42 protein-coding genes and 1 pseudogene are annotated in these 50163 nt (G+C 71.2%); 16 read left to right on the top strand and 27 right to left on the bottom strand.

The features are described 5' to 3' along the window. Nucleotides 1-85 precede the first annotated feature (85 nt). Nucleotides 86-1276: a globin domain-containing protein gene (locus tag ACWDUZ_RS34815; RefSeq protein ID WP_451635825.1), complete on the bottom strand. Its 1191-nt coding sequence runs from the start codon at nt 1274-1276 to the stop codon at nt 86-88. Nucleotides 1277-1617: 341 nt separating this feature from the next. Between ACWDUZ_RS34815 and ACWDUZ_RS34810 the strand changes: the two genes are divergently transcribed. Both ACWDUZ_RS34810 and ACWDUZ_RS34805 read left to right on the top strand, forming a co-directional pair. Beyond that, complete coding sequence (locus tag ACWDUZ_RS34810) at nt 1618-2979, top strand: glutamine synthetase family protein (RefSeq protein WP_451635824.1); 1362 nt, start codon at nt 1618-1620, stop codon at nt 2977-2979. A 558-nt stretch (nt 2980-3537) separates the two neighbouring features. Next, complete coding sequence (locus ACWDUZ_RS34805) at nt 3538-6534, top strand: bifunctional [glutamine synthetase] adenylyltransferase/[glutamine synthetase]-adenylyl-L-tyrosine phosphorylase (RefSeq protein WP_451635823.1); 2997 nt, start codon at nt 3538-3540, stop codon at nt 6532-6534. 35 nt (nt 6535-6569) lie between these two features. Here the strand turns inward: ACWDUZ_RS34805 and ACWDUZ_RS34800 are convergent, their stop codons facing one another. Together ACWDUZ_RS34800 and ACWDUZ_RS34795 are read right to left on the bottom strand one after the other, a co-directional pair. Further along, nucleotides 6570-7409 carry a phosphatase PAP2 family protein gene (locus tag ACWDUZ_RS34800; RefSeq protein WP_451635822.1) on the bottom strand — a complete coding sequence of 280 codons (840 nt, stop codon included), beginning with the start codon at nt 7407-7409 and terminating at the stop codon, nt 6570-6572. Between the two features lie 86 nt (nt 7410-7495). Further along, entirely contained in the window at nt 7496-8530 is a 1035-nt protein-coding gene (locus ACWDUZ_RS34795) for a LacI family DNA-binding transcriptional regulator (protein WP_451635821.1), read from the bottom strand. 434 nt (nt 8531-8964) lie between these two features. Here ACWDUZ_RS34795 and ACWDUZ_RS34790 point away from each other — a divergent pair, with 434 nt between their 5' ends. The 7 genes from ACWDUZ_RS34790 to ACWDUZ_RS34760 all read left to right on the top strand — a co-directional run bounded on the left by ACWDUZ_RS34790 (nt 8965) and on the right by ACWDUZ_RS34760 (nt 21640). Then, on the top strand, nt 8965-10239 hold the full coding sequence (locus ACWDUZ_RS34790) for an extracellular solute-binding protein (protein ID WP_451635820.1): 1275 nt from the start codon (nt 8965-8967) through the stop codon (nt 10237-10239). 98 nt (nt 10240-10337) lie between these two features. Then, a complete protein-coding gene (locus tag ACWDUZ_RS34785; protein WP_451635819.1) occupies nt 10338-11342 on the top strand; it encodes a carbohydrate ABC transporter permease in 1005 nt (334 codons plus the stop codon). 19 nt (nt 11343-11361) lie between these two features. After that, a complete protein-coding gene (locus ACWDUZ_RS34780; protein ID WP_451635818.1) occupies nt 11362-12267 on the top strand; it encodes a sugar ABC transporter permease in 906 nt (301 codons plus the stop codon). A gap of 160 nt (nt 12268-12427) precedes the next feature. Beyond that, the gene (locus ACWDUZ_RS34775) at nt 12428-14137 is read left to right on the top strand and encodes a glycoside hydrolase family 13 protein (RefSeq protein WP_451635827.1); all 1710 of its coding nucleotides are present in this window, start codon (nt 12428-12430) and stop codon (nt 14135-14137) included. A gap of 147 nt (nt 14138-14284) precedes the next feature. Continuing rightward, entirely contained in the window at nt 14285-15658 is a 1374-nt protein-coding gene (locus ACWDUZ_RS34770) for an alpha-amylase (protein ID WP_451635817.1), read from the top strand. A gap of 173 nt (nt 15659-15831) precedes the next feature. Next, on the top strand, nt 15832-21246 hold the full coding sequence (gene pulA, locus ACWDUZ_RS34765) for a pullulanase-type alpha-1,6-glucosidase (protein WP_451635816.1): 5415 nt from the start codon (nt 15832-15834) through the stop codon (nt 21244-21246). A gap of 37 nt (nt 21247-21283) precedes the next feature. After that, a complete protein-coding gene (locus tag ACWDUZ_RS34760) occupies nt 21284-21640 on the top strand; it encodes a 5-carboxymethyl-2-hydroxymuconate Delta-isomerase (RefSeq protein ID WP_451635815.1) in 357 nt (118 codons plus the stop codon). A gap of 13 nt (nt 21641-21653) precedes the next feature. On the opposite strand, the gene ACWDUZ_RS34755 is transcribed toward ACWDUZ_RS34760, so the two are convergent. From ACWDUZ_RS34755 to ACWDUZ_RS34745, 3 genes are all read right to left on the bottom strand, one after another. Then, complete coding sequence (locus tag ACWDUZ_RS34755) at nt 21654-22370, bottom strand: TetR/AcrR family transcriptional regulator (RefSeq protein WP_451635814.1); 717 nt, start codon at nt 22368-22370, stop codon at nt 21654-21656. Nucleotides 22371-22563: 193 nt separating this feature from the next. Further along, the gene (locus ACWDUZ_RS34750) at nt 22564-24480 is read right to left on the bottom strand and encodes a hypothetical protein (protein ID WP_451635813.1); all 1917 of its coding nucleotides are present in this window, start codon (nt 24478-24480) and stop codon (nt 22564-22566) included. A 49-nt stretch (nt 24481-24529) separates the two neighbouring features. Then, entirely contained in the window at nt 24530-25066 is a 537-nt protein-coding gene (locus ACWDUZ_RS34745) for a tetratricopeptide repeat protein (protein ID WP_451635812.1), read from the bottom strand. A gap of 118 nt (nt 25067-25184) precedes the next feature. On the opposite strand from ACWDUZ_RS34745, the gene ACWDUZ_RS34740 reads away from it, so the two are divergent. Then, nucleotides 25185-25598, top strand: a complete 414-nt coding sequence (locus tag ACWDUZ_RS34740) for a hypothetical protein (RefSeq protein ID WP_451635811.1) — start codon at nt 25185-25187, stop codon at nt 25596-25598. A 167-nt stretch (nt 25599-25765) separates the two neighbouring features. On the opposite strand, the gene ACWDUZ_RS34735 is transcribed toward ACWDUZ_RS34740, so the two are convergent. From ACWDUZ_RS34735 to ACWDUZ_RS34710, 6 genes are all read right to left on the bottom strand, one after another. Further along, complete coding sequence (locus ACWDUZ_RS34735) at nt 25766-27325, bottom strand: DUF1996 domain-containing protein (protein ID WP_451635810.1); 1560 nt, start codon at nt 27323-27325, stop codon at nt 25766-25768. Between the two features lie 400 nt (nt 27326-27725). Beyond that, on the bottom strand, nt 27726-28325 hold the full coding sequence (locus ACWDUZ_RS34730; protein WP_451635809.1) for a winged helix-turn-helix domain-containing protein: 600 nt from the start codon (nt 28323-28325) through the stop codon (nt 27726-27728). Between the two features lie 120 nt (nt 28326-28445). Beyond that, nucleotides 28446-28568: a hypothetical protein gene (locus ACWDUZ_RS34725; protein ID WP_451635808.1), complete on the bottom strand. Its 123-nt coding sequence runs from the start codon at nt 28566-28568 to the stop codon at nt 28446-28448. Between the two features lie 87 nt (nt 28569-28655). Further along, nucleotides 28656-29573, bottom strand: a complete 918-nt coding sequence (locus ACWDUZ_RS34720) for a DUF6891 domain-containing protein (RefSeq protein WP_451635807.1) — start codon at nt 29571-29573, stop codon at nt 28656-28658. A gap of 84 nt (nt 29574-29657) precedes the next feature. After that, nucleotides 29658-30686, bottom strand: coding sequence for a glutamine synthetase (gene glnII / locus ACWDUZ_RS34715; protein WP_451635806.1), 1029 nt, complete (start codon nt 30684-30686; stop codon nt 29658-29660). Between the two features lie 134 nt (nt 30687-30820). Beyond that, entirely contained in the window at nt 30821-31327 is a 507-nt protein-coding gene (locus ACWDUZ_RS34710; protein WP_451635805.1) for a MarR family winged helix-turn-helix transcriptional regulator, read from the bottom strand. A 190-nt stretch (nt 31328-31517) separates the two neighbouring features. Between ACWDUZ_RS34710 and ACWDUZ_RS34705 the strand changes: the two genes are divergently transcribed. Then, entirely contained in the window at nt 31518-32375 is an 858-nt protein-coding gene (locus tag ACWDUZ_RS34705; RefSeq protein WP_451635804.1) for an alpha/beta fold hydrolase, read from the top strand. Between the two features lie 42 nt (nt 32376-32417). On the opposite strand, the gene ACWDUZ_RS34700 is transcribed toward ACWDUZ_RS34705, so the two are convergent. Then, the gene (locus ACWDUZ_RS34700) at nt 32418-33122 is read right to left on the bottom strand and encodes a hypothetical protein (RefSeq protein ID WP_451635803.1); all 705 of its coding nucleotides are present in this window, start codon (nt 33120-33122) and stop codon (nt 32418-32420) included. A gap of 140 nt (nt 33123-33262) precedes the next feature. Further along, nucleotides 33263-33628, bottom strand: coding sequence for an ArsC/Spx/MgsR family protein (locus ACWDUZ_RS34695; protein WP_451635802.1), 366 nt, complete (start codon nt 33626-33628; stop codon nt 33263-33265). Nucleotides 33629-33798: 170 nt separating this feature from the next. On the opposite strand from ACWDUZ_RS34695, the gene ACWDUZ_RS34690 reads away from it, so the two are divergent. Beyond that, nucleotides 33799-34113, top strand: coding sequence for a hypothetical protein (locus ACWDUZ_RS34690; protein WP_451635801.1), 315 nt, complete (start codon nt 33799-33801; stop codon nt 34111-34113). A gap of 50 nt (nt 34114-34163) precedes the next feature. Here the strand turns inward: ACWDUZ_RS34690 and ACWDUZ_RS34685 are convergent, their stop codons facing one another. The 5 genes from ACWDUZ_RS34685 to ACWDUZ_RS34665 form a co-directional block, all read right to left on the bottom strand. Beyond that, nucleotides 34164-35348: a winged helix DNA-binding domain-containing protein gene (locus tag ACWDUZ_RS34685; protein WP_451635800.1), complete on the bottom strand. Its 1185-nt coding sequence runs from the start codon at nt 35346-35348 to the stop codon at nt 34164-34166. A gap of 75 nt (nt 35349-35423) precedes the next feature. Beyond that, nucleotides 35424-36038, bottom strand: coding sequence for a PspA-associated protein PspAB (gene pspAB / locus ACWDUZ_RS34680; RefSeq protein ID WP_451635799.1), 615 nt, complete (start codon nt 36036-36038; stop codon nt 35424-35426). 2 nt (nt 36039-36040) lie between these two features. After that, complete coding sequence (htpX, locus tag ACWDUZ_RS34675; RefSeq protein WP_451635798.1) at nt 36041-36961, bottom strand: zinc metalloprotease HtpX; 921 nt, start codon at nt 36959-36961, stop codon at nt 36041-36043. A gap of 139 nt (nt 36962-37100) precedes the next feature. Continuing rightward, nucleotides 37101-38543, bottom strand: coding sequence for a hypothetical protein (locus ACWDUZ_RS34670; protein WP_451635797.1), 1443 nt, complete (start codon nt 38541-38543; stop codon nt 37101-37103). 64 nt (nt 38544-38607) lie between these two features. Next, entirely contained in the window at nt 38608-38865 is a 258-nt protein-coding gene (locus ACWDUZ_RS34665) for an SCO2583/SCO2584 N-terminal domain-containing protein (protein ID WP_451635796.1), read from the bottom strand. A 269-nt stretch (nt 38866-39134) separates the two neighbouring features. Here ACWDUZ_RS34665 and ACWDUZ_RS34660 point away from each other — a divergent pair, with 269 nt between their 5' ends. Next, a complete protein-coding gene (locus tag ACWDUZ_RS34660) occupies nt 39135-39467 on the top strand; it encodes a hypothetical protein (protein ID WP_451635795.1) in 333 nt (110 codons plus the stop codon). Nucleotides 39468-39626: 159 nt separating this feature from the next. Here the strand turns inward: ACWDUZ_RS34660 and ACWDUZ_RS34655 are convergent, their stop codons facing one another. From ACWDUZ_RS34655 to ACWDUZ_RS34635, 5 genes are all read right to left on the bottom strand, one after another. Next, the gene (locus tag ACWDUZ_RS34655; RefSeq protein WP_451635794.1) at nt 39627-40934 is read right to left on the bottom strand and encodes a cation:dicarboxylate symporter family transporter; all 1308 of its coding nucleotides are present in this window, start codon (nt 40932-40934) and stop codon (nt 39627-39629) included. Between the two features lie 70 nt (nt 40935-41004). Beyond that, nucleotides 41005-41901: an ABC transporter substrate-binding protein gene (locus ACWDUZ_RS34650; RefSeq protein WP_451635793.1), complete on the bottom strand. Its 897-nt coding sequence runs from the start codon at nt 41899-41901 to the stop codon at nt 41005-41007. Beyond that, the gene (locus ACWDUZ_RS34645) at nt 41894-42760 is read right to left on the bottom strand and encodes an amidohydrolase family protein (protein WP_451635792.1); all 867 of its coding nucleotides are present in this window, start codon (nt 42758-42760) and stop codon (nt 41894-41896) included. Before ACWDUZ_RS34645 ends, ACWDUZ_RS34650 begins: the two co-directional genes overlap by 8 nt. Nucleotides 42761-42931: 171 nt before the next feature. Then, nucleotides 42932-43615, bottom strand: a complete 684-nt coding sequence (ligK, locus tag ACWDUZ_RS34640) for a 4-carboxy-4-hydroxy-2-oxoadipate aldolase/oxaloacetate decarboxylase (protein ID WP_451635791.1) — start codon at nt 43613-43615, stop codon at nt 42932-42934. A 21-nt stretch (nt 43616-43636) separates the two neighbouring features. Next, a complete protein-coding gene (locus ACWDUZ_RS34635; RefSeq protein WP_451635790.1) occupies nt 43637-44662 on the bottom strand; it encodes an amidohydrolase family protein in 1026 nt (341 codons plus the stop codon). A gap of 570 nt (nt 44663-45232) precedes the next feature. Here ACWDUZ_RS34635 and ACWDUZ_RS34630 point away from each other — a divergent pair. Then, nucleotides 45233-45910, top strand: coding sequence for a GntR family transcriptional regulator (locus tag ACWDUZ_RS34630; protein ID WP_451635789.1), 678 nt, complete (start codon nt 45233-45235; stop codon nt 45908-45910). 616 nt (nt 45911-46526) lie between these two features. On the opposite strand, the gene ACWDUZ_RS34625 is transcribed toward ACWDUZ_RS34630, so the two are convergent. After that, entirely contained in the window at nt 46527-46733 is a 207-nt protein-coding gene (locus ACWDUZ_RS34625; protein WP_451635788.1) for a hypothetical protein, read from the bottom strand. Nucleotides 46734-46935: 202 nt separating this feature from the next. Here ACWDUZ_RS34625 and ACWDUZ_RS34620 point away from each other — a divergent pair. Next, nucleotides 46936-47055 (top strand): annotated as a pseudogene (locus ACWDUZ_RS34620) (PAS domain-containing protein); the annotation flags it as partial. 204 nt (nt 47056-47259) lie between these two features. Continuing rightward, on the top strand, nt 47260-49077 hold the full coding sequence (locus tag ACWDUZ_RS34615; RefSeq protein ID WP_451635826.1) for a SpoIIE family protein phosphatase: 1818 nt from the start codon (nt 47260-47262) through the stop codon (nt 49075-49077). A 149-nt stretch (nt 49078-49226) separates the two neighbouring features. Here ACWDUZ_RS34615 and ACWDUZ_RS34610 read toward each other — a convergent pair whose 3' ends face one another. Continuing rightward, on the bottom strand, nt 49227-49385 hold the full coding sequence (locus tag ACWDUZ_RS34610) for a hypothetical protein (protein ID WP_451635787.1): 159 nt from the start codon (nt 49383-49385) through the stop codon (nt 49227-49229). Between the two features lie 50 nt (nt 49386-49435). Next, nucleotides 49436-49873, bottom strand: coding sequence for a cupin domain-containing protein (locus ACWDUZ_RS34605; RefSeq protein ID WP_451635786.1), 438 nt, complete (start codon nt 49871-49873; stop codon nt 49436-49438). Between the last annotated feature and the right edge of the window lie 290 nt (nt 49874-50163).

Genomic DNA, 50163 nt, shown 5'->3' with positions numbered 1-50163 from the left:
CGACTGTGTATTTCCAGCTCGCGAACGGAGCCGTGGGCCGGCTGGAGACGGAACGCGAGGGCCGGCCCTTCCGGTTCCGCCTCGCTCAGGCCGCGGCCTGGACCAGCCACATGTCCGAACCGAAGACCTCGTAGTGGATGTCGGCGGGGGCGACACCCTTGCCGATCAGCTGCTCGCGCACGGCCCGCATGAACGGCAGGGGACCGCACAGGTACGCCTGCGTGCCGCTCGCGACGGGGACGTCGGAGAGATCGACCCGGCCGGGCCGCCCGGCGTCCTCGTGGCCCTGCTCGTAGAAGAAGACGGACTGTCCTTCCGGCAGCTTGGCCGCGTACGCCTCGTGGTCGGAGCGCAGCGCGTGGTGGCCGGGGGAGCGGTCGGCGTGCACCACGGTCACCGGGGCGCGGTGGCCGGTGAGCGCGAGCTGCTCGAGCATGGCGACCATCGGGGTGACGCCGATGCCCGCGGAAGCGAGCAGCAGCGGAGCGTCGGTGTCCTCCAGGACCAGGTCGCCGTACGGGGCGGACAACTGGAGGATGTCGCCCTCGTGCACGTTCGCGTGCAGGTGGTTCGAGACCTCGCCGTCGGGGGTCGTGGCACCGCCGCTCACCCGCTTGACCGCGAACTGCCGCTCCGGGGTGCCGGGGGCCGCGGTCAGGCTGTACTGGCGGATCTGCCGGGCACCGTCGGCGAGGCGGACGCCGACCGAGACGTACTGGCCGGCGCGGTAGCCGGGCACCGGCTCGTCGTCCACGGGGCGCAGCTTGAAGGTGGCCACGTCGGAGGTCTCGTCGGTCCGCTCGACGACCTTCCACTCGCGCCAGCCGGTCTGCCGGCTCTGCTCGTAGAGCCGCTTCTCGATGGCGATGAGGGAGTTGGCCATCAGCCAGTAGACCTCGGTCCAGGCGGCGGCGACCTCGGGGGTGACCGCATCGCCGAGCACCTCGGCGATGGCGGCGAACAGGTGCTCGTGGACGATCGGGTACTGCTCGGGCGTGATGCCCAGCGAGGCGTGCTTGTTGGCGATGCGCTGCAGCATCACGTCGGGACGCTCGTCGGGGTTGTTCACCAGGTAGGAGGCGAAGGCGGCGATGGAGCCGGCGAGGGCCTGCTTCTGGCTTCCGTCGGCCTGGTTGCCCCGGTTGAAGAGGTCCCGCAGCAGTTCGGGGTGGGCTTCGAAGAGCCGGGCGTAGAAGCGCTCGGCGATCTCGCCTATGGCCGCGCCCACGGCGGGCAGGGTGGCGCGGACGGTGGCTGCGGACTGTTCGGACAGCATCGTGGAACTCCTCGAAGGCTCGATCGCTCGTCTGCCTGAGACGCTAAAGAAACTTGCATTTGAGATGCAAATTAAACGGGCGTGGTTTCGCTCACGTCTCCTCCACATCTCCCTCACGCGGGCAGGCCCTCGGCCGTTACGGAAGCGCTGCTCAGGGGGCAAGATGGGCGCAGGACAGCACACCCGCCGCACGAAGGTCTCCGGACCGGCGCCAACCGGGCGATCACGCCGCGCAACGCGTGTGAAACGGTGATGTGGTGTGATGCCCTGGGTGCCCGACCGCCTCCCGTGACGACGTACGGACACAGGCGGCCTGACCAGCAAGGATGGGGAAGCGGAAGATGGACAAGCAGCAGGAGTTCGTGCTCCGTACGTTGGAGGAGCGCGACATCCGGTTCGTACGCCTGTGGTTCACGGACGTGCTGGGCTTCCTGAAGTCCGTGGCCGTGGCGCCCGCCGAGCTGGAGCAGGCCTTCGACGAGGGCATCGGCTTCGACGGCTCCGCCATCGAGGGCTTCGCCCGGGTCTACGAGTCCGACATGATCGCCAAGCCCGACCCGTCCACGTTCCAGATCCTGCCCTGGCGCGCCGAGGCCCCCGGCACCGCCCGCATGTTCTGCGACATCCTGATGCCGGACGGCTCCCCGTCCTTCGCCGACCCCCGCTACGTCCTCAAGCGGGCCCTGGCCCGCACCTCCGATCTGGGCTTCACCTTCTACACCCACCCGGAGATCGAGTTCTTCCTGCTGAAGGACCGCCCGCTGGACGGCTCCCGTCCGACCCCCGCCGACAACTCCGGGTACTTCGACCACACCCCGCAGGCCATCGGCATGGACTTCCGCCGCCAGGCGATCACCATGCTGGAGTCGATGGGGATCTCCGTGGAGTTCTCCCACCACGAGGGCGCGCCCGGCCAGCAGGAGATCGACCTGCGCTACGCCGACGCCCTGTCGACGGCGGACAACATCATGACGTTCCGCCTGGTCATGAAGCAGGTGGCGCTGGAGCAGGGCCTTCAGGCGACCTTCATGCCGAAGCCGTTCTCGGAGTTCCCCGGCTCCGGCATGCACTCGCACCTGTCCCTCTTCGAGGGCGACCGCAACGCGTTCTACGAGTCGGGCGCCGAGTACCAGCTCTCCAAGGTCGGCCGCTCCTTCATCGCCGGCCTGCTGCGGCACGCCGCCGAGATCTCCGCGGTCACCAACCAGTGGGTCAACTCCTACAAGCGCATCTGGGGCGGCTCCGAGCGCACCGCGGGCGCCGGCGGCGAGGCCCCCAGCTACATCTGCTGGGGCCACAACAACCGCTCGGCCCTGGTCCGCGTCCCGATGTACAAGCCGGGCAAGACGGGCTCGGCCCGGGTCGAGGTCCGCTCGCTCGACTCCGGCGCCAACCCCTATCTGGCCTACGCCGTCCTGCTCGCCGCGGGCCTGAAGGGCATCGAGGAGGGCTACGAGCTCCCGCCCGGCGCGGAGGACGACGTCTGGGCGCTGTCCAACGCCGAGCGCCGCGCGATGGGCATCGAACCCCTCCCGCAGAACCTCGGCGAGGCCCTGTCCCTCATGGAGAACAGCGACCTGGTCGCCGAGACCCTCGGCGAACACGTCTTCGACTTCTTCCTGCGCAACAAGAAGCAGGAGTGGGAGGAGTACCGCTCCGAGGTCACGGCGTACGAGCTGCGGAAGCATCTGCCGGTGCTGTAAGGGCAGGTAAGAGCGGTTTCACCGCGAGATCGGCTACCGGGGCCGACGGTCATGGACCGTCGGCCCCGTGGCGTCTCACTGCCCTGAACAACCGGGAAGGCCTGCTCCGCAGTGACGATCCATGTATCGATCTCGTCATGAGACGTCCTGATGGCGCTGATCAGCTCCGCCGGCACGTCCAGCTTCGGCCTGCCGACGTCCTGACCGAGCTCCTCCATCGACACTTCAGCGAGCCCCCGAACAGATCACGTGTCCCTTCCCCGTGACGAGCGCCGCCGAGGCCCTGATCGACAGCACCTGGTACACGTACGCGACCTCCGACCACCAGGTCACGCGCATATGGACTCGCGCCTGAGCCACGGCGCCGACAACATGTCTTGAAGCCGCACCGAGCCGGCTGCTGCCCTGGGCCGGCCCAGCGGCCGCCTTCCGCGTCGGACCGGGTACCGGTGCCGTGTCCGCCCGGCGACCCGTGAGGTGTGGGCGTCCCCCGGCGCTGCGGATAGGCTCTGGCCAGGACGATTTTGGTCCGAGGACCTGATCCGATGGGAGGCCGGGATGACGGCGCCGGGGCGCAGGAGCAGTACCTTCACGCGGCTGCTGCGGCACGGCTTCACCGATGCCACCGCCGCCGAGCGGCTGCTGGACGGCCCCGAGCTGGCGCCGGTCAGGAACGACCCGGTCCTGCTGGAGGCGCTGGGCGCGACCGCCGACCCGGACCTGGCGCTGCGCGGGCTGGTACGGCTGCTGGAGGCGCAGCCCTCCCCGACCACCCGGCGGGAGCTGCTCGACACGCTGATAGCGGCCAAACCGCTGCGCGACCGGCTGCTCGGCGTGCTCGGAGCGTCCGCCGCGCTCGGCGACCACCTCGCCCGGCACTGCGGCGACTGGCACGTGCTCGTCACCTACGAGCCCCGGGACCTGCACCCCGGTGTCGAGGAGTTCGAGCGGGGGCTGGCGGAGGCCGAGGACCCCGTCTCGCTGCGCGTCGCCTACCGGCGCTGCCTGCTGTCCATCGCCGCCCGTGACGTGTGCGGCACCACCGGCGTCGCCGAGACCGCCGCCGAGCTCGCGGACCTCGCCACCGCCACGCTGCGCGCCGCGCTCCGCATCGCCCGCACCGCCGCGCCCGAGGACGACGCGGTGTGCCGGCTCGCGGTGATCGCGATGGGCAAGTGCGGCGGGCACGAGCTGAACTACGTCTCCGACGTCGACGTCATCTTCGTCGGCGAGGCCGTCGAGGGCGCGGACGAGCAGGAGGCCCTGCGCGCCGCCACCCGGCTCGCCTCGCACATGATGCGCATCTGCTCCGAGACCACGGTGGAGGGCTCCATCTGGCCGGTCGACGCCAATCTGCGGCCCGAGGGCAGGAACGGTCCGCTGGTGCGCACGCTGAGCAGCCATGTCGCCTACTACCAGCGATGGGCCAAGACCTGGGAGTTCCAGGCGCTGCTCAAGGCCCGGCCGGTCGCCGGGGACGCCGAGCTCGGCGCGCGGTACATCGCCGCCCTCGACCCGCTGGTCTGGCAGGCCGCCGAGCGCGAGAACTTCGTCGCCGACGTGCAGAAGATGCGCCGCCGGGTCGTGGAGAACATCCCCGTCTCCGAGGTCGAGCGCGAGCTCAAACTCGGTCCGGGCGGCCTGCGGGACGTCGAGTTCGCCGTCCAGCTGCTGCAACTGGTGCACGGGCGGACGGACGCCTCGCTGCGGAGCGGGACCACGCTGGACGCGCTGCTCGCCCTCGCCGCGGGTGGCTACGTCGGCCGCGAGGACGCGGTGCAGCTCGGCGACTCCTACCGCTTCCTGCGCCTGCTGGAACACCGCATCCAGCTCTTCCGGCTGCGCCGCACCCACCTGCTGCCCGAGGACGAGGCCGACCTGCGCCGCCTGGGCCGGTCCATGGGGCTGCGCGCCGATCCGGTCGTCGAGCTCACCCGCGAGTGGCGGCGGCACACCGGGGTCGTACGGCGGCTGCACGAGAAGCTCTTCTACCGGCCGCTGCTGGACGCCGTCGCCCAACTCGCGCCCGGCGAAGTGCGGTTGAGCCCCGAGGCGGCCCGGGAGCGGCTGATCGCGCTCGGCTACGCCGACCCCGCGGCGGCGCTGCGGCACCTGGAGGCGCTGGCGTCCGGAGTCACCCGGAAGGCGGCCATCCAGCGCACCCTGCTGCCCGTGCTGCTGGGCTGGTTCGCGGACTCCGCCGACCCGGACGCCGGTCTGCTGAACTTCCGCAAGGTCTCGGACGCGCTCGGCAAGACGCCCTGGTACCTGCGGCTGCTGCGGGACGAGGGCGCCGCGGCGGAGAACCTCGCCCGGGTGCTGTCGGCCGGGCGGCTCGCTCCCGACCTGCTGATGCGGGCGCCGGAGGCGGTGGCGCTGCTCGGCGACGGCGACGGCGGTGGCCTGGAGCCGCGCGGCCGGGCCCAGCTGGAGCAGGAGGTCCTGGCGGCCGTCGGCCGCGCCGAGAGCGCCGAGCAGGGGGTCACGGCGGCACGCGGGGTGCGGCGGCGGGAGCTGTTCCGTACGGCCGCCGCCGACATCGTCGGTTCCTACGGCACCGAGGCCCAGGCCGTCGAGGCCGACCAGGGCGCGCTCGTCGACCTCGTCGGCGGCGCCGTGTCCGACCTGACCGCGGCGACGCTGGCGGGGACCCTGCGTGCGGTGGTGCGCGGGGGGTGGGGGGACATCCTGCCCACCCGGTTCACGATCATCGGCATGGGGCGGTTCGGGGGGCACGAGCTGGGCTACGGGTCGGACGCGGACGTGCTGTTCGTGCACGAACCCCGGGAAGGGGTGGACGAGCGGGAGGCCGCGCAGGCGGCGAACCGGGTGGTGGCCGAGATGCGGCGGCTGCTGCAGAGTCCCAGTGCCGACCCGCCGCTGCTGATCGACGCGGATCTGCGGCCCGAGGGGAAGTCGGGGCCGATGGTGCGCACGCTGACCTCGTACGAGGCGTACTACCGGCGGTGGTCACTGGTGTGGGAGTCGCAGGCGTTGCTGCGGGCGGAGCCGGTGGCGGGGGACGAGGAGCTCGGGCGGCGGTTCCTTCGGTTGATCGACCCGCTGCGGTATCCGCGGGGCGGGCTCGGGGAGGACGCGGTCCGGGAGATCCGGCGGCTGAAGGCGCGGATGGAGGCGGAGCGGCTGCCCCGCGGGGCCGATCCGAAGCTGCACACCAAGCTGGGGCCGGGTGGGCTGTCGGACGTGGAGTGGACGGTGCAGTTGCTCCAGATGCGGCACGGGGCCGAGGTGGAGGGGCTGCGGACGACCCGGACGCGGGAGGCGCTGGCCGCGGCGCGGGAGGCCGGGCTGGTGTCGCAGGAGGACGCCGCGACGCTGGACGAGGCGTGGGTGCTGGCCACGCGGGTGCGCAACGCGGTGATGCTGGTGCGGGGGCGGGCGGGGGACACGTTCCCCTCGCAGCCGCGGGAACTGGCCGCGGTGGGGCGGTACCTCGGGTACGGGCCGGGGCACGCGGGCGACATGCTCGACGCGTACCGGCGGACGGCGCGGCGGGCCCGGGGTGTCGTGGAGGAGCTGTTCTACGAGATGTAGGCCGGCCGGCGGCTTCGCGGGTACCGCCGGGCCGTCTACGCTCTCGCCGGCTGCCATGCCGTTCGGGGCAGGGTGTGGGGCAGCGCCCCGTACCAGGTTCGGGACACCGTGAAGCCGACCGCGAGGCACAGCGCGCCGCCCACCGCGTCGAGCCAGAAGTGGTTGGCGGTCGCGACGATGACCAGGAGGGTGGCCGCGGGGTACACGACCGCGAGGACGCGCACCCAGGGGACGGCGGTGAGCGCGAAGAGCGTCAGCCCGCACCACAGGGACCAGCCGATGTGCATCGAGGGCATCGCGGCGTACTGGTTGGACATGTGCTTGAGGTCGCCGGAGGCCATGGAGCCCCACGTGTGGTGGAGCTGCACCGTGTCGACGAAGTGGCCGCCGGCCATCAGGCGCGGCGGCGCGAGGGGGAAGAGGTAGTAACCGAGGAGGGCGACTCCCGTGGTGGCGAAGAGGGCCAGGCGGGCCGCCGCGTAGCGGCCCGGGTGACTGCGGTAGAGCCAGACCAGCACGCCCACGGTGACCACGAAGTGCAGGGTCGCGTAGTAGTAGTTCATGCCGATGATCAGCCAAGTCACCGAATCGGCGGCATGGTTGATCGCCTGCTCGGCGGCGACGCCCAGTCGGTGCTCCAGGTGCCAGACCCGGTCCGCGTTGCCCAGCGCCTTCGCCCGCTGTTCCGGAACCGCGTTGCGGATGAGCGAGTACGTCCAGTAACTGACCGCGATCAGCAGGATCTCGAACCACAGCCGGGGGTGGCGGGGGGCGCGCGGACACCGGGTGCGGGTGGGCGGGGTGCCGTCCGCGACGGGATGGGAAAGAGCCCGAAGTTCCGGGCCTTCCGGTCGTGTCGCCGTCGTGTCACCCATGGGCACAGAGTCTGCCAGAAAAGACTTCTCGGACAGATCATCCCCTGGTCGGGTCCGGACCGCATGTCCTGGGGTGGGACAGGACCTCAGTGGCGGTTGCGGTCCCCGGGGGCCGATGCCGTGGAGCCGCGCACCACCAGTTCCGGCATGAACACGAACTCGCTGTGCGGTGCCGGTGTCCCGCCGATCTCCTCCAGCAGGGTCCGCACGGCCGCCTGGCCCATCGCCGGCACCGGCTTGCGGATCGTCGTCAGCGGCGGGTCGGTGAAGGCGATCAGGGGCGAGTCGTCGAAGCCGACGACGGAGACGTCCCGGGGCACCTCCAGGCCGCGTTGCCGGGCCGCCCGTATCGCGCCCAGCGCCATCATGTCGCTGGCGCAGACGATCGCCGTGCAGTCGCGGTCGATGAGCGCCGTCGCGGCGGCCTGGCCGCCCTCCAGGGTGTAGAGCGAGTGCTGGACCAGTTCGGACTCGACGACGGCCGACGCCAGGCCGAGTTGGTCCTGCATCGCCCGGACGAAGCCCTCGATCTTGCGCTGGACCGGGACGAAGCGCTTGGGGCCGAGCGCCAGACCGATGCGCGTGTGGCCCAGCGAGACGAGGTGGGTGACGGCCAGGGTCATCGCCGCGCGGTCGTCGGGCGAGATGAACGGCGCCTGCACCTTCGGGGAGAAGCCGTCCACCAGGACGTAGGGCACGCCCTGCGCGCGCAGGCGCTCGTAGCGCTCCATGTCGGCCGTGGTGTCCGCGTGCAGACCGGAGACGTAGATGATGCCGGCGACGCCGCGGTCCACCAGCATCTCGGTCAGCTCGTCCTCCGTGGAGCCGCCCGGGGTCTGGGTGGCCAGCACCGGGGTGTAGCCCTGCCGGGTGAGCGCCTGGCCGATGACCTGGGCGAGCGCCGGGAAGATGGGGTTCTCCAACTCCGGGGTGATCAGGCCCACCAGGCCCTCGCTGCGCTGGCGCAGGCGGACGGGGCGTTCGTAGCCGAGGACGTCGAGCGCGGCCAGCACGGACTGACGGGTGGTGGCGGCGACGCCCGGCTTCCCGTTGAGTACGCGGCTGACGGTCGCTTCGCTCACCCCCGCCTGCGCGGCGATGTCGGCAAGCCGTGTGGTCACAGCACTGGACTGTACCGGTCGCGATCCCCCGTGCCCACCGATCGGGCGCCTGGTGCGTGCCGTGGTCCGGCCCGCTGTGGGCTGCTGCGTCATCGCGTTCCCTCGTGTCGTGGTCGGCGTCCGGTCCCGACGCCCGGTCCGCAACGGGATGATTCCGCCCTCACCACCGTATGGCAAGAGCTTGCAGAGTCTTGCACAAGAGTTCGGTGGGCCGCCGATCCGCGTGAATTCGGGGGCGCGGGGCCCGGACCGGCAGGTCACGGCGGGGTAACTGTCGCGACTTCTTGCATTTTTTTTCTGCAAGGTCTTTCGCGCCGCTGACAAGCGCGGCTACTCTCACCGTCGCCCGGCGGCCGCAACGGCGCAGTCGGCAAGTCTGCAGGAACGGACGGGACCGCTTCCTGCTCACGGGCTTTCACCCTCAAGGAGAACTCATGCGGCGTGGCATAGCGGCCACCGCGCTGGTGGCGTCCCTCGCCCTCGCGGCGACGGCCTGCGGCGGGAGCGACAGCGGCAGCGACAAGTCCGACGGTCCGGTGACCATCACCTGGTGGGACACCTCCAACGCCACCAACGAGGCGCCGACGTACCAGGCCCTGGTGAAGCAGTTCGAGGCTGCCAACAAGGACATCAAGGTCAAGTACGTCAACGTGCCCTTCGACCAGGCGCAGAACAAGTTCGACACCGCCGCCGGCTCCAAGGGAGCCCCGGACATCCTGCGCTCCGAGGTCGGCTGGACCCCCGCCTTCGCCAAGAAGGGCTACTTCCTGCCGCTGGACGGCACCGACGCCCTCGCGGACCAGTCCCAGTTCGAGCCCAACCTGATCAAGCAGGCCCAGTACGAGGGCAAGACGTACGGCGTGCCGCTGGTCACCGACACCCTGGCCCTGGTCTACAACAAGGCCCTGTTCCAGAAGGCCGGCATCACCGAGGCGCCGAAGACCTGGGACGAGCTGAAGGCCGACGCCGCGAAGATCAAGGACAAGGCCGGCGTCGACGGCTACTGGGGCTCCACCCAGGCCTACTACGCCCAGTCGTTCCTCTACGGCGAGGGCACCGACACCGTCGACGCCGCGGCCAAGAAGATCACCGTGAACTCGCCCACCGCCAAGAAGGCCTACGGCACCTGGCTGAGCCTGTTCTCCGGCAAGGGCCTGCACAAGGCCGACACCACCGCCGACGCCTACGCCCACATCCAGGACGCGTTCGTCAACGGCAAGGTCGCCGCGATCATCCAGGGCCCCTGGGAGATCACCAACTTCTACAAGGGCTCCGCCTTCAAGGACAAGGCCAACCTCGGCATCGCCACCGTCCCGGCCGGCTCCACCGGCAAGGCGGGTGCCCCGACCGGCGGCCACAACCTCTCGGTCTACGCCGGCTCCGACAAGGCCCACCAGGCCGCGGCCCTGAAGTTCGTGAAGTTCATGACCTCGGCGAAGTCCCAGGAGACCATCGCCCTGAAGAACTCCACGCTGCCCACCCGCGGCGACGCCTACACCGCCGAGGTCAAGGCCGACCCCGGTATCGCCGGCTACCAGGGCGTCCTGGCCGCCGCCCAGCCGCGCCCGGCGCTGCCCGAGTACAGCTCCCTGTGGGGTCCGCTCGACACCGAGCTGCCCAAGATCGCCGGCGGCAAGGAGTCCCTGGACAAGGGCCTGAGCAACGCCGAACTCGCGATCACCAAGCTGGTGCCCGACTTCAGCAAGTGAGCCCGTGTGGCCGCCGGATTCCCCTGTAAGAGGGAAGGATCCGGCGGCCACCGGCCTGTGCCCAGGCCCGTCCCCTGATCTCCCCGAAGGTGTCGAACATGACAGTCGCCATCGACCGCGCCACCGGCAAGCGCCGCGGTGGCCGCGCGCCGCGGCCCGGCCTGGGCCAGCGCCTCAAGAACAGCTTCCACCGCAACTGGTACGCCTACGCGATGATCGCACCGGTGGTCGTCGTGCTCGGCGTCATCGTCGGCTACCCGCTGCTGCGCGGCTTCTACCTCACGCTCACCGACGCCAACAGCCTCAACTCGGCGCGCACCATCGGCGTCAACCACATCGACGCCACCTACAAGTTCATCGGCCTGGACAACTACCAGGACATCCTGTTCGGGCCGACGGCGTACGACCGCTTCTGGTCGCACTTCCTGTGGACCGTCTTCTGGACCGCCGCCTGCGTCGTCCTGCACTACACCATCGGTCTCGGCCTCGCGCTCATGCTCAACCAGAAGCTGCGCGGGCGCACCTTCTACCGGCTGATCCTGGTGCTGCCCTGGGCCGTGCCGACCTTCGTCACCGTCTTCTCCTGGCGGATCATGCTCGCCGACTCCGGCGCGCTCAACCAGGTCCTCGGCCACCTCCACCTGCCCCAGCCGCAGTGGCTGGAGGACACCTTCTGGCAGCGGTTCGCCGCGATCATGGTCAACACCTGGTGCGGGGTGCCGTTCATGATGCTCTCGCTGCTCGGCGGCCTGCAGTCCATCGACTCCTCGCTCTACGAGGCCGCGGAGATGGACGGCGCGAGCGCCTGGCAGCGCTTCCGGCACGTCACGCTGCCGGGCCTGCGCTCGGTCAGCTCCACCGTCGTACTCCTCGGCATCATCTGGACCTTCAACCAGTTCGTCATCATCTTCATGCTGTTCGGCACGAACTCCGCCCCGGACGCCCAGATCCTCGTCACCTGGGCCTACCGGCTGGGCTTCGGACAGCAGCCGCGGGACTTCGCCCAGTCCGCCGCGTACGGCGTGCTGCTGCTGTCGATCCTGACCGTCTTCACCTCCTTCTACTTCCGCTGGCTGAAGCGCAATGACCAGCTCGCCGTCTGACGCCGCAGGAGCCGCCGCCATGAGCACCACGACCCTCGACAAGACCGCGGCCGGGCCGGCCCCCGCCCCGGCGCCCCCACGCCGCACCCGCCGGCGCGGCGAGCGCGGCCCGCTCGGCACCGCCCTCCTGCACGGCGGCCTCGCCGTCGCGAGTCTCATCGCACTGGCCCCGGTGGCCTGGCTGTTCTTCCTGTCGCTCGGTCCCGAGAAGGACGACTACCTGCACCCGGGCAAGATCCTGGGGAAGGCCACCTTCTCCAACTACGGCTTCGTCCTCGAGGACACCGCCTTCTTCGACTGGTTCAAGTCGACGATGATCGTGGCCCTCGGCACCACGCTGATCGGCGTCTTCGTCGCCGCCACCACCGGCTACGCCGTCTCGCGGATGCGCTTTCCCGGCTACAAGCAGCTGATGTGGGTCCTGCTGCTCACGCAGGCCTTCCCGATCGCCATCCTGATCGTGCCGATGTACGAGATCTTCGGTGAACTGGGGCTCATCGATACATACTGGTCCCTGATCATCATAAACTGCACCACGGCCGTGCCCTACAGCGCCTGGCTGCTCAAGGGCTACTTCGACACCATCCCCTTCGAGATCGACGAGGCCGGACGCGTCGACGGGCTCACCCCCTTCGGCACCTTCTTCCGGCTGATCCTGCCGCTGGCCCGCCCGGGGCTGGCCGTGGCCGCCTTCTACAACTTCATCACCGCCGTCGGCGAGGTCGCGTTCGCCACCACCTTCCTGCTGGACGACTCGAAGTACACCTTCGCCGTCGGGCTCCAGAGCTTCGTCAGCGAGCACGACGCCCAGTGGAACTACATGGCCGCGACCGCGGTCCTGATCGCGATACCCGTGTCGGTGTTCTTCTACCTGGTGCAGAGGAACCTCGTCACCGGTCTCACCTCGGGCGGCACCAAGGGCTGACGCCCCGCCCCACCGGAGCAGGACTCCCGCGCGCCCCGAGCGCGCGGGTGGGCGGCCGCGGTGCCCATCCGACCCCGCTGACACCGCGGCCGTCTCACACCCCTGCCGCCCGAGCCGCCGTACCCACCCCACAATGACCCTGTCACGTACCAAGGACGCCATGAGCCAGCAGCACACTGCAGCCCCGGCCGACGACTCCGCCGTCGCCACCGTCGCCGACCGCCGCGACTGGTGGCGGGACGCGGTGATCTACCAGGTCTATCCGCGCAGCTTCGCCGACAGCAACGGCGACGGCATGGGCGACCTGGAGGGTGTCCGCTCCCGCCTGCCGTACCTGCGCGACCTCGGCGTGGACGCCGTGTGGCTCAGCCCCTTCTACGCCTCCCCGCAGGCCGACGCCGGCTACGACGTCGCCGACTACCGGGCCGTCGACCCGATGTTCGGCAATCTGCTCGACGCCGACGCGCTGATCCGCGACGCCCACGGACTGGGCCTGCGCATCATCGTCGACCTGGTGCCCAACCACTCCTCCGACCAGCACGAGTGGTTCAGGCGCGCCGTCGCCGAGGGCCCCGGCTCCCCTCTGCGCGAGCGCTACCACTTCCGTCCCGGCAGGGGCGAGCACGGCGAGCTCCCGCCGAACGACTGGGAGTCGATCTTCGGCGGACCGGCCTGGACCCGGGTCACCGAACCGGACGGCACCGCTGGGGGCACCTCCCGGTCGAAGACTGGGGGAGAGTGGTACCTGCACCTGTTCGCCCCCGAGCAGCCCGACTTCAACTGGGAGCACCCGGCCGTCGGCGACGAGTTCCGCTCGATCCTGCGCTTCTGGCTGGACATGGGCGTCGACGGCTTCCGCATCGACGTGGCCCACGGCCTGGTCAAGGCCGACGGTCTGCCCGACCTCGGCAGCCACGACCAGCTGAAGCTGCTGGGCAACGATGTCATGCCGTTCTTCGACCAGGACGGCGTGCACGAGGTCTACCGGCAGTGGCGCAAGGTGCTCGATGAATACGCGGGCGAGAGGATTTTCGTCGCCGAGGCCTGGACGCCGACCGTCGAGCGGACCGCGAACTACGTCCGCCCCGACGAGCTCCACCAGGCCTTCAACTTCCAGTACCTGGGCACGGACTGGGACGCCGAACAGCTGCGTCCGGTCATCGACCGCACCCTGGAGGCGATGCGCCCGGTCGGCGCCCCCGCCACCTGGGTGCTCTCCAACCACGACGTCACCCGGCACGCCACCCGCTTCGCCAACCCGCCCGGCCTCGGCACCCAGATCCGCACAGCGGGCGACCGCGCGCTGGGCCTGCGCAGGGCCAGGGCCGCCACCCTGCTCATGCTCGCCCTGCCCGGCTCGGCCTACGTCTACCAGGGCGAGGAACTGGGCCTGCCGGACGTGGTCGACCTCCCCGACGAGGTGCGCCAGGATCCCGCGTACTTCCGCGGGGCCGGCCAGGACGGCTTCCGCGACGGCTGCCGGGTGCCGATCCCGTGGACCCGCGCGGGCTCCTCGTACGGCTTCGGCGACGGAGGCAGCTGGCTGCCGCAGCCCACGACCTGGGGCGAGCTGAGCGTCGAGGCTCAGCAGGGCGTACCCGGCTCCACCCTGGAGCTGTACCGCCGGGCGCTGAGCGTCCGCCGTTCGCATCCCGACCTCGGCGCGGGCGACTCGGTGCAGTGGCTGCGTGCTCCGGAGGGCGTCCTGGCGTTCCGTCGCGGCGACTTCGTCTGTGTGGCCAACACGTCGGGCGAGTCGGTGACGACCCCGTCCTACGGCCGCGTCCTGCTCGCCAGCGGCGAGGTGACCGAGGCCGACGAGGAGACGAAGGTCCCGGCCGACACGACGGTGTGGTGGACCACGGCCTGACGGCCGCTCCGTAAAACTTTTGCCCTCAACTTCGTCCGGCCCGCTGCCGTTTCAGGCAGCGGGCCCTTACCATCTGCGTCACGGAAATTCTTGCTGGAGCTTTCAGAAAGCGCCTTCAGCGAGCCTTCAACGGAGAAGGACCCCCACATGGCACGCAGATTCCTTTCCGGCGCCCTCGCGCTCGCCGCGGCCACGATTGTCATGGCCCCGACGACCGCGCAGGCCTCCCCGCCGGGCGCCAAGGACGTCACCGCCGTCCTCTTCGAGTGGAACTACGCCTCCGTCGCCAAGGAGTGCGCCACCACCCTGGGACCGGCCGGCTACGGCTACGTCCAGGTCTCCCCGCCCGCCGAGCACATACAAGGCCCGCAGTGGTGGACCTCGTACCAGCCGGTGAGTTACAAGATCGCGGGTCGCCTCGGCAACCGCGCGTCGTTCCAGAGCATGGTCGGCGCCTGTCACGCGGCCGGGGTGAAGGTCGTCGTCGACACCGTCGTCAACCACATGTCCGCGGGCAGCGGCACCGGCACCGGCGGCTCGTCGTACACGAAGTACGACTACCCCGGGCTGTACTCGGTCTACGACTTCGACGACTGCACCGCCCAGGTCAGCAACTACCAGGACCGCTGGAACGTCCAGCACTGCGAACTGGTGGGCCTCGCCGACCTGGACACCGGTGAGGAGTACGTCCGCAGGACCATCGCCGGCTACATGAACGACCTGCTCTCCCTCGGCGTGGACGGTTTCCGCATCGACGCGGCCAAGCACATCCCGGCGGCCGACCTGGCGAACATCAAGTCCCGCCTGACCCATCCGAACGCCTACTGGAAGCAGGAGGTCATCTACGGCGCCGGCGAGGCCGTCCAGCCCACCGAGTACACCGGCAACGGCGACGTGCAGGAGTTCCGCTACGCCTACGACCTCAAGCGGGTCTTCACCAACGAGAAACTCGCCTATCTGAAGAACTACGGCGAGGGCTGGGGCTACCTGAGCAGCTCGGTGGCCGGCGTCTTCGTCGACAACCACGACACCGAGCGCAACGGCTCGACCCTCGACTACAAGAACGGCGCGAACTACACCCTGGCCAACGTCTTCATGCTGGCTTGGCCCTACGGCGCGCCCGACATCAACTCCGGCTACGAGTGGTCCGACCCGGACGCGGGCCCGCCGAACGGCGGCCAGGTCGACGCCTGCTGGCAGGGTGGCTGGAAGTGCCAGCACAAGTGGCCCGAGATCATGTCCATGGTCGCCTTCCGCAACGCCACCCGCGGTCAGGCGGTCACCGACTGGTGGGACGACGGTGACGACCTCATCGCGTTCGGCCGCGGCAGCAAGGGCTATGTGGTGGTCAACCACGAGAGCACGACGGCCGATCGGTGGTTCGAGACGTCGCTGCCGGCCGGTACCTACTGCGACGTGCAGGCGGGCAGGACCGTGACGGTGAACGGCAGTGGCTGGTTCCAGGCGTCGGTCGCCCCGAACACCGCGCTCGCCATCTACGCGGGGAAGTCCAGTTGCTGACCATGTTCGCGTAGGTCACCGCCCGGCAGGGGCCCGACCCGTGCCGGGCGGTGCGGGCGGTCCATGAAATGCCTTTCCGTTACTTTCAAGCCTCTTGCTGCAATCCTTGCGGCGGCGGTACGGTCGCGCGGGGTCGGACCCAAGAGAGCCGCACGCGCTAGGAGTTACCGCCTGTGATACCGAGATGGCCGGCGCCCCGTACGCGCCGTACCCCGCGAGCGAGAAGGGCAGCCGCCGTCACCGCCGCCGCCCTCGCCGCCGCGCTGATCCAGCCACTGGCGGCCAGGGCCGCCACCCCGCCGGCGCCCCCCTCGGACGCGGCGCTCGCCGCCCAGCCCGCCCGGCACGACGACACCCGCGAGCAGTTCTACTTCGTCATGCCGGACCGTTTCGCCAACGGGGACAGGTCCAATGACAAGGGCGGACTGACCGGTTCCCGGCTCGCCACCGGCTACGACCCCTCCGACAAGGGCTTCTACCAGGGCGGCGACCTCAAGGGCCTGACCGGCCGACTGGACTACATCAAGGGCCTCGGCACCACCGCCATCTGGCTGGCCCCCATCTTCAAGAACCAGCCTGTGCAGGGCACCGGCAAGGAGGCCTCGGCCGGCTACCACGGCTACTGGATCACCGACTTCACCCAGGTCGACCCGCACTTCGGCACCAACAAGGACCTGGCGACCCTCATCTCCACGGCGCACGCCAAGGGCATGAAGGTCTTCTTCGACGTCATCACCAACCACACCGCCGACGTCGTCGACTACGAGGGGGCCTCCCACGAGTACCTCTCCAAGGGCGCCTTCCCCTACCTGACCAAGGACGGCCGACCCTTCGACGACGCCGACCACGCGGCCGGCGGCCGGACGTTCCCCGCCGTCGACGGCTCCTCCTTCCCGTACGCGCCGACCGTCCCCGCCGCGAAAGAGAAGCTCAAGGTCCCGTCGTGGCTCAACGACCCGACGATGTATCACAACCGCGGCGACTCCACCTACGCCGGCGAGAACGCCACCTACGGCGACTTCTCCGGCCTGGACGACCTGTGGACCGAGCGTCCCGAGGTCGTCAGCGGCATGGAGAAGATCTACGAGCGCTGGGTGCGGGACTTCGGCGTCGACGGCTTCCGCATCGACACCGTCAAGCACGTGAACATGGAGTTCTGGACCCAGTGGGCGACCGCGCTCGACGCGTACGCCGCCCGGCACGGCCGTAAGGACTTCTTCATGTACGGCGAGGTCTACTCCGCCGACACCTCCGTCACGGCCCCCTACGTCACCCAGGGCCGCCTCGACGCCACCCTCGACTTCCCGTTCCAGGACGCGGCCCGCGCCTATGCCTCCCAGGGCGGCAGCGCGAAGAAGCTCGCCTCCGTCTTCGGCGACGACTACAAGTACACGACCGACAAGGCCAACGCCTACGAGCAGGTCACCTTCCTCGGCAACCACGACATGGGCCGCATCGGGTACTTCCTGAAACAGGACGACCCGAAGGCGAGCGACGCCGAGATCCTGAAGAAGGACGAGCTCGCCAACGAGCTGATGTTCCTCAGCCGGGGCAACCCCGTCGTCTACTACGGCGACGAGCAGGGCTTCACCGGCTCCGGCGGCGACAAGGACGCCCGCCAGACCATGTTCGCCTCCAAGGTCGCCGACTACCTCGACGACGACGAGATCGGCACCCACCGCACCCACGCGAGCGACTCCTACGACACGAAGGCGCCGCTGTACCGGCAGATCGCCGCGCTGGCGAAGCTGCGCAGGGACAACCCGGCCCTGACGGACGGTGTCCAGACCGAGCGCTACGCGGCCGACGGCGCCGGCGTCTACGCCTTCACCCGCACGGACGCGAAGAGCGGCGCCGAGTACGTCGTCGCCCTCAACAACGCCGACGAGGCCCGGAGCGCCACCTTCGCGACCGGCTCCGCCGACATGGCCTACCGGGGGATCCACGGCACCGAGGCCACGGTGACCTCCGACGCCGACCGCGAGGTCACCGTCACCGTCCCGGCCCGGTCCGCCGTCGTCCTCGAGGCGGCCGGCCGGCTCCGGGCCCCCGCCACCAAGCCGGGGATCACCCTCACGGCCCCTGCCGCCGGCGCCACCGGCACCGTCGACCTGAGCGCCGACGTCACCGGCGGGCAGCTGAACCGGGTGGTCTTCGCCGCCCAGGTGGGCGACGGGCCCTGGAAGATCCTCGGCTCCGCCGACCACGCCCCCTACAAGGTCACCCAGACCCTCGACAGGACCGTGCCGCCCGGCACCGCCCTGCGCTACAAGGCGGTCGTCCTCGACTCGGCCGGCCGCACGGCGAGCACCACCGCGGCCTCCACCACCGGCACCCCGCCGGCCCCCGAGGTCCCCACCGCCTCCTCCCGCGACTACGCGATCGTCCACTACAAGCGCGCGGACGGCGACTACGCCGACTGGGGCCTGTACGCCTGGGGCGACCTCGCCGACGGCGAGGCGACCACCTGGCCGGCCGGCCACCCCTTCACCGGCCGCGACGCCTACGGCGCCTTCGCCTACGTCAGGCTCAAGCCGGGCGCCTCGAACGTGGGCTTCCTGGTGATCGACAAGGACGGGAACAAGGACGTCTCCGCCGACCGGTCCATCGACGTCACGAAGACGGGCGAGGTCTGGGTCGAACAGGGCAAGGAGGCCGTGCGGACCACCCGGCCCGCCGACTACCCCGCGCAGGACACCACCAAGGCCGTCCTGCACTACCACCGCGCCGACGGGAACTACGACGGCTGGGGCCTGCACGTGTGGACCGGCGCCGCGAACCCCACCGACTGGTCGAAACCCCTCCAGCCGGTCAAGACTGACTCCTATGGCGCGGTCTTCGAGGTACCGCTCACCGACGGTGCCACCAGCCTCAGCTACATCCTGCACAAGGGCGACGAGAAGGACCTGCCCACCGACCAGTCGCTGGACCTCACGGCGGCGAACGGTCACGAGGTGTGGCTGGTGAGCGAGCAGGACAAGCCGCTGCTGCCGCAGCCCACGGGCAGCGCCGGCGCCCTGGACCTGCCCACGTCCAAGGCGGTCTGGATCGACCGGGACACCGTCGCGTGGAACGGCGCGGACGGCGCCGTCTCCACCCAGCTGCTGTACTCCGCCGACGGCTCGATCACCGTCGAGGACGGGGCCCTGACCGGCGACGACGAGCGCTGGCTGCGCCTTACGAAGACCACGCTCACGGACGCGCAGAAGGCGAAGTTCCCGCATCTGAAGGACTACACCGCCTGGTCCGTCGACCCGCGCGACCGCGACCGGGTGCGGCAGGCCCTGCGCGGCCAGGTCGTCGCCTCGCAACGGGCCGGCAACGGTGCGGTGCTCGCGGCGACGGGCGTCCAGCTCGCCGGCGTGCTCGACGACCTCTACTCGGGCAGCGCCACCAAGGCGCGGCTCGGACCCGTCTTCCACCACGGCCGGCCCACCCTGAGCGTGTGGGCGCCGACCGCGCAGAGCGTGGCCCTGGAGCTCGACGGCCACAGCGTCGCCATGCACCGGGACGACACCTCCGGCGTCTGGTCCGTCACCGGCCCGGCGTCCTGGAAGGGCAAGCCCTACCGGTACGTCGTGAAGGTGTGGGCGCCGAGCGTCCGCGAGGTCGTCACCAACAAGGTCACCGACCCCTACTCGGTCGCCCTCGCGGCGAACAGCGAGCGCAGCCTGGTCGCCGACCTCGACGACCGGGCCCTCGCCCCGAGCGGCTGGTCGCACCTGGCCAAGCCGAAGGCCGTACCGCTGCGCGACGCCCAGATCCAGGAGCTGCACATCCGCGACTTCTCGGTCGCCGACAGCACGGTCCCGGCCAAGGACCAGGGCACCTACCTGGCCTTCACCGACAAGAACAGCGACGGCTCGAAGCACCTGCGGGAGCTGGCGGAGGCGGGCACGTCCTACGTCCACCTGCTGCCGGCCTTCGACATCGCCACCATCCCGGAGAAGAAGGCCGACCAGGCGGTCCCCGACTGCGACCTGGCCTCCTACCCGGCCGACTCCGAGCAGCAGCAGGCGTGCGTGGCGAAGACCGCCGCGAAGGACGCCTACAACTGGGGCTACGACCCGTACCACTACACGGTCCCCGAGGGCTCCTACGCCACCGACCCGGACGGCACGGCCCGCACCGTGCAGTTCCGCAGGATGGTGCAGGCGCTCAACCAGGACGGGCTGAGGGTCGTCATGGACGTCGTCTACAACCACACGGCGGCCAGCGGCCAGGCGGACACCTCCGTCCTCGACAGGATCGTGCCCGGCTACTACCAGCGGCTCCTCGCCGACGGTTCGGTGGCCAACAGCACCTGCTGCTCCAACACCGCCCCCGAGAACGCCATGATGGGCAAGCTCGTCGTGGACTCGATCGTCACCTGGGCCAGGGAGTACAAGGTCGACGGGTTCCGCTTCGACCTCATGGGCCACCACCCCAAGGCCAACATCCTGGCGGTCAGGAAGGCCCTGGACGCGCTGACCCCGCAGAAGGACGGCGTGGACGGCAAGAAGATCATCCTGTACGGGGAGGGCTGGAACTTCGGTGAGGTCGCGAACGACGCGCGGTTCGTGCAGGCCACGCAGCAGAACATGGCCGGCACCGGCGTCGCGACGTTCTCCGACCGGGCCCGTGACGCGGTGCGCGGCGGCAGCCCCTTCGACTCGGACCCGGGCATCCAGGGCTTCGCGTCCGGGCTGTACACCGACCCGAACCCCTCCACTGCCAACGGCACCAGCAACGAGCAGAAGGCCCGGCTGCTGCACTACCAGGACCTGATCAAGGTCGGCCTGACCGGCAACCTCGCCAAGTACCACTTCACGGGCACCGACGGCAAGGAGGTCACCGGCGCGGAGATCGACTACAACGGCTCGCCCGCCGGCTACGCGGACGCGCCCGGCGACGCCCTCGCCTACGTCGACGCGCACGACAACGAGTCGCTGTTCGACGCGCTGACCTACAAGCTGCCCGCCTCGACGAGCGCCGCCGACCGGGCCCGGATGCAGGTCCTGGCCATGGCGACGGCGACCCTCTCGCAGGGCCCGGCGCTCTCCCAGGCCGGCACCGACCTGCTGCGCTCGAAGTCGCTGGACCGCAACTCCTTCGACAGCGGCGACTGGTTCAACGCGATCCACTGGAACTGCGCGGACGGCAACGGCTTCGGGCGCGGGCTGCCCATGGCCGCCGACAACAAGGACAAATGGGCGTACGCCAAGCCGCTGCTGACCTCGGTGAAGGTGGGCTGCCCCCAGATCGACGGCACCTCGGCCGCCTACCGGGACCTGCTGCGGATCCGCTCGACGGAACCGGTCTTCTCGCTGGCCACGACGGAGCAGGTGCAGTCGCGGCTGTCCTTCCCCCTGTCGGGCAAGGACGAGACCCCGGGCGTGATCACCATGACCCTCGGTGACCTGGTCGTGGTGTTCAACGCGACGCCCGAGCGGCAGGAGCAGCGCGTCGGCACGCTCGCCGGACGGCACTACCGGCTGCACCCGGAGCAGGCCGCGGGCGCGGACCCGGTGGTGAAGACCTCGTCGTACACGGCGGCGACCGGCACGTTCGGCGTTCCGGCCCGTACGGTGGCGGTGTTCACCGACTAGGCTGAGGCCCAGGTTGCCCTGGAACAGGAGTGTGTTCATGCCGCAGATCACCGTCGACTACTCCGAGCAGCTGGCGGACGCCTTCGACCGCCCTGCCTTCGCGCGGGAGCTGCACGCCCGGACGGTCGAGATCGCGGCCGCCAAGCCCTCGGCGTGCAAGACGCAGTTCCGCCGGACCGAGGACACCACCGTCGGTCCGGACGCCGAGGGCCACGCGATCGTGCACGTCGCGATCGGCCTGCTGGCCGGGCGCACCGACGAGACCAAGGCCCGTCTCACGGAGGCCGTCCTCGACGCGCTGCGCGCGCATGTGAAGCCGGTCGAGGGACTGGCGCTGCACGCGTCGGCCGAGGTGCGCGACCTCGACGCGTCCTACCGGAAGTTCGACGCCTGAGGGTCCCTCGGGCTCAGGAAGCGAGTGCGACGAGCCGGCCGACCAGGTCCCCGAAGGGACCGTCGGCCGGCTCTTCCTTGAGGACCGGGCCGATCAGGGCGGCCATCTCCTCGTCGTGGGCGGCGCTGACCGAGGCCAGCGCGGCGAAGTCGTGCACGAGCTGGAGCTCCAGCTCCGCGCGCGGGATGCGCCGTCCGTCCAGCCAGATCAGCGCGGTCGACTCGACCAGCGAGATCCACGAGCGGACCACCAGGTCCAGCCGTGGGGGCGCCTCGGGAACCCGCAGATGCGTGAGGATCTGGTCGTAGGCGGCCTGCCGCACGGAGTCGATCAGCGCGTTGGTCGTGGAGACGTGGTTCCGCGAGCGGACCCCGTCCGCGGGGACGGCCGGGCCACCGCGCATCAGCGCCGAGAATCCAGGCCCGTGCTCGTCCACGAAGTCGAAGAACCGGTGCATCACGCGTAGCAGCCGCGCCCCCAGCGGACCCTCGTGCGGTTCCGCGAACCGGGCCGCCAGATCTTCCGACGCGCGCCTCAACGCCGCCTCGTACAGGCTGACCTTGCCGGGGAAGTAGTGGTAGACGAGCGGGCGCGATATGCCCGCCGCCGACGCGATCTCGTCGATGGAGACGTCGTCCGGCGAGCGCTGACTGAACAGTTCGAGGGCGACGCCGATCAACTGCTGCCGCCGCTCCTCGACTCCCATGCGGCGGCGAACCCCGGTGCTCATACGAACACCTTACCGATCGGATCCGGCCGCGAACGGGCCGGTTCGCCCCCCCGGTGCCGGGCCGTCCGTGGCGGTGTCGGTGGCCGTTCGTCCGAACTCCCGTCAGCCGCACGGAAAACGAGTCCCGCGGACGGTGGGCGCGTAGTCTCGGCGTGCCGGGTACCGGACCCAGCACCAGATGGAACGGCAGGCGCTAACGGAGCGCGCCGAGCGTGCGGCCGCCGGCCAGCGTGCCCTTCAGGTCCGCCCGCGCGCCCTGCCCGGCGCGTACGGCGAGCAGGTTGCCCTGACCGGCGGCACGCACCCCGCCCGACGCGCTGATCGACGCGGTGGCCTCGTCGCCCGCCGCGAGCAGGTACCAGGAACCCGCTGCCGACTTCCACAGCACACCGGCCAGCACATGCGGGTCGCGGGCGCCGCACGCGGGCACGTCCTCGGCCTTCGCCGCGACCGCGCCGTACTTCCCGCCCGGCGCACGGAACTGGGCCAGCACCCTGGGATCCGCGCCGCGCCAGGTCTCGGCCCGCGTGCACACCCACGACGCCGGACCGCTCGCGTCCGGCAGCGGCTGCTCGGCGTACCGCCAGGCGTTGACCGACCGCACGCCCTGCCCGCGCACCGCGGCCAGCGAGCAGGCGAACGGCGCCCAGGTGCGCAGCCCCGCCGCGCTCGACGCCTCGTCCGGGGCGGCCGGACGGCCCGCGGTGAGATGAGCGGGGACCAGTTCCCCCAGGTCGCTCAGGACCTGCGTGCCGCCGTCGCCGGTCAGCTGGAGCACGTTCCACCGGGCGCAGGTGCCCGACTGCTGGGCCGGACCGGCCAGCGGACCGGTGACGCCGTCCGTCAGACCCAGGTCCAGTGGACCGGCCGCCGAACGCGTCAGGTCCCGGCGAGCCGCCTTCGTCACCCACGGCGCCGTCAGATAGCGGACGTTGCCGTCGGGGCGGTCCAGGACCACGGCGGACGCCTCCGCGCCGGTGGCGCCGTCGGCACGTGCGAAGTCCAGGGCCGCCCCGGTCGTCGACCGCTTCGGCTCGGCATAGCGGGCGATGCGCAGTCCGTCGTAGAAGATCACCACGTGTGCGTTGTCGATGTCGCCGGCGTAGAGCAACTGCGGCGGCCCCGCGGGGCCGCCCGAGGCGGTGCCCGGAGTGGCCGAGACATGGACGGACCCGCCGGGCCGGGCCCACACGGCGAGGGCCCGGCGCAGCAGCGCCGTGTCACCGGTCAGGTCGCCACGCGCGGGCCACACGGAGAAGTCCAGGCGCGCGGCGGTCCGCCAGGCGGTGGGCGCCGCTTTCGTCAGCTTGGCCGGGTCGAGGGCGGCCTCGGCGGACGGGTTCTGCGCGTAGGCGGGCGCGGCGGCGCCGTCCGGGCCCCAGCCGCCACCGGGCAGCGCGACCAGCGCACCGCACACGGCGAGCGCCGCCGCGGCGGCCAGCGCGGCCTTGGTGTGCTGCCTGCGCCGCACCAGGTCGGTGGGCCGGGCCTGAAGGGAGCACGGGTCGAACTCGGGGGAGTCCAGCAGCGCGTACCGCGCGGGCACCTGGTCGGCCTGGCGCAGCGCGGCGCGCGGGTCGGCCACCCCCGCGGCCGAGAGCACCTGGCTCACGGCGGTGTCCGGCAGCCGCTCCAGCCCGCGCAGCACGTAGGCGGCGCGGGCCGGGCCGGACAGCGCGGCGAGCGTCTGGTCCAGCGCCAGTTCGCCGGCGCCGCCCGACCGTGGGAACAGCCTCAGCCCCCACACCTGGGGCAGCAGCGGGGGCAGTTGGCCGCGCCGGGGCCACCGGCCGCGCCGGCGCGGCCGGTCCGCGTCCAGTGCCGTCCGCACCACCGCCACCCGCAGGAAGGCGTAACCCGGGTCGGCGTCACGGCCGGCCGGCTGGGCGGGGATCGCGGACGCCGACGCCCGGCCCCGGGGCAGCGCACGCTGGGCGAGCGAGTGCGCGGTCAGGACGCGGCGGTTCCGGCCGAGGCCCGGCGGCAGCACCAGATAGGCGAGCCGGACGAGCCGCGGGTAGTGCTCGACGAGCGCGGCCTCGGCCTGCTCGACGTCGACGACCGGTGCGGAGGCGGACGAGGGGCGCGGGGCGACATCCTGTGACTGCACGTTCAGCAGAACGAGCGAATCGTGGGATGGTTACCGCGGGACGAGTGACTCAGCCCTCCGGACTCACCAGCAGCCGGGCGTAGTTCGCCATGGAACGCTGGTAACGCGGCAGGTGGGGTGCGAGGGCGCCCAGGACGAGCGACAGGCCCTCGCGGTCGCGGCCGAGGCTGGACAGGCACAGGGCCAGACAGGCCCGCACCGCGTCGTCCAACTCGTCCGACGGAGCGTCGAGTTCGGGCGTGAGCAGCTTGACGCCCTCCTCCGGCTGCCCGGTGTTCCGCAGGGAGCTGGCCAGCTGGATCTTCGCCCGGCGGCCCCGGTAGCCGTCGAGCCCGCGGGCCAGCGCCTCCCGGTACAACGGCACGGCCCGGTCGGAGTGCCCGGTGGAGTCCCAGGCGCACGCCTGCTCGAACGGGCCGACGGGACTGTCCGCCGGCAGCTCGGCCACGAGCGCGTCGATCACCGCCCGGAACGCGGGCGCCTCGCTCTCGGGGTAGTCGTCGAAACGGGCCCATGCGGCGGCCATGCGCTCTTCCCAGTTGTGATGCACCGGCCCACCTTCGCACACGCGTGCGCACGCCGTCATGCAGATTGAGCGCGGTGCGCGGCACAGCCGTATCGAAGGGCGGGGCCCGCGCCGGGGTCCTCAGCGGCATGCTCGGGCTGTGTGCCGCCGCCAGGGACCGCCGGAAGCGGAGGAACAGATGAGGGTGACCCGACCGATGCTCGTGGCGGCGGCCGCCGTGGCGGCAGTGGCCCTGGCGGGCTGCGGCTCCGGTGGCGAGACCGCCGAGAAGGTGCCGCCGGTGGCCACCGGCAGCCTGGAGAGCCTGGCCGCCGAGGTGAGGTGCGAGCCCGACATCCAGACCGACGCCGACACCATCCGACAGGCCCTCTGCACCACCTCCACCGGCCGATTCGTCCTCGCCACCTTCTCCACCGACCGAGGCCAGCGCGAGTGGATCAACGAGGCCAAGGACTACGGCGGTTACTACCTCGTCGGCCGCAAGTGGGTCGCCGTCGGCGACGACGGCGTGGTCAGGACGCTGCGCGGCACCCTCGGCGGTGACGTGGAGATCGGCACCGACCACCATGCGCACGCCGGGCACGACGGCTGAGGCGTCGAAGCAGGGGCCGGCCACGACGGCCGAGTCCGGGTGCTGAGGGCGGTCACGGCGGCCGGCCCCGGGACGGAAAGAAGGCCGGCGGCGGGATCCCCCTCCGCCGCCGGCCTTCTCGCTTCCTCCTCCTCATCTCCCCTTGCGGGGGTGAGGGTGTGCGGGTGTCAGCACCTGCGCCCGGAGTTGATGCAGTTGACGATCTTGTTCGCGAGGTTGTTGGTCGTGACGCTGATGAAGTCGTCGTGGTCGGTGATCGGCTTGTGCAGCTGCTCCGGGAAGCCGTCGACCGCGTAGGCGTTCTTCACCTGGCCGTCGGCGATCTGCGGCTGCGGCACGTCGTACACCAGCCGCATCGTCAGCTGCGGAATCGCCTTGAAACCGTTCTGGCAGCGGCCGTTGGCGTCGGCGAAGGCCACGTGGCTGCGGTGGTTGGCGCTGTCGGCGTTCTGGCCGTCCCAGCAGCTCTGGAAGGCGAACGTCCGGACCACGCTGCTGCCCTGCGGGCAGATCGGGTACTTGTCCGTCAGCTGGACCTTGTTCTCGAAGCCGGTGCAGCTCCAGTGCGCGTTGGCGTTCGCGGTGCCGTTGGTGAAGGCCTTGGCGTCACCGGTGATGATGCGCAGGAACTGCGGCATCGCGACGACCTTGCTGGTCGGGGAACCGACGTACTTGATCTGCGCCGACCGGGGCGTCAGGATCTTGCCGACGTTGCCTTCCTTGCCACCGCCGTCGGCGTTCTGGTCGAAATCCTGCGTGCCGTCCTGCACACGCACCACCGGCCAGTAGTACGCCGACAGGTCGTTCTTGTTCTGGCAGCTGGTGCCGCCCTGGAGGAACGTGTCGTTGCTGGAGAACGCGTTGACCTTCTGGTTGCCGACGTAGTCGTGCAGGTGGTGCGCGCCGTTGGTCACGCCGGGCGCCACGATCACGTTGTCGGTGTTGCGGTTCTTGTTGGCGTTCACACCGCAGCGGGTGGTGAAGGTGCCGGTCGAGGCGTTGCGGGTCCTGCGGGGTTTGGCCGGGACGTTGGGCTGGACCGTGGTGATGTCGACGAAGTCGCCCGCGGAGGGGCCGTTGCCGGCCTGACCGCCGTTGTTCTGCTGGCCGTCGCCGCCCTGCTGGCCGTCGCCGTTCTGTCCGCCGTTCTGGCCGTCACCGTTCTGCTGCTGGCCGTCGCCGTTCTGCTGGCCGCCGTCACCGTTCTGGCCGTCGCCGCCCTGCTGGCCGCCGCCGTTCTGCTGGTTGTTGTCGGCGGGGGTGCCGGTGCACGAAGTGAGACGGTCGAGGTCGGTGGGGGCGCGGCCGCCCGCCCGTTTGATCTCCAGCACGATCCGGTCGAGGATCACCCTCCGCCGCTCCTTCAGCGGCCCCAGAATGCTGTTCTGGACGAAACTCGCGTCCCTGGCCTGGGCGTCCCGCGTGGTCGCCAGGCGCTGGTAGGCCTCGGTGATCTGGCGGTCGAGGTTGGCCAGCTCGCCGTCGACCTCGCCACGGGCCCGCCACGGCACGTCGTAGAGCTTCTGGCCGACGTCCGGGCAGGAGATCGTCGCCACCTGGGCGCTCGCCGCCTTGGTCCGGCCTCCCCACCCGTCATGGTGCGACTCGTGCGCGGATGCGTAGAAGTTCGCCCAGATCAGCCCGCCCCCGCCGAGCGCTAGGGCCGCCGATGCGGCTATGGCCTTGGTGGCCAGGGGTGTACGGCGTTTTCTCGTGTTGCGTCGCATCAGTCTCCTAGCGTGTGCGCCCTCGGCTTCAACCGAGAGGGGAGTCTCTCCCCCGTGTTCCGCTGACTTGTCCTTTGCCCCACAAAGGGTCGGTTCGGGCTGGACCGCGGCCTTCGGGTTGAAAGCCCGCCACCTCAGCGGTGGGTGGAGTCACGGAACCCCTCTGACGTCTCGAGGAGTACTCCCTTGCGGGCGTTGCAGGGCCCCACACCACTGGAGCGGCCCCCTCCATTACGGAAGCCGCTCCGGTGGCGTTCAAACATCCGGGAAATTTCCGGGACTTGTGGGACCGGTGTGCTCAGCGCTCGGGCTGTGGCGGATCGCGCGCAGCTCGGCGTCGTCGCCGGCCGTGCCCGGTCCGGCGACGGGAGAGAACGGGACTGCCTCGGCGGACGGGGCGTCAGCACCCGGTCTGAGGGGCGTACTTGTAGCCGACCCGGCGCACGGTCTGGATCGTCTTGCGGTGCTCGGCGCCCAGTTTGCGGCGCAGGCGGGCGACGTGGACGTCGACGGTGCGGCCGTCGCCCACATGGCCGTAGCCCCAGACGGTGGTGACCAGTTGGTCACGGGTGTGCACCCGGTGCGGGTGGGCGACCAAGTGGGCGAGCAGCTCGAACTCCAGATAGGTGAGGTCCAGGTGCCGGCCCGCGACCGCGGCGGTGCGCCGCACGGTGTCGATCCGCACCAGCGGTTCGGCGTCCGCCTCCGGTGAGGCGTCCGCGTCCGCCTCCGTCGGTCCCGGTACCGCGACCGGCAGGAACGGGGGCTGATGGTCGGCCGGGACCAGCACCAGGTAGCCGACCATCGGCGGCCTGCCGGGCAGGGCGGGCACGGCGTGCTGCGGGGCGGGCAGCCAGGTGCTGCCGGGCGGCAGGATGTCCGCGACATCGGCCATGCCGTCCGGGTCGACGGCGTGCAGCCGCTGCCGGACGGGGGCGGTGAACGGGGAGGCGGGGGAGAGGGAACGGGAGGCGGAGGAGCGGGAACGAGTGGTCGCCATGAGAGGTCAGCTCTTTCGCGCGAGGAGTTCGTCGGACGGGGCGGCGGCCGTTGGGTCGTGGTCGGGCGCGCCGAGGGACGTACGTCGTTTCGCGCTGGCCGGAGGCCGGGGTGTGCGGCTTCAGAGGGCCCGCGCGGTCAGCGCGGGGCGACACACCCGGTCGAAGTCGTGATGCTGACGGGAGGGCCAGAAGGGCTCGAGGTCATGGCGGCCCGTCGCGATGTGCTTCTGGATGCCGACCATGGCTCCATTGAAGCAGACACCGCGCACGGACAGGACCCGTCTCTCACGGACTGGACGCCTTCTGACGCGGAGCCGGCCCGACAACGCTCAACCGGTCAGGCGTTTGCGCCAGGTCAACGGCGTGACGGTGATGGCGCGGGCCGGATCGCCGTCCCAGTGCGTGGACAGCCCCGCCGCGTCCAGGGCCGTGACGACCTCGCGTCCGACGGCCGCCGTGGTCTCCTCCGAGCCGTCGAACCCGCCGTAGTGCAGGGTCAGGCCGTGACCCGCGGCGGCGGCGCGGGTGGACTGGTGGTGGAAGAACACGAAGCGCCGGGCGGAGTCCGGGTCCGTCACCTCGGCCCCGATCTCCGCCACGCCACAGCCGCGGCAGCAGGTGAAGTTCTCGCGGGCGACGATGCCGGCCCGGTCCAGCGCGGCGAACGCCTCCTCCAGCCGGTCGGGGTCGGTGGGTCCGGTCCAGTCCGCCTGCTCGGTGACCCGCTCCAGCCACAGCCGCTCGACGATCTCCCGTACCTGGGCGGCGGACACGGCGTCCTCCATCAGGTGGACGGTCTCCTCGACAAGGCGCCCGATTCCCGGACAGCCGTCGACGAGCATCTCCCGCACGTGGCCCTCGGCCCGCGCGGCGACGTCCGGGCCGAGCGGGGGAACCTCCTCGCGCGGCCCGGCCCCGACGGGCTCCCGGTCCACGTCCGCGTCCCAGCCGGGCTCCTGCCGCGCCCAGCCGGTCAGCAGCCGGGCCACCCGCCCGGGGTCGGTGAGCTCCGCGCCGAGGAACGCGTCGGCGCCGCGGCGGTGTTCCAGCCGCCAGTCCCCACCCGCCTCGTGCCACACCTGAGCGAACACACGCGGCAGGTCCGGTATGCGTTGCAGCACCAGGAAGCGGTCGCCGGCGTCCCCGATCCGCAGCACCAACTCCCGCAGCTCACCGGCCGTAAGGCGGGTACGGACACGGTCGTCCTCCGTCCTGACCGTGACGGCCAGGCCCCCGCCGATCTCCATGCCCCCACTGTGCCACCCGCCACCGACAACGCGAGGGGCGCCCACCTCGGCGGTGGGCGCCCCTCACACGTACCGTGGGGTGGCTCAGACCTGGCCGGCCTTCTCCAGCGCGGTGCAGCAGGTGTCGACCAGCAGGCGGGTCACGACGTACGGGTCGACGTTGGCGTTGGGACGGCGGTCCTCGATGTAGCCCTTGCCGTCCTTCTCGACCTGCCAGGGGATGCGGACGGAGGCGCCGCGGTCGGAGACGCCGTAGGAGTACTTGTCCCACGGGGCGGTCTCGTGCAGGCCGGTGAGGCGGTCGTCGATGCCGGCGCCGTAGTTCTTGACGTGGTCCAGCGGCTTGGAGCCCTCGCCGAGCGACTCGCAGGCGGTGGTGATCGCGTCGTAGCCCTCGCGCATCGCCCTGGTGGAGAAGTTGGTGTGCGCGCCGGCGCCGTTCCAGTCGCCCTTGACCGGCTTGGGGTCGAGGGTGGCGGAGACACCGAAGTCCTCGGCGGTGCGGTAGAGCAGCCAGCGGGCCACCCACAGCTGGTCGGCGACCTGAAGCGGGGCGAGCGGGCCGACCTGGAACTCCCACTGGCCCGGCATGACCTCGGCGTTGATGCCGGAGATGCCCAGGCCCGCCTTCAGGCAGTTGTCCAGGTGCTTCTCGACGATCCCGCGGCCGAAGATCTCGTCGGCGCCGACGCCGCAGTAGTAGCCGCCCTGCGGGGCCGGGAAGCCCCCCTCGGGGAAGCCCAGCGGGCGGGAGCCGTTGAAGAAGGTGTACTCCTGCTCGATGCCGAAGATCGGCTCCTGGGCGGCGAACCGCTCGGCGACCTCGGTGAGCGCGGCCCGCGTGTTGGAGTGGTGCGGGGTGAGGTCGATGTTCAGGACCTCGCACAGCACGAGGATGTCGTCGCCGCCGCGGATCGGGTCGGGGCAGGAGAAGACCGGCTTGAGCACCAGGTCCGAGGAGTGCCCCTCGGCCTGGTTGGTGGAGGACCCGTCGAAGCCCCACAGCGGCAGCTCGCCGCCCTTGGCCTCGTCGCTGAGGATCTTGGTCTTGGAACGCAGCTTGGCCGTCGGCGCGGTGCCGTCGATCCAGATGTACTCAGCCTTGAAGCTCACGGGCCCATCCTTCGGGGGTGTCACTCGGGCGCACTTGCGGGTGCTGCGGCGCTGCGGCACCGGAGCGCCGCCGTTGATGCCCGCAGCCTGTCAACGCGCGATTTCCCGGCCGTTGCCCGAGTGTGAACCCCGTGTTACCTGGGGCGGACGTGCCACGTACCACGTGGCCGGCGCCGGTCCGGCGGGGCGGAGGACCGGCCGGGGGAGCCAGCGGGGGACCGCTCGGCCGCGGCCTGCCCCACCCCGCCGAGGAAGTCCCGGATCGCGGCGAGCTCATGGTCGTCGTAGCCGCGCAGCAACTCCACCGAGCGCTCGATCAGCGGTCCGAAGAAGGTCTGGCCGAGTTCCACGGCGCTTTCCTCGACCTCGACGACGACTTTGCGCCGGTCTGCCGCGCCGCGGACCCGGCGGACGTGGCCGGCCCGCTCCAGGCGGTCGAGCAGTGCCGTCGTGCCGGCCGAATTGAGTCCCAGCGCGGCCCCCAGCCGCCCGGCGGTCGTCTCCTCGCCCGCCCGCCGCGCGTCCATGAGCGCGATCAGGGCCCGGACGTCCGTCGCGTGCATGCCGTTGCGGCTCGCGAAGCGGGCGCTGTGCAGGCCGAGTTCGACGGTGGCGGCGCGCAGGAGATGGACGATCTCCATCTCCTGCCGGGTGCCCGGCCGCGCCGCAGGCTCGGACTGCGGCTCTGACTCCGGCTCGGACCGCGGCTCGGATCGCGGCTCGGACCGCGGTTTGGATTCCGGCTCGGCTTCCGGTGCCACGAGAGGACCTCCCGCGCTATCGTCTCGTTCAGCGAACATCTCGCTCGACGAGATAATAGGGGGTTGTCCCGTGGCCGTACACGACAGCGACGCCTTCCGCGCCGCGTACGACAAGGTGCTGGCCACATGGCCGGCGGACCGCGAGGCGCTGACGGTCGCCACACCCTTCGGCGACACGCGCGTCAACTCCTGCGGCCCGCGCGAAGCGCCCCCGCTGCTCCTGCTGCCGGGCGGCGGCGGGGCGACCTCCCTGTCCTGGTACGCCCAGGCCGCCGACCTGGCCCGCACCCGCCGGGTGCACGCCGTCGACCTGATCGGCGCCCCCGGGATGAGCGCCCCGGCCGGCGACCGCCACCCCCGTACGGTCGCCGACCTGGCGGTCTGGCTCGACGCGCTCCTCGATCACCTCGGAGCCCGCCGGGTGGATCTCGGCGGGCACTCCTACGGCGGCTGGATCGCCCTGCACTACGCGCTGCACGCCCCCGGCCGGGTCCGCCGCCTGTTCCTCCTCGATCCGACGCGGTGCTTCGCCGGATTCGAGGCGGCGTACCTGCTGCACGCGCTGCCCGTCCTGCTGCGGCCCTCGCCGCGCCGCGTCCGCGCCTTCCTGGAGTGGGAGACCGGTGCGGCGCCCCTGGACCCGGACTGGCTCCGGCTCCAGGAGGCGGCCGCGGGCTTCCCCGCCACCAGACCGGTGACCGGCCCGCGCCCGGAACCGAGCGCGATGCGCGCCCTCGAGGTGCCGGTCCTGCTGCTCCTGGCGGGGAACAGCAGGACCCACGACAGCCGGCGGGTGGCGGCCAGGGCGGGGGCGACGCTGCCGCGCGTGGAGAGCGACGTACTGCCTGACGTCTCGCACCACGCGCTGCCGCAGGCCGCGCCGGCCGGGCTGGGCCGCCGGCTCAGCGGTTTCCTGGCGGCGGGCTGAGCGTCACCCGCCCACCCCTCACCCGGGTGACCCGGTCACCGGTCATCCCACCTTCTCGATCCGTGCGTGCCGGATGAGGAACTTGCCGGGCTCGCGGACCTGTTCGAAGGCGGCGTTGTTGAGCAGGGCACAACTACCGGACACCGACGTGACCTTCACCGTCGTGGACTTGTTGTTGTCCAGGTTGGTGACCTTCAGCGTGGTACCCGCGGGGAACTGGTTGCTGGACGCCGCCGGGGCACCGCCCTCGCCCGAGAGCGTGACGGTGGAGCCCTGGCAGACCTGCTGCCCGGTGGCAGCGGCCCCGGCGCCGGGGTTTCCCGCCGCACCGGTCTGCGAGGGCTGCGCGGCCTGGCCGCCGCCCCCGGCCTCCTGGCCCATGCCGGCCTGCTGGTCTCCGCCCTGCGCGCCGGTCCGGGAGTCCTGAGCCGACTCCCCAACCGTGCAGCCGGACGCGGCCTGCTTGCGCTTGATCTCCTCGACGACCGCCTGGCGGTTGGCGATCCGGGCCTCGGACTGGGCGTCCGGGTCGGCCCGCTGCCCGTCGATGAACCTCTGGTTGTTGCCGAGGGCGGTGGCGAGTCCCTGGCAGACGGTCGAGTCCCCGGCGGACAGCGTGCGCGGGCTCTGCGGCTGCGCGGCGTTGGACGTGGCCGCCAGTGCGAAGGCCCCGCCTCCCGCCACCGCCGCTGCGCCGACCAGCAGCGCGACCTTCTTCTTCGTACCGAGAGTTCTCCTGCGCGACATGCGCGCCTCCTGAAGAGGTAGGGGAGCGTACGCCGCTATGTACGGGATGCCGAACGAGGTCACTCAGCGGTTGCGGGGGTCGGTCGAAGTAACGTGCGTCACAAGGCAGATGACGGGAGGTCGGAGGAGGTGACGGAGGCTCAGCCCTTCCGTGCGAGCGCGTCGCGCACCGCGTCCTCCGTGCGCGCCACCACCGCCGTGCCGTCGTCGGCCGTGATGATGGGACGCTGGATCAGCTTCGGGTGCGTGGCCAGGGCTGCGATCCAGCGGTCGCGCGCACCGGCGTCCCGAGGCCACTCCTTCAGGCCGAGCTCCTTGGCGTCGGCCTCCTGGGTGCGGGTGATGTCCCACGGCTCCAGCCCGAGCCGGTCGAGCACCGCCCGGATCTCGTCCTCGGCGGGCACCTCCTCCAGATAGCGGCGGACGGTGTAGTCGGCGCCCTCGGCGTCGAGCAGGCTGAGCGCGCTGCGGCACTTCGAACAGGCCGGGTTGATCCAGATCTCCATGGGGCCACGGTACGCGAAAACCCGTCTTCCGCCTGCGTCACATCAGCCTCGACAGCCTTGTGGCCAGGGGGTTTTGTCAGTGGTCGGCAGTAGAATAGAAGCAGTGTTCGAGGGTGTCGCCGGAGTCGCCGTGGTCCCGGTGGACACCCCCACGCGACAGGAGGATGCCTGTGCCCGCTGCCGCACTGAAGCCGAAGCCGTTGCCGACCCAGTCCACCGCGAAGCGTCCCGTCCTGCTCGACCTGCCGTACGCCCCCGTGGAGAAGCGGCCGTTGCCGGCCGGGCGCCCGCGGGAGTGGTACGTCACGCACAACCGCCGTCTGAAGGCCCTGCGGCTCGCCATCGCGCTGCTCGACTCCGGCGTCTATCCGCCGGCCCAGGCGCGCGACGAGACGATACGGAGCACCGCCGAACTCATCGGCGTGCACCCGCCGTCGGACACCACCTGCCGTATGGTGCGGGCCCTCATGCGCTACTCGCGCTGAGCCGCCGCCGGCCGGTCCGGGCACCCACCCGGACCGGCCGGCGAACCCGCCTACGCCGCCAGTTCCTTCTCCAGCGGTGTGCGGAAGCGCGGCGTCACCCTGGTCCGGCCGAGCACCTCCTGGAGGAGGCGGACCTGCTCCGCGACGGCCGTCTCCGCCTCCCGCCCGGCGTTCCCAGGGTCCAGCAGGCGCCAGGCGATCTCACCGTCGGGGCGCTGGGCCCAGCCGCCGACCACCCGGCCGTTCCACCACACCGTGGGGCCGACGTTGCCGCTGCGGTCGAAGAGCGCGGGCCGCAGCTCCGGTGCGAGATACCAGTCGCGCTGCTGCCAGCCCATCGCCGTCGGGTCGAGAGCGGGCAGCAGGGCCGCCCACGGTTCCCGCGGGGCCGCCACCGGCTCCGTGTCACCCGCGACCACGTGTCCCGTGCCCTCGTCGAGGGACACCTCCTGCGCGCCCATCGCCGCCAGCGCGCGCCGCACCTCCGTCACCCGCCAGCCCGTCCACCACTTCAGGTCGGCCTCGGTCGCCGGTCCGCACACCGCGAGCCAGCGGTGCAGCAGATCCCTCTGGGCGTCCGCGACGTCCAGCTCGGGGTGCTCGGGCGCGAGGGCCCACCGGAACTGGGTGGACGTCCAGGAGCCGAGCGGCCGGCCGCGTACGACCTTGCCCTCGACACCCAGCAGGCGCAGCAGCCGGGACGACACCGTGTGCACGCCCTCGTAGCTCTTGCCCGGCGCGTACGCGAACTGCTCCCGCAACCGGGGCTCGTCCTCGGCGAGCTCGGCCGCCGTGGCCTGACCGCGCCGGGCCAGCGCCGCCAGCGTCGACTCCTCGACCTCCTTCAGCCAGACCGCGTCCGGCGCGCCCACCGCCGCCATGTCCTTGACCAGCTGCGCGCGGGCGCGGGCGGCGACGGCGACCCCGGTGGAGGCGTGCACCACGGCGGTCAGCTCCGCCGGGAACACGAAGACCGTGTGCCGCATGCCGTGCATCCGCACCAGCGTGCGGTCCTCGTACAGCGCCCGCTCCGTCCGCGGCACCGCCGTCACCGGATCGGCCAGGCGCGCGGCCACCCCCAGATACACCGTGGCCGGGTCCGTGCCGTGCAGTGCCACCAAAGACGTCGCGACCTCCTCCGGACCGGCCGCCCGCGCCCCGGCCGCCAGCCGGTGCCGCAGGGCGAGCCTGGCCCGCCGCTCGGCGACGTCGACGTACCGAATCGGCTGTCCCATGCGCCCTCCGCCCGTGGTCCCACAGATACGGGCAGCATCCTCCCCGACACCACTGACAGTGGCCCCGGGGGAAGGTCACAGGCCCGGGGCGCCCCACACCGGGAACCAGCGGCTCAGGTCCTCTTCGATGCGCAGGTCGTTCGCCAGGGTGGCCTTCAGCTGCAGTTCCAGGGCGTTGTCCCGCTGGTGCGGGCGGTCCGGCAGCGGGGCGAAGGGGTAGAAGGTGCCCCGTTTGTAGAGGTACACCAGCGCCAGTCGGCGACCGGAGCCGCCGGCCGCCTCACCGTCGGCCGCCTCGCTGTCGGCGAAGCCGACCAGGGAGCACAGCAGCTGGGGGCCGAAGCCGTTGACCTCCATCGCGCTGTTCACCGCGTGCAGGTCGTTGACGAGCTCCGGCAGCTGGTCCGGGGCGCGGCGGGAGACCAGCCAGGAGTAGCCGTAGGCGTCCTTGGACAGCTCCACCGGCGGGCCCGTGCGGTCGGTGTCCGCGTCGAGCAGCGCCTGCACCTCGCGGTGGGTCTGCTCGAACGCGGCGCCCTCCACCGTGGCGAAGCACACCGCGCCCTGCCCGGTCGGCCTCAGGCCTGCCGCGGCCTCCAGCGTCACCGCCGCCGACGGCAGCCCGAACAGCTGGTCCAGGTTCGGCGGAGCCGGCTTGGTACGCCCGAGGAGGATGTCCAGCAGCCCCATGCTCAGCCCGCCCTCCCCGGCGTCGCGGCCTCGCCCAGCTCGGCGGAGATCCGGCCCAGCTGCTCCAGCCGCTGCTCCAGGCTCGGGTGGGTGGAGAAGAACCGGGAGATGCCGGGGTCGGAGCCCAGCGCCGGGGTGAAGTAGAAGGCGTTGAAGGCCTGGGCGGTGCGCAGGTCCTCCGACGGGATCCGGGCGATGTCACCCGTGACCTTGGTGAGCGCGGAGGCCAGCGTGGAGGGCCGCCCGGTCAGCAGGGCCGCCGCCCGGTCCGCGGCCAGCTCCCGGTACCGGGACAACGCCCTGATCAGCAGGAAGCTGATCGCGTACACGGCCGCGGAGACGCCCATGACCATGGCGAACACGGCCAGGGTGTTCTGGTCCTTGCGGCCCCGTCCGAAGAGCTCCGAATAGAACGCGAACCGCACGACCAGTCCCGCCACCACGCCGAGGAAGGACGCGACGGTGATCACGGCGACGTCCTTGTGCGCCACGTGCGACAGCTCGTGCGCCAGCACGCCCTCCAGCTCGGCGGGCTCCAGCCGGCGCAGCAGCCCGGTCGTCACGCACACCACCGCGTTGTCCGGGTTGCGGCCCGTGGCGAACGCGTTCGGCATGTCCATGTTGGACACGGCGACCACCGGCTTGGGCATGTCGGCGATGGCGCACAACCGGTCCACGACCGCGTGCAGCTCGGGATACTCCTCCCGCTCCACCACTCGGCCGTGCATCGCGAACAGCGCGATCCGGTCGGAGAACCAGTACTGGGCGCCGAGCGCGACCGCCGCGATCACCACGACCAGTACCCAGGACTTCAGCAGCACGATCAGTGCGGCCACGAACGCCACGTACAGAAGTCCGAGCAGGAACAGCGTGACCCCCATGCGCACGGTCAGCCGTCGGTCGCTCCGGAAGCGGCTCTGCATCTTGCATCACCCCGCAGTCAGGCACTCGTCCCGTCATCCAGTGTGCACCTGAGCACCGCCATGAACGGATCCCGAACGCCTCCAGCAGTGGCAAAGGACCCGGTGGGCCGACCGGTGCCCGGGCGGTGCGAGCGCGGCGTCAGCGGTCGAGCCCGGCCTCCCATGCGCGCCGCTTCAGCACGTGCTCGCCGAAGAGGCGGCGGGACCGCTCCAGCAGCTCGCCCACCTCTGCCGCCCCGCGCGGCACCTCGTGCGTCGGACGCCAGCCCTGCACCGACTGCCCGGCCCACGACCGCAGCCGCTCGTCCGGATCCTCCAGCAGCGCCACCGCCGCCCGCAGCCGTACGAGTCCACCGCACGCGTCGAGCAGCCGGAACGAGGCGACCCGCACATGCCGTGGCCGGTCGGCCGCCAGCCCGGCGGCCAGCCGCTCCTCGTCCAGGGACCGTGCGGAGGGCAGCAGGGCCTCGGTCGCCTCCCGCACCACGCCGGGCGCCGTGTCGTCCAGCAACGGAAGCAGCCGCGCTGCGTCCGTCACGTCCAGCGCGCGCAGCCCGGCCACCGCGCGCGCCCGTACCCCGGGGGAGGGATGGGCGGTCAGCGGCCACAGCAGGGCGGCGTCGGCACGCTCGCCGCACTCCGCCAGACCGATCGCCGCCCCGGGCGGCAGCGCGGGGTCGTCGGCCTCGGCGCACCGGCGCCGGTACCAGGGCAGCGGATCGGTGCCGTGCTGCCGTACGACGTACCGGGCGCAGGCCCGCACCAGGCCCGACCGGTCGGCCAGGAAGCCCTCCGCGCAGGCCGGGCGTCCGGCGCGCCGCAGCGCCGTGACACCGATGGCGCGCACTCGGGGCGAGCGGGCTCCGAGCAGCGCCACGAGGACCTCGTCGTCCGGACCGCGCCTGTCCGCCGCCACGGCGGACAGGGCGGCCTCCCCGCACAGGGTCTGGACGACGGCGTCGTCGTCACGGGCGGCCGTGCGGGCCAGTTCCACGGCGGACAGGAGGCCCGCCTCGATCGCCAGACGGTGGGAGAAGCGCCGCACGGTGCGGTCGGCATGGCCGAGGAGGGGGGCCAGGCGCCCGCGTGGCACCGTGCGCAGAACCTCTTCGAGCAGCTCGACGGCGGCGGCTCCGCGCTCGCGCCGGCCGACGAGCAGGATCAGCGGGGTCAGCGCGCTCGCGGTGTCCGCGTCGAGCAGGGCACGCAGCAGCTCGCGGGCCCGCGCACGCACCGGTTCCGCCCAGTCCGCCGCCCGTATCACCACCAGCGGCAGCAGCCCGGGATGCGCCGCCGCCCGGAGCAGGGCCCGCTCACGCATCCGGCCGTCGTGGTGACACAGAGCCAGGGCGAGCCGCGGCTCGTCGAGCGACGCGGGATCGGCGGGCAGGGGCACGGTGTGTTCCCAGCACGGGCCTGGCGGATGACCCGGCCGGCACCGGTGGACCATCCGTGCGCCGGCGTCCAGCGCCAGCCAGGCGCGGGGGTCGCCGACGACGAGGGCGTCCCGCGGCGGTACGCCCTTCGCCAGCCGAACCACCGCGGCCTCGCCACCCTCGATGTCGTCGATCCCGTGACGCATGCCCAGGCCCCCTCTCGCCACGTGCTCCCCCTCTACCGCCGAACGCCCGGAGCGCCCGGCGCGCTCAGAAGACGGCGCGCGTCCGGGCGTAGCCGATCAGGAGGATCAGGGCGGCGACGCAGCCGAGGACCACGGCCGTCGATATCCACGAGGAGCGGCGAGGGGCGGCCGGGCCCGGGTCGGCGCGGAAGGGGACCGGGGCCGGAGGGTTGTCCTTCCAGCGGGCGGCCAGCATCCGGGCCCGGGCGGAGGGCTCCTTGTGCTCGGCGGCGCTCACCCATCGGTGATCGAACTCGCGCTCCACGTCTTCGTGTTCGGTCATCCCCGTTACCTCACTCCCGGCCGTCGGCAGAGGATCATCTTCCGTCTCTAGGAGACGCCCGAAGCGCCGGAAGGTTGCACAGGAGTACGGAACGCACGCGTCCGGAGTTCGGCCGCGACCCGGTCCGCCGCTCCTTCACTCTTTCGGCTCAAGATGCTGCGCGATCGGTGTGCGCTTAGCCTCGTGAAGAGGGTTTGCGCTGCGGCCGTGGCCACCCGCCTCATGCCTCGGAAACCCACCCGAGTGGTGGGTGGAAGGAAGGTACTCCCATGAGAGCACAACGCGTCAGGCGGCTGTTCGCGATGTCCGCGGCCGGTGTCCTGCTGGTCGGTGGCGCCGCGATCGGCACGGCGGGTACGGCCTCGGCGGCCTCGTCCGCCGCGACGGCCGCCCCGGTCCAGGTCGCCACTCATGGCGGCGGTGACTGCGGTGGTTGGTGGGGCGGCGGCTGCGGCGGCTACGACCGCTGGGGCGGCGGCTACGGCGGCTACGGCGGCTTCCTCTACGACGGCATCGGCGGCCTCGGCAGCCTCGGCGGCCTGGGCGGTCTCGGTGGCCTCGGCGGCATCGGTGGTCTCGGCGGGCTCTTCGGCCTGCTGTGACGGCACCCCACGCGGCACGGCCTTGGGCCGCCACCCGGACCGGTCCGGGTGGCGGCCCTCACATTTCTGCGTCGTGGCATCCGCCGACCGCGGCCCGACCGTGGTCGGACCGCGGTCGCGGACTCGGGGCGTCGGGCGGGCGCGGGGCCCGCAGTTCGTTCAGGCGACGGCCACGTAGCCGGTGTCCAGTTCCGTCCGCAGGCGTTCGCGGTCGACGGCCTTCTCCCACTTGCCCACGACCAGCGTCGCGATGCAGTTGCCGGCGATGTTGGTGAACACGAACGCGGCCGAGAGCATACGGTGGACGCCGAGCACCAGAGCGATGCTGCTCACCGGGATCGTATGCGTGGCGCTGAGCGTCAGCGCCAGGACCGCGATGGCGGAGCCGGACACCCCGGCGCCACCCTTCGAGGTGAACAGCAGGACCAGCAGCAGTCCGAGCTGCTCCTGCCAGCCCAGGTCGGTGCCGGTGGCCTGGGCCAGGAACACGCTGACAGCAGCGAAGTACAGGCATGTCCCGTCGTGGTTGAAACTGTAGGCACTGGGCAGCACCAGGCCGACCACGGGTTCGTCGACGCCCAGCTTCTCCAGTTTCTGGGTGAGCTGGGGGAAGACGCTCTCCGAGGAACTGGTGCCGAGCACGAGGACCAGTTCCGCGCGGAAGTACCGCAGCACCTTCAGCAGGCTGACGCCCGCGTATCTGGCCACCGGCCACAGCACCAGCACGAAGAAGAGCAGGCATATCAGATAGAACACGCCGATGAGCTTGCCCAGCGAAAGCAGGGTGCCCAGCCCGTACTTGGCCACCGTGAACGAGATCGCGCCCATCGCGGCGACCGGCGCGGTCTTCATCACCACGCCGATGACCCAGAACAGCGCCCGCTGGACGCTGTCGACGATGTCCAGCACCGGCTTCGCCCGGTCCCCGAGTGACGCCAGCCCGCAGGCGAACAGCACCGAGAACACGAGTACCTGCAGGATCTCGCCTTCGGCGAAGGCCTGCACCGCCGAGGTCGGCACCAGGCTGACCAGGAAGTCGTCGAAGCCTATGTTCTTGGCCGGGGCAGCGGTGTCGCCTCCGCCGTGCAGCGACGCCAGGTCGACGTGCATGCCGGCGCCCGGCTTGAGGACGTTCACCACGACCAGGCCGATGACCAGGGCGAAGGTGGTGATCACCTCGAAGTACACGATCGACTTGATCGCTATGCGGCCGACCTTGCCGAGGTCGCGCACGCTGGCGATGCCGTGCGTGACGGTACAGAAGATGATCAGCGCGACCACCATCTGGATCAGATGGATGAATATGTCGCTGAGGAAGTTGAGGTGGTTGCCGATGTCGGGTGCGAGCGCCCCTACGGTCACTCCCACGACCATGCCGACGAAGACCTGGAATGTGAGGTCCTTGTAGAAGGGCTTGGACGGCTTTCCGGCCTGATCGGGGGTGATGGTTGATGTGGTCTGCGTCATTGTTTCCGGGTTCTCCGTTGAATCGCCGGTTTACGGGAGCATGTGCCGAATCCTGTGGAGGGCCCGCAACTCAGTCGCCCAGATCGCCCAGAACATCGCCGGCCGGGCCGAACACCTCGTCCACGCTGAGCTTGCGGGGAAGCAGGTCCTGGTCGAGGCACGCCTCGATGACGATCTCGACGGGTCGCCGCAGCCGCTCGAAGCCGAACACGACGGGGTTCGGCTCACCCTCCGGTCGTGTCGCCGTCTCGGCCGACCGTCGCAGCAGGGCGTAGGCCTCCCGGACCGCGCCGGGGTCGCGGCGGCACACCGACTGGCCGGCGGCCACCATGTGGTTGATCGGCATGAAGCCGTTGCGCTGCCACCAGGCCAGGTCGCGAGCGGCGGCGTCGGGGACGACGCGGACGAACTCGTCGCCTTCCGGCAGGTCGTTGCCGAGGACGGCGGCGTCGATCGCGCCCTCGCGCAGCAGATCGGGCAGGCTCCGGTCGCCGATGCCGTGCTCGACGTGCTCCGGGTCCGTGTACTGCTCGACGTGCGCGCCGTCCCTGGTGATCCAGCGCACCCGGTCCGGCGTCAGGCCGTGATCCGCGGCGAGGTGTGCGCGTACCCACATGCCGGTGGTCTGGGTGTAGGCGCGAACGCCGACCCGCTTGCCGGCCAGATCCTCCGGCCGCACCGGGCGTGCCGCGTGCGCGATCAGGCAGCCACGCTGGAAACGCGAGGCCACCACGGCCGGCAGGAGAACCACCGGGCGCCCGAAGGCCACGGCCTGCAGTGCGGTGACGATCGCCAACTCGCAGAAGTCGAAGGCCTCGTCACGCACCATCGGCGCGAAGGCCTTGTGCACCGGCGCGTATTCCTGGAAATCCAGCCGTACGGAGGGGCTGGTGAACTCGCCGTGCTTCAACGGGGCCGTGTGCGGGTAATCGGCGAGCACGGTGCGGAGCACGGTCGGTTCAGCCATGGTGGGCGTCCTTCGTCGTCGCGGACGGGTAGAACTTCTCGGCGGTGCCGCCCAGGATCAGTTCCCGGTCCGCCTCCGGCAGCGGCGACAACGCCTCGCTCGCCGTTGTCAGCAGTTCCCGCAAAGTCCCCTCGGCGGCGGGGAAGTTCGAACCCCAGGCGATGCGCCCGGCGCCGTACACGGAAACCAGCTGTTCCAGGAACACCGCCGGCGTGGACGCGCCCTTGGCCGCCGTGTCCAAGGTGCGGTTGGTCAGCTTCAGGTGCACACCGGGAAACGCCGCCATGTCGAACAGCGCCTGCGCCCGGTGGTACGGCGCACCGTCGGACAGATCGGGGCGCGCACAGTGGTCCAGCAGGACGCGGACGTTGGGGAAACGTTCCAGCAGTCCGCGCAGCGCCGGCAGCCCCTGCATCGTCATCTGCAGGCACACCGGGATGCCGTGCTCCTCGGCGTGCGCCCATGCCGGATACGAATCCTCATGTCCCAGCCAGTCGGCCTGTCCTGGCATCGTGGTGCCGGTGGTGAACAGCCGGAAGCCGGCCAGGCCCTCGTCCTGCCAGTACCGGATCCGGGCCACCGCGTCGGCGGCCATCGCGTCGATCGAGTAGACGCCGACGAAGCGGTCCGGATGTGCGCGCACCGCATCGACGACGAGCCGGTTGTCGTGGCCGTACACGGTGGACGCCTGCACCACCACGGCCCTGGCGATGCCGGCCTCGTCCAGTGCGCGGAGGAGACTCTCGGTGTCGACAGGATGGGCCTTCGACCACTCGGACTGGCGCCCGCCGATGGGATCGATCGGGTAACGCGCCGTGTCGGGCGAGATGACGTGGGTGTGCGTGTCGGTGATGAGCATTGCTCTCCTACGGAAAAAATAGGGCACAGCTTATCAAAATGGGCGTCATGTCCTGGGGGAGGGATATAACGGATCAGTTGCGGCAGGCTCGCCGCCGGCGATGCGGCTCGGACACGGCCTGTGCGGCCGGCGTACTGCCCGGGCCGGCCGGGGGAGCGTCAGGGGGAGTGGTCAGTCGACGTACTTCAGGCCCGCGGCCGCGAGCGGTTCCCGCATTCCGTACATGTCGAGACCGAGCTCGCCCGCCGCGAAGCGGACCCGCTTGCCCGCCTCGCCGTCCTCCCGCTTGCGGGACGCCTCGGCCACCTCGTCGAGGCGCTGCTGGGGGACGACCACCACGCCGTCGGTGTCCGCCACGACCACGTCGCCGGGCCGGACCAGCGTATTGGCGCAGACGACGGGGATGTTGACGGACCCCAGGGTGGCCTTGACGGTCCCCTTGGAGTTGATCGCCCGGCTGAAGACCGGGAAGTCCATCGCCTCCAGGGCGTCGATGTCGCGGCAGCCGCCGTCGATGATCAGTCCGGCCGCGCCGCGGGCACGTGCGGACGTCGCCAGCAGCTCACCGAAGAATCCGTCCTCGCACTCGGTGGTGCACGCCGCGACCAGGACGTCGCCGGGCTGTACCTGCTCCACCGCCACGTGCAGCATCCAGTTGTCGCCGGGCTGCAGAAGCACGGTCACAGCCGTGCCGGCCAGCCGCGCACCGCGGTACACGGGGCGTATATAGGGGCGCATCAGTCCGGTGCGTCCCATCGCCTCGTGGACGGTGCTGACCCCGAACGGGGCAAGTGCTTGGACGCTCTCGCGCGCAGGGCGAGAGATGCTGCGGTGGACGACTCCGAGTTCGTACATGATCTGCGGCTCCCTGTGCGGTCAGCGACCCTGCTGCGACAGCAGTGCGTCAAGACGTGGATAGACCGAGCGTGCGTTGTGCTCCTGAACGGCGGCCAGATCGGTGTCCGGCAGTCCGGCGGCCTCGATGTAGCGCCGGGTGTCGTCGAAGTGATGGCCCGTGGCCGGATCGACGGTCCGGACGGCGCCGATCATCTCCGACGCGAAGAGGGTGTTGCGGGTCGGTACGACATCGAGCAGGAGATCGATCCCCGACTGGTGGTACACACAGGTGTCGAAGAAGACGTTGCCCAGCAGGTGCTCCTCGAGCGGTGGCTTCCCGAGCGCGGCAGCCAGGCCGCTGAAGCGTCCCCAGTGGTAGGGGACGGCGCCACCGCCGTGCGGGATGATGAGGCGCAGGGTGGGGAAGTCGGCGAACAGGTCCCCCTGGACCAGTTGCATGAACACCGTGGTGTCCGCGTTGAGGTAGTGGGCCCCGGTGGTGTGGAACGCCGGGTTGACACTGGTGCTGACGTGCACCATCGCCGGGATGTCGTACTCCACCATCGCCTCGTAGAGCGGGTACCACGAGCGGTCCGTCAGCGGCGGGGCCGTCCAGTGGCCTCCCGAGGGGTCGGGGCTGAGGTTGATGGCGACGGCCCCCAGCTCCTCGACGCACCTCTTGAGTTCCGGCACGCAGGTCGCGGGGTCGACACCGGGTGACTGGGGGAGCATCGCGGCGGGGACGAAGCGTTCGGGGTAGAGCGTGCTCACGCGGTAGCACAGATCGTTGCAGATGGCCGCCCACTGCGAGGAGGTCTCGAAGTCCCCGACGTGGTGGGCCATGAAAGAGGCCCGGGGCGAGAAGATCGTGAGGTCGATGCCGCGCTCGTCCATCACGCGCAGCTGGTTCGACTCGATGCTCTCGCGCAGGTCCTCGTCGCTGATCCGCAGATCCGCCGGATCAGGGGCCGCGGACGGATCGGCGAGTCCGGTGATCTGCCGCTCGCGCCACCTCTCCAGCGCGGGGGGCGCGGTGGTGTAGTGGCCGTGGCAGTCGATGATCATTGGTCTTCCTTCTCGGGAATCACGGTGCAGGTCTGCCGTTGACGGGGCGCAGCACGCCGCCGGTCGTGATCAGCAGGGCGGTGCACGCAGGGCCGACGTGGAGACGTGCTGCGGGCTGCCCGGCCCGCGGACCGGCGTCCGACGCCGAATTCACCGGCTGGGTGCCGCGGAAGACCAGCGCCCGGGCCCCCGACGGGGGCGCAGGAGCATGGGCGACCGTGCCGGCGAGTACGCCGGCCGTAGCCGCGGTCACCACCGCCGGCGCACCCGTCGCACTGCGGCGGACGCGAGGGGCGAGGCTCCCGCACGACCCGGTCGCCGCGCGGTTGCCCACATGGATCACCCTCGGACCGTGCCGCCGTGGGCTGCGCCATGTGCTCTCCCTCGCTGACGTTGTCGTCAACTTAATCATCAACGAGATTGTTTACAATACGCTCGACGAGAACTTTTTCATGACTGGTCGTCAGTGGGGCCGCCGTCGAGGCAGGTGGTGACACGCCTGTCGAAATGGCGATGCGGATACACTGCGCACCAGGTCACAAGGTGTCGGGTTCGAGCAAGGCGGTAGGAGTGGCGGACAAACCGGTCGCCGGTCAAGAGGGTCGGCGCGTGGTCAGCACGGCCATTCGCCAAGCGCTCTCGTCGGGAGACATGGTGCCCGGCCAGCGACTCATCGAGCAGGAGCTCGCCGAGTCGCTCCACGTCACTCGCAGTGCGGTACGGGAGGCCCTGCAGGATCTGGCCGGCGACGGACTCATCGAACTCGTCCCCCGCCGCGGGGCCCGGGTGAGGATCGTCTCCGTCGACGAGGCCATACAGATCACCGAGTGCCGCGCGGCGCTGGAGGGGATGTGCGCCCGGCGGGCGGCCGAACGCGCGTCGGCGGACGCGCGGCAGGGCCTCAGGGAGATCGGGACGCGCATGAGCCAGGCCGTCGCCGAACAGGACCTGACCACCTACTCCGGGCTGAACCGCGAACTGCACAGTGCCATCGCGCACATGAGCGGCCAGACGGTGGCGGCGGGACTGCTCGACCGCCTCAAGGGTCAGATGGTGCGCTACCAGTTCCGGCTCGCGCTGCGCCCCGGCCGAGCCGCGCAGTCCTTGCCGCAGCACCTGGCCATCATCGAGGCGATCGTGACCGGTGACCCCGCGGCCGCCGAGGCCGCGGCGCGCGCACATCTCGACAGCGTCATCGAGGAACTGCGGACGGGCCCCGACCGGGCTCCCTCCGAGTCGCACGCCTGAAAGCCCCGCGCGGGCGGTCCCGCGGCATCAGCGAGATCCGCCGGCACCAGCGCCCTGGCATGCCCCCGAGCCGCCGGCGCGGGCGTGAACCTTGGGACGCGACCCGAGGGCGTCGGGTGGCGGGGCGCATTGCCTCGTCGCCGCCCGCCCAGAACCGTACGGGCGCGCCGGTCCGCGCCGAGCTCGACCCCCGGAAAGTCAAGCCGTGGGCCGCGGATGGAGTGATGGCGGTGCGCGACGTGCTTCCGGAGGCCGCAAGCCTCCCTTTGAGGTAACCCCCTTCCGTGGAAGACGCCCGACGGACCACCGGTGGTCGGGCGGGCCCTTTCGCAGGCCGGCGGCTCGGTACCCGAGACCCGTCGGCCGTAAGGCCGTCGGCCGACCCGGGCCCGGCTCGATGTCCTGGAGCGCGTCGTCGGGCTGCTGCCGGCAGTCCGACCCGGCCGCCCGTACCCGGCGGGCGCACCACCACCCCGATCAACACACCGTCCCGAAGCCTCTCGCCGGAGCCACGGACGACCTCCCGTTCCTTGGGGCACTGGTCGTGACCCTGGACTGGGGCCATGACGAGCAGGACCGCCCGGTCGCCGGTCACATCACCGGGTGGGACGCCGGCTCATCGACGGCCCCGCTCGCCCCCGCCGAGGCCCGGCAGGTCGTCGGCGAGCTGCTCGCCTTCGCCGTCCGCCTTGACCTGCTGTGCGACGACGCGGACAAGGTGCCCGCCGACGAGCACCAGGAAGCGGCCGGCGGGGACGGGCGGGCCGCCCGGTGCGTCGACCGGAACTCCCCCGGCGCGATCGCCGCGTGGGAACCGCGGCACCGCCGGCGGGCGCTGGCGGCCACACTGAGTAGGACACCCTTTTGCGAACAAAAGCTACTTATACTGTACTTCAGGCAGATGAGCTCTGACTTGTACGCGGATACGCGAAGGGAGTGGCCCGATCAGCATCGGTACGTCCGGCAACGGCGCGTCCACGGGAGACACCCTCGGCGCGGAGATCCTCTCTGGGTTCGCGACGGCGATGCTGGTGGACCGTGCCGGATTCCTTACGGGATGGTCTTCGGGAGCGCGATCCATGCTTGGCCATCGCGCGGAAGAGATTGTGGGCACGTCTCTGCGTCAGCTTCTCGTCCCACCGGACGACCGGTCCGAGGCGTCGGATACCTCCGTGGTGCCGCATGATGCGACGACGGCTGCGGAGGAAGCACTTCCACGTTCGGAAGCGGCTTTCGCCCCCGGGGAGGCTGAGGACACACCGGGCGGCCCGGAGTGGTTCGGACGGCTCCTCAAGTCCCGCTCCCTGAAGGAGGCCCGGCCCGGCGGCCGTTGGGCCTGGCTCCTCGACATGCGGCATCGGGACGGGCACCCGGTACGGGTCGTGCTGGAAGCGGCCCGCTTGGAGGGCGTCGGAGGCGCCGAACAGTGGATACTCTCGGTCACCACCCCTGCGGCTCCCGACGCGCCGCGTACGGAGAGGTCGTCGTTCCAGCAGGCCATGGGGAGTTCCCCGGTGGCGTTCGGTGTGTGGGACACCGATCTACGCTGTGTGTGGCTGAACAGTGTGATGGCTGAGCGAACCGGCCATCAGTGGGCGCCCAAGCTGGGGCGTCGCCCGTGGGAGACGTCGACCGGATTCGACCCGGCCACGGTCGAACGGTTGCTGCGTCACGTGCTGGCCAGTGGGGAAATGGTCAGCCGTACCCTGTCCAACGTCTCTCCCGCTGGGGATGAACGAGCCTTCGCCACGGTGGTCTTCCGTTTCGAGGGCCCCGACGGGGCACCGGTGGGCATCGGCGCCGCTGCCGTCGACGTCGACGAGGAATCCGCGCGACGACGGCTCTCGCTCCTGGTTACGGCCGGCACCCGCATCGGTACCACCTTGGACATCATGACGACGGCGCAGGAACTCAGCGACATCGCCGTCCCCCGCCTCGCGGATTTCGCGACCGTCGACTTGGCGGACTGGGTCTCGCTCGGCGATATGCCCCGCGAGCGTCCCGACGCCGCCGTGTACGGCGGCCCCGCCTTCCGGCGTGCCGGGATGGCGTCGATCCGCCCGGGCGTGCCCGAGGCGGTGTTCGCACCGGGGGAGGTCGTCTACCACCCTCCCTCGTCACCGATCGTCGCACCGTTGCGTACGGGCGAGTCCCACTTCGAGCCGCGTTTGGACACCTCCCATTACTGGCTCACGGAGGATCCGGCCCGCGACCGCGCCATCAAACGAGCCGGCATGCACTCCGCCATGATCGTGCCGCTCAAGGCGCGCGGCGTCATCCTGGGTGTGGCCACCTTCGCCCGCACCGACAATCCCGCCTCTTTCACCCGCGACGACCTGCTGCTGGCCGAGGAGCTGGCGACGCGTGCCGCCCTCAGCCTGGACGACGCGTGCCGCTACGCGCAGCAGCGGGCCACAGCTCTCGCCCTGCAACGCGACCTGCTGCCCCACGATCTCCAGCGCAGCAGGTTCCTGGAGGTAGCGACGCGGTACCTGCCCGCCGACACCCACGAACGGGTCGGCGGCGACTGGTACGACGTCCTTCCCCTCGCCGAGGGCCGCACTGCGCTCGTGGTCGGAGACGTCATCGGCCACGGCGTCAGCGCGGCCGCCGCGATGGGCCGCATGCGCACCGCCGTGCACGCCCTCGCGGAGCTCGACCAGCCGCCCGACATCCTCCTCTCCCACCTGGACAATGTCGCCCTGCGACTGTCGCAGGAGGTCGGTCAACGCCGCGACGCCGATCTACCCGCCCTCGTGGCGACCTGCGTCTACCTCATCCACGACCCCGCCACGGCGACCTGCACCTTCGCCCGTGCCGGGCACCCTCCACCCCTGCTCCTCGCCCCGGACGGCATCGTCGCTTTCCCTGACTCCCCCGTCGGCTGCGCCGTCGGGTGGGGATTCGACGGCTACGCGTCGGCCACCGTGCCGATGCCCGGAGAGGGCCTGCTCGCTCTCTACACCGACGGCCTGGTCGAAGACCGCTCCGAGGACATCGACGCCGGCCTGACGCGCCTGGCCACCTGCGTCCGCCAGACGCACGGTGACCTCGACGACCGCTGCACGCAGATCATCGAAGCCATGACCTGCGGCACCCGGCCCCAGGACGACATCGCCCTCCTGTTGGCCCGCCTTCGGCCGGATGCTGCTTCCCCACGCGCCTGAGCGGTGTTCACACCGTGGCCCGGCCTTGCCGGCCGGGGGGTGGCAGTGGTCGAGGACCGCGACACCGGACCCCTCCCTGACCTCCTCACCAGGTGCGGGCCGGGCTGCGGGCATGGCCGCAGTGGCTGACGGTCGTCAGGTTGCCGGGGTCAGCGCGCGAGCAAGTCCCGGTAGGTGGTCTTGGCGATGACGGCGTCGTCCTTGGCGACGAGGGCGTCGCCTGAGGCGGCGGCGTAGATGCCGGCGGTGTTGTCGGTGACGACTCGGCGGCGATCACCCCCGTCTCTTCGGCCTTCTTCGCTCTCCAAGACGCCCCGACCGGGCTTCGCCGACGCCGGCGGGCTGCGGGCGCCGGCGGTCAGTCGGTGCGCCGGGCCCGGCGGTCCCGGCGCTGGGCCAGCTCTTCCTCGTCGACGAGGGTGAGCATCGGTGTGCCTGGCTCCATGAACATGCTGACGGTGAAGCGCAACGGGATGTCCTCGCGGTTGTTGCCGTCCTGGTAGTGGATGACGTCGCCGCCCGGCTCGAAGAACGCCTCGCCGGCCCGGACGACACGCGGCGGCTCTCCTTCGAGTTCGAACACCATCTCGCCCTCCAGCACATAGCCGAGGCACGGGCCGGAGTGCCGGTGCGGGGGAGTGCCAGGATCGCCCGGTGGGAACTCCACGACGATGGTCATCGCATGCGCGCCCTTGGGAATGAAGGGAGGGTCCGCCTCCAACAGCACGGTGAGCGCCGACTGCCACGCGTTCGACCGCGGCTTCCGCCCGGCGGCCGTCGACTCCATGTCCGACATCGAAACCCCTCCTCAGCGAGGCGGTGCGAGGGCGCCCTTCTCCTCCAACATCGCACGCGGAGGAAACGCGTACCACCGCAGCCATTGCCGGCTTGCGATCGGGGGACTGCCGACTTCGGCGCGGCAGGGCTCCTTCCGTCGCCAGGACGTGGCCCGGTGATGTCAGAAATGCCGATCCCGCAGGCCGGCGGCTCGGCACCCGGGACCCGGAGTCCGAAAAGCCGTCGGCCGGCGCGCCCCCCCCGGGGAGGCGGCCGACGGGCCCCCCACCGCCCCCGGGGGGGGGGACC

This window comes from Streptomyces sp. NPDC003393, from assembly GCF_053589015.1.
The sequence above is the reverse complement of the archived record's forward strand: the minus strand, read 5'-3'. Positions and strand labels throughout refer to the sequence as shown.

Coding starts and splice junctions, on each gene's coding strand:
- ACWDUZ_RS34785 (WP_451635819.1), top strand. CDS start 10,338: ATGACAGTCGCCATCGACCGCGCCACCGGCAAGCGCCGCGGTGGCCGC.
- htpX (WP_451635798.1), bottom strand. CDS start 36,961: ATGCAGAGCCGCTTCCGGAGCGACCGACGGCTGACCGTGCGCATGGGG.
- ACWDUZ_RS34805 (WP_451635823.1), top strand. CDS start 3,538: ATGACGGCGCCGGGGCGCAGGAGCAGTACCTTCACGCGGCTGCTGCGG.
- ACWDUZ_RS34670 (WP_451635797.1), bottom strand. CDS start 38,543: ATGCGTCACGGGATCGACGACATCGAGGGTGGCGAGGCCGCGGTGGTT.
- ACWDUZ_RS34700 (WP_451635803.1), bottom strand. CDS start 33,122: ATGTCGCGCAGGAGAACTCTCGGTACGAAGAAGAAGGTCGCGCTGCTG.
- ligK (WP_451635791.1), bottom strand. CDS start 43,615: ATGTACGAACTCGGAGTCGTCCACCGCAGCATCTCTCGCCCTGCGCGC.
- ACWDUZ_RS34770 (WP_451635817.1), top strand. CDS start 14,285: ATGGCACGCAGATTCCTTTCCGGCGCCCTCGCGCTCGCCGCGGCCACG.
- ACWDUZ_RS34725 (WP_451635808.1), bottom strand. CDS start 28,568: ATGGTCGGCATCCAGAAGCACATCGCGACGGGCCGCCATGACCTCGAG.
- ACWDUZ_RS34635 (WP_451635790.1), bottom strand. CDS start 44,662: ATGATCATCGACTGCCACGGCCACTACACCACCGCGCCCCCCGCGCTG.
- ACWDUZ_RS34800 (WP_451635822.1), bottom strand. CDS start 7,409: ATGGGTGACACGACGGCGACACGACCGGAAGGCCCGGAACTTCGGGCT.
- ACWDUZ_RS34810 (WP_451635824.1), top strand. CDS start 1,618: ATGGACAAGCAGCAGGAGTTCGTGCTCCGTACGTTGGAGGAGCGCGAC.
- ACWDUZ_RS34745 (WP_451635812.1), bottom strand. CDS start 25,066: ATGACGGCGTGCGCACGCGTGTGCGAAGGTGGGCCGGTGCATCACAAC.
- ACWDUZ_RS34775 (WP_451635827.1), top strand. CDS start 12,428: ATGAGCCAGCAGCACACTGCAGCCCCGGCCGACGACTCCGCCGTCGCC.
- ACWDUZ_RS34780 (WP_451635818.1), top strand. CDS start 11,362: ATGAGCACCACGACCCTCGACAAGACCGCGGCCGGGCCGGCCCCCGCC.
- ACWDUZ_RS34730 (WP_451635809.1), bottom strand. CDS start 28,325: ATGGCGACCACTCGTTCCCGCTCCTCCGCCTCCCGTTCCCTCTCCCCC.
- ACWDUZ_RS34710 (WP_451635805.1), bottom strand. CDS start 31,327: ATGGAGATCGTCCATCTCCTGCGCGCCGCCACCGTCGAACTCGGCCTG.
- ACWDUZ_RS34695 (WP_451635802.1), bottom strand. CDS start 33,628: ATGGAGATCTGGATCAACCCGGCCTGTTCGAAGTGCCGCAGCGCGCTC.
- ACWDUZ_RS34740 (WP_451635811.1), top strand. CDS start 25,185: ATGAGGGTGACCCGACCGATGCTCGTGGCGGCGGCCGCCGTGGCGGCA.
- ACWDUZ_RS34685 (WP_451635800.1), bottom strand. CDS start 35,348: ATGGGACAGCCGATTCGGTACGTCGACGTCGCCGAGCGGCGGGCCAGG.
- ACWDUZ_RS34655 (WP_451635794.1), bottom strand. CDS start 40,934: ATGACGCAGACCACATCAACCATCACCCCCGATCAGGCCGGAAAGCCG.
- ACWDUZ_RS34645 (WP_451635792.1), bottom strand. CDS start 42,760: ATGCTCATCACCGACACGCACACCCACGTCATCTCGCCCGACACGGCG.
- ACWDUZ_RS34605 (WP_451635786.1), bottom strand. CDS start 49,873: ATGTCGGACATGGAGTCGACGGCCGCCGGGCGGAAGCCGCGGTCGAAC.
- ACWDUZ_RS34650 (WP_451635793.1), bottom strand. CDS start 41,901: ATGGCTGAACCGACCGTGCTCCGCACCGTGCTCGCCGATTACCCGCAC.
- ACWDUZ_RS34615 (WP_451635826.1), top strand. CDS start 47,260: ATGCGGCATCGGGACGGGCACCCGGTACGGGTCGTGCTGGAAGCGGCC.
- ACWDUZ_RS34720 (WP_451635807.1), bottom strand. CDS start 29,573: ATGGAGATCGGCGGGGGCCTGGCCGTCACGGTCAGGACGGAGGACGAC.
- ACWDUZ_RS34660 (WP_451635795.1), top strand. CDS start 39,135: ATGAGAGCACAACGCGTCAGGCGGCTGTTCGCGATGTCCGCGGCCGGT.
- pspAB (WP_451635799.1), bottom strand. CDS start 36,038: ATGGGGCTGCTGGACATCCTCCTCGGGCGTACCAAGCCGGCTCCGCCG.
- ACWDUZ_RS34815 (WP_451635825.1), bottom strand. CDS start 1,276: ATGCTGTCCGAACAGTCCGCAGCCACCGTCCGCGCCACCCTGCCCGCC.
- ACWDUZ_RS34760 (WP_451635815.1), top strand. CDS start 21,284: ATGCCGCAGATCACCGTCGACTACTCCGAGCAGCTGGCGGACGCCTTC.
- ACWDUZ_RS34735 (WP_451635810.1), bottom strand. CDS start 27,325: ATGCGACGCAACACGAGAAAACGCCGTACACCCCTGGCCACCAAGGCC.
- ACWDUZ_RS34665 (WP_451635796.1), bottom strand. CDS start 38,865: ATGACCGAACACGAAGACGTGGAGCGCGAGTTCGATCACCGATGGGTG.
- ACWDUZ_RS34790 (WP_451635820.1), top strand. CDS start 8,965: ATGCGGCGTGGCATAGCGGCCACCGCGCTGGTGGCGTCCCTCGCCCTC.
- ACWDUZ_RS34755 (WP_451635814.1), bottom strand. CDS start 22,370: ATGAGCACCGGGGTTCGCCGCCGCATGGGAGTCGAGGAGCGGCGGCAG.